This is a genomic window from Kocuria sp. NPDC057446 (assembly GCF_042802875.1).
In the GTDB taxonomy this organism is placed as follows: Bacteria; Actinomycetota; Actinomycetes; order Actinomycetales; family Micrococcaceae; genus Kocuria.
This window is the reverse complement of sequence record NZ_JBHVDI010000004.1, coordinates 1-57,671: the sequence shown is the minus strand read 5'-3', so window position 1 is coordinate 57,671 and position 57,671 is coordinate 1. Positions and strand designations below refer to the sequence as shown.

Sequence of the window (57,671 nt, the reverse complement as noted above, 5' to 3'; positions counted from 1 at the left end):
CGGCACGGCCAGGGGCTCGGTGTCCACGTCCGCCCCGGCCTTCCGCGAGAGGTCCAGGAAGTAGCCGGGCGCCAGCAGGTAGTTGGCGACGACGACGCGCCCCCCGTCCGCCAGGCCCGCCCGGGCGTCGGCCACCGCCTCGGCCACGCGGGGGCGCGCGGCGGCCAGGTAGGACACCGCCACGGGCCGCCCCAGCTCCTCGGCCAGCAGGTCCGCCACCGTGGCACAGTCCGCCACCGCGCGGCGGTCGGAGGACCCGGCGGTGGCCAGCACCACGGCGTCGTGCTCCCCCAGCGGGGCCCCGGCGGCCGTGCACGCCTCGTGCACCCGCCGGGCGAGCAGCCGGGCCAGCGCCCGGTCCGGGCCCAGGGCGGCCGAGACGCGGTGGAGGTCGTCGGCGGCGACCGCCTCGGCCACGTCCACGTACACGTGGTAGCCGGCGGAGAGCAGCAGCGGGACCACCACCGCGGGGCGCCCGGCGTACTCCTCGGTGCGCGCGGCCAGGTCCGGGGTCTGCACGTCCACCCACGTGGGCACCACCTCCACCGCCGGCAGCTCGGCGGCCACGGCGTCCACGAGGCGCTGCACGGCGGTGCGCCCGGCCGGGGAGCTGGTGCCGTGGGCGCAGGCGAGCAGGACGGGGGCGTCGGGGATCGTCATGGTTCCCAGACTACGAAAGACGACCCCTTGAGGGTGCCGGCGTCACGCGGCGTCACGAGGGCAACCGTGCTGTAACACGCGTGCCGCATCCTGGTAGTGGTGGCCGGCCCACCACGACCCCCGCTCTCCCCCTGGAGGACCGCATGCTGTTGACCGCCGACCTCACCGGAGTCCCGGTGCTCGTCCTCGGCGCCCCGGACGACGCCCGGCGCGCCCGGCACCGCTACGAGGCCGCCGGCGCCGACGTCCGCTCCGTGGCCGAGCCCGCGCTGCTCGGCCCGGCGGACGTCGCGGGCGTCTCGCTCGCCGTGGTCGTCGGCCCCTCGGCGCAGCGCTGGCGCGAGGCCCTGGCCGCCGCCGGCGCCCGCGTGCCCGTGGTGCAGGAGCCCGCGGCCCGCACCGGCGGCCGCGTGACCCTGGTCGGCGGCGGCCCGGGTGCGGACGACCTGCTCACCGTGCGCGCCGTGGCGGCCCTGCAGGACGCCGACGTCGTGTTCGTGGACCGGCTCGCGCCCTCCGGCGCGGTGGCGGCCGCTGCCCCCGGCGCCGAGATCGTCCCGGTGGGCAAGACCCCCGGCCACCACCCCGTCCCCCAGTCGCGGATCCAGGACCTCATGGTGGAGCACGCCCTGGCCGGCCGCTCGGTGGTGCGGCTCAAGGGCGGGGATCCCTACGTCTTCGGCCGCGGTGCCGAGGAGCTCGCCGCGTGCGCCGCCCACGGCATCCCGGTGGACGTGGTCCCGGGCATCACCAGCGCGGTCTCGGTGCCCGGCGCGGCCGGGATCCCGGTGACCTTCCGCGAGGTGTCCCGGATGTTCACGGTGGCCTCCGGGCACGTGCCGTTCTCCGAGGCGGAGCTCGCCCACTTCGCCGGCCTCGGCGCCGGCGGGGGCACCCTGGTGGTGCTCATGGGCGTGGCCACCCTCCCCCACCTCGTGGCCGGCCTGGTCCGCCACGGCGCCGACCCCGGCACCCCGCTGGCCGTGGTGGAGCGCGGGTTCACCGACCGGCAGCGCTCCACGATCACCACCCTCGGCAATGCGGTCGCCGACACCGCGGCGGCGGGCTGCGGCTCGCCCGCCGTCGTCGTCGTCGGCCCCGTGGTCCGCCTGGCGACCGCGGAGCGGGACGCGTTCCTGGCGGAGGTCACCGCCCATGGCTGCTGAGGACCTGCCCCTGGCCGGACGGGTGGTGGGCGTGACCGCGCACCGCCGCTCCGAGGACCAGATCGCGGCCCTCGAGCGCCGCGGCGCCCGCGTGCTGCACGCCCCGGCGCTGCGCGTGGAGCCGGTGGGCGAGGACGCCGGGCTCGCGGCCGCGTCCCGGGCGATGTTCGAGGCCCGCCCGGACCTGGTCCTGCTGACCACGGGCTACGGTCTGCGACGCTGGCACGACGCCGCGGTGGCCCAGGGCTTCGACGCCGACCTGCTGCTGTGCCTGCGCGAGGCCGCCGTCTACGTGCGCGGGCCCAAGGGCCGGGGCGCGGTGCGCGGCCTGGGCCTCGAGGACGCCGGGATGTCCGCGGACGAGACCACCGCGGGGCTGGTGGACCTGGTCCTGGCCGAGCACGGCGGGGATCTCGCCGGGCGCACCGTCGGCCTGCAGCTGCACGGGATCGCGGACGCGGTCCAGCGCCGCCGGCTCACGGACGCCGGGGCTCGCGTGCTCACCGTGACCCCCTACCGGTGGGCTCCCGCCGACGACGCCGGGCAGGTGCCGGTGCTCGTGCGCGAGGCCGCGGCCGGGCGGGTGGACGCCGTGACCTTCACCGCCGCGCCGGCCGTGGACGCGCTGTTCAGCACGGCCGAGGAGCTGGGTCTGCACGAGGAGCTGCTGGCGGCCTTCCGCGGCGGGATGCTCGCGGCGACCGTGGGGCCGGTGACGGCCGCGCCGCTGCTGGAGCTGGGGATCGAGCCGCTCGTGCCCGAGCGCTTCCGGATGGGCGCCATGCTCAAGCAGCTCACCGACGCCCTGGCCGGCTCCGACGCCGACGACGACGCGCAGTAGCCGCTCCACCGCTCGGGTGGGGGCGGGACGGTTGCGGGGGCGCGCCGGGACGGGGGTCAGGGGAACCGGGGGTGTCCCGACGCACCCCTGCGACCGCTCGGCAACCGCCAACGGCGCAGGTCAGGCGGACCTTTGTCCGCTGTGCCACGAATGTAGCACTCCGCGCCGGATTAGCGAACACTTTCCTGATGTAATTGTGTCGGAACGGTCACGGCCCCGAGTTGATCGAGCAGGTATGCATCGGGGTTCCTCGGATGCGGCCGCAGCTCCGTGCGGAAACCGGCCGTACGGGATGCTGACCACGCCGACCCGCGGGCCGACCGTTTCAGGAGCCATCGGCCTGCACTCGCCCGGAGTCCGCCCAGGAGTGCAACAACCCGTCATCTGCGGACTCACGGTCGAGCAGACTCGACGTAAGTTTACCTTTGCAATGAGTGACCGTCTGTCCCCATGTGCACCCACAGAATTCACCAAAGTACGCATATAACGTCTCGAATGTGAACAATTGCATTGACATTAGCAACTGCACGTCGCGACCCGCGCCATCTCGCGAAGCAAAATGTGGGTCAGAGAACTTTGCAGAGGCATCGACGTTCTGGGATGCTCGTGCCTGTCGGTTCTCCTTGGGGAAGAAGGCCGATCGGCCCGTCGGGGGACGGGCCGTCCATTCACGGGGGGTTATTCTGTTGATCGAATTTGTCATGCCCAATGACGCTGGTTCCAGCCCGGAATCCGCGCGAGAAATGTTCCGGGGCGGCAACCGTCTTCTGCTCACGGCCTCCATGGCCGGGGCCTCGGCGACATTCCTCGACACGCACGCATCCACGGAGGTTCTCCGATGATGCAGGTGGGAAGCGCTGTCACCGGGCAGGTGACCTTCGGCCGGGACGCGGCACTGTTCGAAAGCCTCATCAGTTTCGTGGCTCAGCTGAGTTTGGTGCTGTGGACCCTGGTGCTCTTCACCTTGGTCATTCGCTTCATCGGCATCCACATGTACCGGCGTGGCGCCGCCCGCATGGCCTACGTCAGCGGCGGGGCGCGGACCGAGACTGCTCCGGCCGGCGCCACGACCGGTACCTTCGACGAGATTCACCAGCCCGCCGGGGCGTCGGCTCCCCTCGCCGCGGCTGCGAGGACGCCCCGCCGCGTCCCCGCCTTGGCCGCCGGCTCCACGGGATGGTGAGCGTGGACATCACTCTGCTGATCTTCTGGCTGTTCGCGGGCGTCAGCATCCTGTACGTCGTGCACTTCGCCCTGTATCTGGTGGGCGCTAACTTCTACGACGTCTGGCAACAGCGACGCAAGGCCATGGGGGGCGTCCTCCGGCTCCCGAGCTTGAGCGAGCCGGAGTGCGCGGTGACGGCCGTCTCGAGCCGCTCCGACCTTCCTGAGGTGCCCGGGCTCGTCTCCGTCGTCATCGCCGCCCACAACGAGGAGGCGGTGATCGTGCGGACGCTCGACTCCGTGCGGCGCAGCACCTACCCCTACTACGAGGTTCTTGTCGCGGACGACGCCTCCACGGACCTCACCGGTCAGATCGTCCTCGACTACCAGATGCATCACCCCGACATGGACCTGCGCATCGTGCGGATGCCCGAGAACGTCGGCAAGGGCGGAGCCCTCAACGAGGCGCTGCGTCAGTATGCACGCGGCCAGTTCGTCATGACACTCGACGCCGACTCGATCATCGAACCGGACGCCATGAGCAATGCCCTGACCTACTTCGACGACCCGTATGTGGCCGGTGTCGCCGCCAACGTGCAGATCCTGGAAGAACCGACCGCTCTGGGCATCCTGCAACGCTTCGAGCACATGATCGGTTACCGCTCGAAGAAGCTCTACTCGATGCTGAACTGTGAGTTCGTGGTCGGCGGGGTGGCCTCCACCTACCGGATGAGCGTGCTGCGCAAAGTCGACTTCTACGACACGGACACCCTCACCGAGGACATCGGGCTGAGCGCCAAGATCACCAATCTGGGCAACCGGCGCTTCCGCATGATCTACGGCGCGGACGTGGTCGCCAAGACCGAGGGGGTCCTCACCTTCCGTGCGCTGGCCAAGCAGCGCTACCGCTGGAAGTTCGGGAGCATCCAGAACCTCATCAAGTACCGCAGGCTGGTGCTCAACCCGAGCCGCCGGTACACCGGCACGTTGACCTACTACCGGATGCCGATGGCCCTGCTCAGCGAGGTGACGCTGCTTCTTTCTCCCCTCGCCTTGACGTACGCGGTCTACTGGTCGCTGGCCACGCAGACGGCGGGCCTGGTCATCGGTGCGTACGCGACCATCACCGCCTACACGCTGCTGACGGTCTGGATGGACGAGAACCTGACGAGGCGCGAGCGTGCCCGGCTGTCGGTCTATGCACCGACGGCGTACTTCCTGTTCTACATCATGGACCTGGTTCAGCTGACGGCGGCGCTCCGCTGCATCGCGAACGCGCACGGTCTGTTCAAGCGCCCCGAGATCAACACGTGGAAGTCCCCGGAACGGGCTGCCCGTGTGGAGGTGAGCAGTGGGGCATGAACGTCGGCGGCTCCGCCGTGTGCTGCTGAATCCGCTCGTCGTCGTCTCCGTGGTGATCGCCCTCATCACCAGCGGATGGCTGCTGTACACCGCGGGGACGGACAACGTCGCTCAGGCACGGCCCGACTCGAACCTGCTCCCCCCGCTCGATTCGAGCGGGGTGGGCACCCTGGCGCGGTCCGGGTCATCGGCGTCCGCCGATTCCGTGGGCGGCTGGACCGTCAGCCACAGCGGTGACGCCCAGGCCTCGCTGGAGCTGGTCGACGGGCAGGTGAGAGCCCATGCCCTGCAGTTCGACATCACCCAGTACGCATCTGGCGATGTCACGCTGACGAGTCCACGGGTGGAGGTCGCTCCCGGCGAGACCTACCTGTTCAAGGCGTTCACCACCAGCGACGTGGACTTCACGCTGCTGGCCCGTCAGTACCACACCGACGGCAGCACCACTCTGGAACAGCTGCCGAACCAACTCGAGCGGCCGGGAGATTCCCCGTTCACGGTGAGCGACGCGTTCGACAGCGCGGACACGGTGACCGCCGTGCAGTACGTTTTCCGGCTCGCCTCGAAGGGCACCGTCACGGTCGAGGGCGCGTATCTCGAGGCGGCGGACGACGTCCGGTTGCCGGCCGCTGCGGCGACGGGTCCCAACCTCGTTCCCAACCCCGACCTCACCGGTTCCCAGCCGGGCGCACCCGACCTCTGGTCCCCTTACGCCTCCGGGACGTCGACGGTCGAGTCCGGACGCAGCGAGGACGAGGACGGCAGCTTCCTCTGGACCAGTGTGGAGAACTACCAGAGCGGCGAGGCGAAGTGGGAGTACCAGCCGGTCCCGGTGGCACCCGACCAGTACTTCGAGTTCGGTGCGACCTACCGGTCCGAGCGCGAGGTGGACGTGGTGGCGGAGTTCGAGCTCGCCGACGGTGGGCGCGCGTTCCACCACGTGGCGACGCTGCCGCCAGCAGGAGAGTGGACGACGATCAAGGAGAACTTCCAGGCCCCCGAGGGCGCGAGGACAGCGACAAGCACCCTGGTGTCGCGCGGGGAAGGCACCACGGGGGTCCGCGACTACTCGTTGGTCGACGTCACCCAGGAGGGACCCCTCCGCTGGGACCGGCCCATGGTGTCGATCACGTTCGACGACGGCTGGCAGTCGGTGTACGACCGTGCCCTTCCTCTGCTGGACGAGTACGGATTCCGGTCCACCCAGTACGTCAATGCCAGCTCCATCGAGACCGCGGAGTTCATGACGGCCGCCGAGTTGCGGCAGATGCACGAGGCCGGACACGAGATCGCTGCACACAGCTACGAACACGTCGATCTCACCTCGATCGGCGCCGACCGGCTGGACGAGCAGCTGCGCAGGAGCGAGGAGATGCTGGCGGCTGCCGGCCTCGGCACTGACGACCTGGCGCCCCCGTACGGACGGTCGGATCCCCAGGTCGACTGGTACGCCAGCAAGTACTTCGACCTCGTGCGCGGGACGAAGCACGGGATCAACACCCGGCAGAACCTCGAACCGCACGACCTGACGGTTTTCTACGTGACCAACGAGACGACGCCGGACGAGCTGGCCTCGGCGCTCGCTGAGACATCCAGGGTGAACGGCTGGCTGATCCTCGTCTACCACCAGATCGCGGCCCCTGAGTCGACCGGCCCTCAGGAGAACGCCATGACGGCGGACCGGAACACCGTCACCAGTGACGTCCTCGCCGATCAGCTGCGGCTCATCGATGAGAGCGGCGTCGAAGTCCAGCCGGTCGCACAGGCGTTCGAGCAGTTGCAGGGCCCGTGATCACCAACTGACGGCGCAGTCCGGCATGGTGGGCACCCGAAGAGAACGGATGACTCGTGACCAGAACCAGATCCAAGGTGGCGCGGAAACGCGCCTCGTTCGCGACCGTACTGGTGGCGGTGTGGGCCATGGCCGCCGCACTGCTGACAGCCGGGCCGGCCAGCGCCGCGGTGAACAATCCCGCTCCCTCGGCGCTGGTTTCGTTCACCTTCGATGACGGCTTCCTCAGCTCCCTCACGGAGGCCGCTCCCACGCTCCAGAAGCACGGTCTCACCGGCACGAACTACGTGGTCACCAACTGTGTCGGGATGACCACGGTGCCGAACTCCTGTCGGGCCAACGGCAGTCTGCCCTACATGACATGGGCGCAGATCAAGCAGCTGCAGTCCCAGTACGGCTGGGAGATCGGCTCGCACAGCGTCGACCACCCGTGCCTCGCGTCGGCCGGCAACGGCTGTCAGGCACGGAAGCTGACCGCGGCACAGGTCGAGGCGCAGATGGCGAACAGCAGGGCCGCACTGGCCGCGCAGGGAATCACGGCCACCGCCTTCGCGCCGCCGTACGGCGACTACGACCAGACGGTCATGGCCAAGGCGGCGAAGTACTACTCGTCGATGCGCGGTTTCAGGGACGAGGGCGCGAACGTCTGGCCCCACAGCGACTATCTGATCCAGAACGTCGCGGTCGAAGAGGGACTCGACACGGTGGCGTCGCTCAAGGCCAAGGTCGACGAGGCCATCGCGGCCAAGAGGTGGGTGGTGTTCACCTTCCACGACATCGCCAAGAACCCGAGCTCCGATCCGGGCGCCTACCAGTACGGCACCGCCGAGCTGGACGAGCTCGCCGCCTATGTGAAGACCAAGGTGGCGGCCGGCCAGATCAAGAACGTGAACGTCTCCAAGGGCATCGTGACGGGCAGTCCCAACAAGATGCCCAATGCCAGCTTCAATGCGGGCATCGGAGAGGGTTGGCAGACCGACGCTCCCGCGACCATCACCGCGGACGCCGCCGGCAACGGCAGCTATCCCGACCCCACACGCTCTGTGAAGCTCGTGTCGCGTTCAACCCCATCGCATCTGTTCTCCCCACAGGTCGCCGTCACCCCAGGGACGAACTATCTGTACAAGACGTTCCTCAACGTTGCCGCGCTGACCTCCGGTGAGGTGGCGTTCTACGTCGACGAGTACAACGCGGCCGGGGAATGGGTTTCCGGGCAATACCGCCAGCGAGAAAACTCCCGGTGGGTGGAGGAACTCAACTTCACCTACACGCCGAGCTCGACGAACGTCGCCAAGGCCCGTCTCCAGGTGATCGTCACAGGGACCGGGATCACGGCCTACCTGGACAACGTGGAGATGCTGGCGCTCGGCGCAGAGACTCCACCGCCGCCGCCCGCCAACCTGGTGGCCAACGGCACCTTCGACGCCGGCATCAGCGGTGGCTGGAGGACAGACGCTGCGACCGCCATCGTGGCCGACAACGCCGACAACGGCGCCCCGGCCAACCCGGTGAACTCTGTGAAACTGCAGGGGACGACGACCACTGGCCACCTGTTCTCACCGCAGGTCGACGTCACGCCGGGCAGCTACAACATCTCGGCGTACCTCGACGTTAAGAACCGCACCGCCGGTGAGGTCGGTTGGTACATCGACGAGTACGACGCCAATGGCAACTGGATCTCCGGGCAGTGGAAACTCGCCAGCACCTCACTCGGCGCCTCCAACGTCGACCTGACGTATTCGCCGAGCTCGACAAGGGTCGCGAAGGCCAGCCTGCAGGTCTACGTCTCGGGGAACTCCGGAGTGCTGGCCTACGTGGACGACGTCCGCTGGTGGCGGCCCTGAGCCCCAGGCCCGGGCGCCCGCGCGTACTGATCGTGCTGGCGTCCGGTCTGCTGCTCGCCCCCGCGGGATGCTTCCCGAGCGACCCGACTCCGGAAGCTGACGTGGTGGTCGACCTGCTCGAGGAGGACTGGCAGCACATGCCGGGCGTGAAGTTCGACGGCGACGGGCTGCAGGTCGCGACCGCCGCTCGGAGCATCGTCGAACAGGACGGCGGAGGAGGCCAGCCGAACCCGCCGGTCAACCTGGCCGGCACGCATCTCGTGGCCGATGAGGACTTCCTCCTCAGTGCGACCTTCACCGACGTGACCGCCGACGCGTCCTGGACCGTCTACGACAGCCCGCCGGTGATCGCCGACGAGTTCCGGATCGAACCGGCGGGCCTGCGGCTCACCCTCCGCGGTGACGACCTCGAGATCGCCGTCTTCGACGGATCGAGCCAGCGGGACGTGACCGACCCTCAACCGGTTCACGACGAGCACGTGACGGTCTCCGACCCGGAGGTCACGCTGTCGGTGCGCCGGTCCGGGGACACGCTCGAGGTCGCGGACGGCGAGGACATCGTGTCCTCGCTGCCCTTCGGCAGGGTGTTCGAGTCGGGGAAGCTCTGGCTGGGGCTGTCGAGCGTCGACGGGTCCTTCCAGGTCAGCTCTTTCACCGCCACCGCGCCGGAGGGCGCTGCGCTGTCCACCGCGGGCCCCGCGGTGGCACAGGCCGAGCCGTCGGCGGACGGACTGCAGGCCTTGGCCGCCCGGGCCCGCCCGGATTTCACGATCGGTGCGGCAGTGGCCCTCGGGCCGCTCGCCTCGGATGCGGACTACGCGCAGGAGCTCGTCGGCAACTTCGGCGCCGTCACGCCCGAGAACGCGATGAAGCCGCAGCACCTCTCCCCGCAGCAGGGCGTGTACACCTTCGAGGAGGCCGACGCGATCCTCGCGATTGCCGAGAGCAAGGGCATCACGGTGCACGGGCACACCATCGCTTTCAGCGAGGCCATGCCCCGCTGGATGCAGGAACTCCCGACCGACTCAGAGCCGGAGCGCCGTGCCAGCGCCGAGGCCTTGCTCGACTACGTCACCACGGTGGTGACGCACTTCGAGGGACGGCTCGCCTCACTCGACGTCGTCAACGAGCCGTTCGACGTCGACCAGGGAACCAGCCTCCAGCAGAACATCTGGTACCGCGTCTTCGGACCCGGCTACCCGGCGGTCGTCTCCCGGGCCGTCCACGACGCCGACCCTGACATCAAGCAGTTCATCAACGAGAACGGGGCGGACGTGCCGGGCGACCGCCAGGACGCCCTGCTCGAGCTCGTGCTCGACACCAACGCACAGGGAGGTCACATCTACGGCGTCGGCCTCCAGTCCCATGTCTACGACCTCGAGACCGACGCCATTCCCGCCGACGACCTCACCGAGACGCTCGACCTGTTCGAGGACGCCGGGCTGCGGGTCCGCATCTCGGAGAGCGACGTCACGAACGGCCAGGGCGCGGACGCCCAGGCGGAGCAGTACGCCGCGGTGCTGGCCACCTGTCTGCGCTCACGTGCCTGCGTCTCGTACACCACCTGGGGCGTGGATGACCGCTACAACTGGTGGATCGACGGCCACGGCAGACTACGCCAGGGCAACGACTTCCTGTTCGACGACGGGCGTCCGACCCCGGCATACGAGGCCATGAGGCAAGCACTGGGTGGCTGAGCGCAGGGCTCCGGGCGAACAGGCGGTGCGATCACTGCTGCCGGGATAGTGGATGCCCCAGCCGGCGAACAGGATCATTGCTGCCCTCGGCACGAGCGCGATAAGGCGGGTGTTGGGCCCCTTATCGGGAACTCCCATCCAGTAATGCCTACAGTCCTCAGTCCGAGCGAGGGCGCTATTTGTTGATTCTTTTTGACCGACAAATCGTAACCCTCGCGAAATCATGCACCCGTGCCCGACCATCGGATTCTTTTTGATGCCGACCAACCAGCCGTCAGGATGACGTTGCATAACCGGCAACCGCCCTGACCGGACGCCTTCTCCACCACGGAGCGCCACCGTCGGCTCTGCACGAAGCGCATAAGAAGTCTGACAACAGTGGCGTACTGCTTTTCCGTACTGCCGAAGCAACAACGACTATTCACCCGGCGCCCGTCACACTAATTCACAAATACCAGCACCGGTAAGCTCGAGATCATGTGTGGAATTGTGGGATATGTAGGCCGGAGCAAGGGCCGGGCATCGTCGGCGTTGAATTCTGTCGCTCCGGCGTCCGAGAAGGAGCCGTCCGAAGCGCGGCACCAAGCGCTCGACGTCGTCATGGAGGGCCTCCGGCGCCTCGAGTACCGCGGGTATGACTCCGCGGGCGTGGCGGTGATCACCGCCGACGGCATCGAGTCGCGCAAGAAGGCAGGCAAGCTGACCCACCTCGTGGGCGAACTGGCCGCCGACCCGCTGCCGCCCTCGATGACCGGTATCGGCCACACCCGCTGGGCAACCCATGGGGGACCCACCGACCAGAACGCGCACCCCCATCTCGCCGACAACGGGAAGCTCGCGCTGATCCACAACGGAATCATCGAGAACTATGCCGAACTCAAGGCCGAACTCGCCGGTGAGGGCCTGACCTTTCTCTCGGACACCGACACCGAAGTCGCCGCCGGACTCGTCGGCCGCCTCTACCGTGCACTCGTCGAAGGCGGCGCCGAGGGCGACCTCCTGACCCTTGCGCTGCAGCAGGCCTGCCAACGCCTCGAGGGTGCCTTCACCCTGCTCGCCATCCACCAGGACCAGCCCGGCACCGTCGTCGCTGGGCGCCGCAACTCGCCGCTCGTGGTCGGACTCGGCGACGGCGAGAACTTCCTCGGCTCGGACGTCTCGGGCTTCATCGACTTCACGCGCCGCGCCGTCGAGCTCGGTCAGGACCAGATCGTCACCATCACACCCGACGACGTCACCATCACCGACTTCTTCGGTGCACCCGCCGAGGGCACAGATTTCCACGTCAGCTGGGACGCCGCTGCGGCCGAGAAGGGCGGCTTCGACTCCTTCATGGAGAAGGAGATCCACGATCAGCCGGGTGCTGTCGCCCAGACGCTCCTGGGGCGATCCGACGTCTCGGGCGACCTCGTGCTCGACGAGCTGCGCATCGACGAGGCGATTCTGCGCTCCGTCGACAAGATCGTGGTGCTCGCCTGCGGAACATCGGCATACGCCGGACAGGTCGCCAAGTACGCCATGGAGCACTGGTGCCGGATCCCCACCGAAGTGGAGCTCTCCCACGAGTTCCGCTACCGGGATCCCATCGTGAACGACAAGACCCTCGTGGTAGCCATCTCGCAGTCCGGCGAGACCATGGACACGCTCATGGCTGTCCGGTACGCCCGAGAGCAGGGCGCCAAGGTCGTGGCGATCTGCAACACCAACGGCTCCACGATCCCCCGCGAATCGGACGCCGTGCTCTACACGCACGCCGGCCCCGAAATCGCCGTCGCCTCGACCAAGGCGTTCCTCGCCCAGATCACCGCGGCCTACCTGCTCGGCCTGTACCTCGCCCAGCTGCGCGGCAACAAGTTCCGCGACGAGATCTCCGACGTGCTCGCCGACCTCTCGGAGATCCCCACCACGATCCAGGCCATCCTCGACGACGCCGAGAAGATCAAACGGCTCGGCGCGGATATGTCGAACGCGAAGTCCGTGCTCTTCCTCGGCCGCCACGTGGGCTTCCCCGTCGCCATGGAGGGCGCGCTCAAGCTCAAGGAGCTCGCCTACATACACGCCGAGGGCTTCGCCGCAGGTGAACTCAAGCACGGCCCGATCGCTCTCATCGAGGTGGGACAGCCCGTCGTGGTGGTCATGCCGTCACCGAACGCACGGGATTCCCTGCACGCCAAAGTGGTTTCCAACATCCAGGAGATCCGTGCACGCGGTGCCGTGACGATCGTCATCGCGGAGGAGGGCGACACCTCGGTCGACGCCCACTCGGAGCATGTCTTCTACGTGCCTGCGTCCCCGGCGCTCCTCGCACCGCTGCTCACCACGGTCCCGCTGCAGATCTTTGCCCTCGCCTTCGCCAGTGCCAAGGGCTACGACGTGGACCAGCCGCGCAACCTGGCGAAGTCGGTCACGGTTGAATAGTCCCCGTCCCGTCAGCGCCCGAGCATCCCGGTGGGCAATGGCGGATGCCATCAGTGGGGACCGACGAGCTAGCGGGCAAAGGCTCATTGGTGGAAGCCGTCCTGCGCGGCGTGTCTGAGGTGCAACGGTCACGGTAGGCCGAAGCACAGGCCTCGCCGGGCCTCCTTCGGCGGCGTGACAGCCACGGCTTCAACGATTCGATGGGTAGGCTGGGCGCAATCCGCCCGCTCTGTCGAAAGGCCGCCCGTGACCACCCCCCAGCTCGCCTCCTACGTCGACCACACCCTGCTCAAGCCGGAGGCGTCCCGCGAGCAGATCACCACCCTCTGCGCGGAGGCGAAGCAGTACTCCTTCGCCTCGGTGTGCACCAACCCGGTGTGGACGTCCTTCGTGCGCGAGCAGCTGGCGGGCAGCGACGTGCTGACCTGCGCGGTGGTCGGCTTCCCGCTGGGCGCCTCCGCCACGGAGGTCAAGGCGTTCGAGACCGCCAGGGCGGTGGCCGACGGGGCCGAGGAGATCGACATGGTCATCGACATCGCCGCCGCCCGCGCCGGCGAGCGCGAGCGGGCCGAGGCGGACGTGCGCGCCGTCGCCGAGGCCGCACACCAGGGCGGGGCCCGGCTCAAGGTGATCATCGAGACGTGCCTGCTCACCGACGAGCAGAAGGTCCTGGCCTGCGAGGCCGCCGTGGCGGCCGGCGCGGACTTCGTGAAGACCTCCACGGGCTTCTCGACCGCCGGGGCCACCGTGGAGGACGTCCGGCTGATGCGGGCCACGGTCGGTCCGGACATCGGCGTCAAGGCCTCCGGCGGGATCCGCACCCGCGAGGACGCCCTGGCGATGATCGAGGCCGGCGCCTCCCGGATCGGCGCCAGCAGCGGTCCTGCGCTCCTCGGCTGAGCGCACCGCGGTGCGCCGCCTCGGGCCGGGTCCGAGCGACTAGACTGGCCGCGAACGCCCCGCGGCCGCCGTGGCCGGCCGCTCCCACCGTCAGAAGGAATGGATCCATGGCCAACCGAGCACAGTCGTCCTCCAGCACCTCGGCGGACGCGTCGACCGGTCGCCGCGGCGTCGCCGACGTCCGCTCCCACTCGGGGCAGGGGCACACGGTCAACAACCTGCTCCTCCTGGCACTGTGCATGGCCATCATGATCGGCAGCTTCGTCGCCTTCGCCAGCTACCCCAACAGCCCGCTGGTCTGGATCGTCGGGCTGGGACTCTACGCCCTGGCGCTGCTCATCCCGGTGGGGATCCTGCAGAACAGCACCTCGAAGAAGGCCGAGGGCGGGCGCACCATCCTGATGCACGTCCCGCCGACCACGGAGGTCGCCGGCGAGCCGACCACCGCGGCCAGCTTCCCGGATCCGCCCCGCGACATCGCCACCCGCGACGCCCAGGTCCGCGCCGAGCACCAGGACGACGCCCTCGGCAAGGCCACACAGTAGGTCCCGGCAGTCCAGCGCGCTCGACGGCCCCTCCGGCATCCGCGGGAGGGGCCGTCGGCGTACCCGGTGGGGACGAGCCCGCAGGAGGCCCCGGCGTCGGCCGGTGCGACTAGACTGGAGCCGAATGCATCGCGGCCGCCCGGCCGCCCCTACTGGCAGAAGGATCGGACCCATGGCCAACAGAGCCCAGTCGCCCACCAGCACCTCGGCGGACGCGTCGACCGGCCGCCGCAGCGCCGGCACGGGCGGCGCCACCGTGCGCTCGCACTCCGGTCAGGGCCACATGGTCAACAACCTCGTGTTCCTCGTGCTGTGCATGGCCATCATGATCGGCAGCTTCGTCGCCTTCGCGAGCTACCCCAACAGCCCGCTGGTCTGGATCGTCGGCCTGGGCCTGTACGCCCTGGCGCTGCTGATCCCGGTGGGCATCCTGCAGAACAGCACCGCCAAGAAGGCCTTCGGCGGGCGCACGGTCCTCATGGACGTCCCCTCGTCCACCGAGGTCCCCGGCATGGACGGGGGCCGCACCGCCGCCGAGTTCGACGACGGCCCCCGGGACGTCCGCGAGCGCGACGCCAAGACCGCGGCCGTCCACCACGACGACAAGTACGGCAAGACCGTCGAGTAGGCCCAGGCGTCGGGCCCGACGACGAACGGGCCCGACGACGCCGTCCCACCACGCACAAGGTCCTCTCCCGCCGCGGGAGAGGACCTTGTGCGTGCCCGGCCCTCCGGCACGCCGCACCGCGGTCTCGCCGGTCAGGCCGTGGTGGCGGGCTCCTTGGCGAAGACCGCCTCGACCACGCCGCGCGCCCAGGCGAGCACCGCGCCGTCCACGAGGTCCTTGCCGCCGATCCGCTCGGTCTTGGGCTTGGGGATCAGCACCTGGGAGGTGTCGGTGCCGGGCACCGTCTTGATCTGCGCGCCCGGGTAGAGGCGGGTGAGCCGCATCTGCCGGGACTCCGGCAGGTCGGCCGGGGCGAAGCGGATCATGCTGCCCTGCGCCGCGACGTCGGTGAGACCGGCGGCGCGGGCGCTCACCCGGAAGCGGGCGACCTCGAGCAGGTTCTGCACGGGCTCGGGGACCTCGCCGTAACGGTCCACGAGCTCGTCGGCGACCTCCTGGATCGCCTCCTCCGTGGCGGCGTTGGCGAGGTTGCGGTAGGCCTCCAGGCGCAGCCGCTCCCCCGGGACGTAGTCGTGCGGGAGGTAGGCGTTGACCGGCAGCTCGATCTTCATCTCGGTGGGCCGCTCGTCCTCCTCGCCGCGGTACTCGGCGACGGCCTCGCCGACCAGGCGCAGGTACATGTCGAAACCCACGCCGGCGATGTGCCCGGACTGCTCCCCGCCCAGCAGGTTGCCGGCGCCGCGGATCTCGAGGTCCTTGACGGCCAGCTGCATGCCGGCGCCGAGCTCGTTGTGGGCGGCGACGGCCTTGAGCCGCTCCAGCGCCGTCTCGGAGAGCGGCTTCTCGGCCTGGTACAGGAAGTAGGCGTAGGCCCGCTCGCGGCCGCGGCCCACGCGCCCGCGCAGCTGGTGGAGCTGCGAGAGGCCGTAGCGGTCCGCGCCGTCGACGATCAGGGTGTTGGCGTTGGCGATGTCCAGACCGGTCTCCACGATGGTGGTGCAGACCAGGACGTCGAACTTCTTCTCCCAGAAGTCCACGATGATCTGCTCCAGCCGTGACTCGGACATCTGCCCGTGCGCCACGGCGATCCGCGCCTCGGGCACGAGCTCGGCGATCTCCTTGGCCTTGCGCTCGATGGAGGACACCCGGTTGTGGATGTAGAAGACCTGGCCCTCGCGCATGAGCTCGCGCCGGACGGCGGCGGAGACCTGCTTGTCGGTGTAGGCGCCCACGTAGGTGAGCACCGGGTGGCGCTCCTCCGGCGGGGTGGCCAGCGTGGAGGTCTCCCGGATGCCGGTCAGGGACATCTCCAGGGTGCGCGGGATGGGCGTGGCGGACATCGCCAGGACGTCCACGTTGGTGCGCATGGCCTTGAGCTTCTCCTTGTGCTCCACACCGAAGCGCTGCTCCTCGTCGATGACCACCAGACCCAGGTCCTTGAACTGGACCTCCTTGGACAGCAGCCGGTGGGTGCCGATCACCACGTCGATCGACCCGTCCTTCAGCCCGGCGAGGGTCTCCCTGGTCTCCTTGGCGCTCTGGAACCGGGAGAGCGCGGCCAGGCGCACCGGGAAGCCGGAGAAGCGCTCGGTGAACGTCTCGGCGTGCTGCTGGGCGAGCAGCGTGGTGGGCACGAGCACGGCGGCCTGCTTGCCGTCCTGCACGGCCTTGAACGCCGCGCGCACCGCCACCTCGGTCTTGCCGTAGCCCACGTCCCCGGAGATCAGCCGGTCCATGGGGACCTCCCGCTCCATGTCCGCCTTGACCTCGTCGATGGTGGTCAGCTGGTCCGGCGTCTCGATGTAGGGGAACGCCTCCTCGAGCTCGCGCTGCCACGGGGTGTCCTCCGCGAAGGCGTGCCCGCGGGAGGCCATCCGCGCCGAGTACAGGCGGATCAGCTCGTTGGCGATGTCCCGGACGGCCCTCTTGGCGGCGCGCTTGGTCTTGTTCCAGTCGGTCCCGCCCATCTTGGACAGGGTCGGGGTCTCACCGCCCACGTAGTTGGTGACCTGGTCGAGCTGGTCGGTGGGCACGAACAGGCGGTCCCGGGGACCGTTGCGCTTGGAGGGGGCGTACTCGAGCACCAGGTACTCGCGCACCGGCTTGGGCTGGCCGGGCTTGATCATCGCGCCGGCGATGGGCCGCTGGATGAGCTCCACGAACTGGCCGATGCCGTGCTGCTCGTGCACCACGAAGTCGCCCTGGCTCAGCGCCAGCGGGTCCACGGCGTTGCGCTTGCGCCGCACCGGGAGCTTGCGCATGTCCTTGGTGGTGTACGGGCTGGCCTTGCCCAGCAGGTCCGCCTCGGTGAGCAGCACGATCCTCGGCCCGTCCAGGGCGAAGCCCTTGCCGGCCACGGCGGTGGTGAGCTCCACGATCCCGGGCTGCGGCTCCTCCGCGAGGGTGTCGCGGCGGGCGGCGGGGATCCCGGCCTCGTGCAGCAGCTCCGCGATCCGGGCCAGCGGGCCCGGCCCCTCGGTGACGGCGACGACGCGCCAGCCGTCGGCCACCCGCCCCTGCAGGAACTCGAGCATGGCCTCGACGTCGCCGTGGAAGCCCAGCGGGTCCCGGGCGGCCACGGTGAGGGTGTCGGCCTCCGAGTCGATCAGCGCGATGTCCTCCGCGGCCGTGTCCGCGTCCACGTCCTGGCCGGCCACCGCGTTGACGTTGAGCGCGGTGACGGCCCACCAGCCCAGACCGGTCTCCAGCGCGGTGGCCCGGGCCTCGGCGAGGGTCTGGAAGGACCCGGAGGCCAGGGTGCGGCCCTCGCCGTCGTCGTTGCGGACGACGTGCTCGGCGGAGGTGATGTCGATGGGCGCGGACTGCCCGTCCGAGGCGGAGTCCCAGGCCGCGAGGAGGAACTCCTCGTTGGTGGCCACGAGGTCGTGGGCGCGGGTGCGGACCTTCTCCGGCTCCATGACCACCACGAGCGAGCCGGGCGGGAGCAGGGACAGCACGGGCACCAGCCCGTCCACCAGCAGGGGCGCGAGGGACTCCATGCCCTCCACGTAGATGCCGCCGGCGATCCGCTCGAGCATCGACTCGGCGCCGGGAAGGGAGTTCTTGAGCTTCGCGGCCCGGGACATCACGGACGGGGTGATGAGCACCTCGCGGCACGGCGGGGCCACGAGCCGGTCCGGGTGCTCCCCGGTGCTCAGGGTGCGCTGGTCGGCCACGGCGAACCAGCGCAGCTCGTCGACCTCGTCGCCGAAGAACTCGATGCGCACCGGGTGGTCCTCGACCGGCGAGAACACGTCGATGATCCCGCCGCGCACGGCGAACTCGCCGCGTCGGGTGACCATGTCCACCCGGGCGTAGGCGGCCTCGGCGAGCGAGGTGACGGCGGCGTCGAAGTCGAGCTCCTCGCCGCGGGCGAAGCGCACGGGGGCCATGTCCCCCAGGCCCTCGACGACGGGCTGGAGCACGGAGCGGACCGGGGCCGTGACCACCCGCAGCGGGCGCTCGGCGTCCTTGCCGGCCAGCCGGCGCAGCACGTCCAGGCGGCGGCCCACGGTGTCGGAGCGCGGCGAGAGCCGCTCGTGCGGCAGGGTCTCCCACGCCGGGAACTCCGCGATCTCCTCGGCCGGCAGGTACGCGCCCAGGGCGGCGGCGAGGTCCTCGGACTCGCGGCCCGTGGCGGTCACGGCCAGCAGCACCGGAGCGCGGGAGTCGGCCGGGGCGTCGTCGAGGGCGCCGCGCAGCTGGGCGGCGAGGACCGCGCGCATCCCGTCCGGGGCGCTGATCACGGTCTCGGCGCTGCGCTCCCCCGGCGGCAGGCCGGCCTGGGTGCGGAGGTTGGCGAAGGAGCGCTCCGCCCCGAGGGCGGCGAGCAGTCCGGACAAGGTCATGAGTGAGCAGTCTCCTGGGACGCTGAGTGGGGTGCTGGTGGAGCACAGAGGCTGTCGGAGCCAACGTTCGCGGGTCCCAGCTTACTCCCGGGCCCCGACAGGGCCCGGCTCGAGACTCCTTGACGAGGTCCCGGGCTCCCGGCCGCGACAGCGGAAACCGGAGCGCGCCTACCATGGGAGCACGCATCCACCGCTCGCGAACCACCACTGCTGAGGAGCCCTCCATGGCCGTCACCGCCACCACCACCGTCCCCGCCCCGCTCCAGCAGGTGGTGGTGACCTTCTCCGACGAGGAGTTCATCCGGCACGTGACCCACCGGGCCGGGGCCACCCTGGACTCGGTGGAGGTCGTCGGGGACGTCGAGGCGCAGTTCGCCGTGACCACGGTGCGGACCATGGCCGCGGACCGGCTGCCCGAGATGGCCCGGAAGTTCGTGGGCTCCTCGGTGCAGCTCACCCAGGTGGACACCTACTCCACCCCGGACGGGGACGGCATCCGGGTGGTGCGCACCGAGATCGCCGTGGGCGCGCTGCCCGTCTCCGGCTCCGCCACCCAGACCCTCACGCCGCAGGGCGAGACCACCGACGTGCACGTGCACTGCGTGGTCAAGGCGAACATCCCGTTCGTGGGCAAGATGGTCGCCGAGGCCGCCGAGCCGTTCATCGGCAAGGCCCTGTCCCTGCAGTCCCAGGAGGCCGAGGCCTGGCTCGCGAGCCGGTGAGCCCCACCCCGAGGTGGCGTCGGCTCCTCCGGCCCGGCGCCACTCAGCCGTGCTGGAAGGTCGCGACGACAGGTGCGTGGTCGGACTCGGGGTACTTGTCGTCGAAGGCGTGGGCCGCGGACTCGTCGTGCAGGACCTCGTTGTGGATCTCCGAACCGTGGTAGTACGCCAGCAGGTTGCGGGTGACCAGCATGTGATCGAGCATCACCCCTCGTCCCTGGTGGAAGAGGGTGTAGCGGGCCGACTCCGGCACCGTGTGCTCGATCGGCACCAGGATGCGCCGGATCAGCTCCGGGTTCCCGGTGTTCTCGACGTCCCCCCGGATGGCCAGCACGGGCACCTCGTCGGGTGCGGCGTTGAAGTCCCCGGCCACCACGATGTAGGCCTCCGGATCTCCGTCCAGGATCCGGTCGACGAGCCGGCGCACCTCCAGGGCCTGGGACATCCGCTTCATGGCGGAGATGAAGCTCCCCTCGGCCCATGCGTCGGCGGACCGCCAGGTGTAGGCGTCGATCTTCTGCCCCGGGATGCTGGTCGGGATCTTCGACTTCATGTGCACGTTGATCACGTGCAGTCGCCGCCCGCCGCCGAGGTCCAGCTGGGCGTGCAGAAGGGGACGGTCCAGCGTGATCTCCACCGCGGCCGAGTCCGGCGGACGGGCGGTCAGGCGGCGGTACCGGAGCGCGGACACCAGGTCGTTGCGCAGCTGCTCCACCTCGAGGACGGGCAACCGGGTGGCGATCACGAGGTTCTGCTGCTCCAGCACGCCACCGTCGGCCCCTCGGGTGCTGGCGATCTCGGCCCCTTCCAGGTCGGTGCCCTCCAGCAGCCGGCGCAGCGCGTGCACGTCCCTCGGCACCCCCGGACGGTCCTGTCCGTTGACCTCCTGGAAGATCGCCACGTCCGCCCGGAGCCTGACGATCTGGGGCCGCATCAGACGGATCCGCTCCTCGAGCGAGGGCGCGCCACGCGGAGCCGTCTCGTCGAAGTTCTCGAGATTGAATGTGGCGATCCGGAACTCGGCCATCACGTGCCTCCGTCGGTGGGGTCGGTGTACTGGGAGGCACGGGCCACCTCGGCGACCCCCAGCGGTGGCGTCTCGGCCGTCTGCGCTCATCCCTTCAGCGGTGCACGAGCGGAGGGCTTCCTGTCGTTGCCGGCGTGGTCCGCGCTCCGGAGGTGCTCAGACCAGTGTGACCACGTGGCGTGATCGTGGTGTTACTGCGCCGGCGGACCCTGGCCACCACACCTCTGATGACCTGACCGCGAGCGGAGTCCCACCGGGGCCGGTGGGCCGGTGCCTCCCGCCCGGTCGGGCCAGTTCCCGAGCAGGGAGCGGCTGTCAGGTGCCGTTGAGCTTGCCCATGATGATGTCAACGGCGCTGGACGCGAAGGCGGCCGTCAGGGCGGCGGACACCGACACCGACACCGCGTAGGTGGACGCGACGACGCGGCTCGTGTGATGGACGTCCAGGAGGGCGTCCAGCCCCAAGCCGGCCCTGCGAAGCGTCAGGAGATCGAAGAAGATGCCGAGGGCGAAGCTGATGAAGAACAGCTGCGCCATCCACGAGACGAAGGCTCCCACCACTTCGCCCTGCTGCTGGTAGGGAAGCAGGAGGACGATCGACTCCGAGACGCCGAGGACGGCGAAGAGGGTCAGCGACTTCCGCACCGCGGTGTCACCGACGATCCAGGGCAGGAAATATCCGAAGAAGAACCCGTACAGCGGATACCTCAGGATGAGGACGATGGTCGCGGACGCGCTGAGCAGCGGGACGTCCTGGCGGGCGTCCACGAACTGCGACAAGGACGCGAGTCCCTGCAGAAAACCGGGCAGACCGGCCAGCGCTGCGATCGCCGCGCCCGATGTTCCCCGCCGCCACGCGGACACGGATCCCCAGCCGAAGGTCGAGGCGCGACGCCTGGCGATCGCCGCGGCGGCCCACGGCGTCGAGAACCGCGAGAGGTCGCGGTGGCAGCTCTGCAGCGCTTCCTGCACGGCTCCGGTGGTCTTCTCCCCGCCGGCCACCTGCTTCTCCAGTGCGGTGGAAGCACTGCGCAGAAGCCGCTGGTCCTTCCCCTCGCGCACGATGCGCAGGACCATGGACTGGTGCTCGAGGCTCCGCGGTACGGGGGTCGTCAGTGCGGCTCTCAGGACCACGAGGCCGGTGAGGAAGGCCAGGGGCAGCCCCACGTACAGCGAGTCGGGGCGCAGCAGCATGACGCTGCCCACGGCCCACACCAGGGGCAGTGCGGCGCCGAGATCTTCCTCCCGGACCCGTCGCGATGCGAGCCACAGGCCGCCCAGGAGGGCGGCGAACAAGCCGAGCTTGGCTGCGTGCACCGTCGCGTTGGCCAGCGGATAGACGTCCCACGCCCCCACGGGAACCAGCGTCGCCGTCGGGACCTGACGGGGAAGCGCCACCCAGAGAGCGAGCAGGAACATCACGCCCGAGAAGAGCCAGAAGACTCGTCTGGCCCGCTTCCGGTCATCGTCCCAGAAACTCCTGACCACGAGACTGACCGGGATCATCAGGAGGGTGGCCACGAACAGGGCGTTGAACACCAAGGTGCCGATGCCCTCGGTCCAGGCCGTGACCGTGGTGGACTCCGACGCGAGAGCGGCCCCGGCCACGGACGTCGCGGTGCCGGCCAGCACGATGATCCCTTCGATCGGGGCACTCCTGACGTACTGGGACAGCGCCGCCACGATCAGGGCGATGCCGAGCAGCACCACGGTGACCGGCCCCCACAGCTCGAGCCCGCGCATCTGGACGGACACCGTGGTCACGAGCACCCCGAGAGCCGTGAGGACCACCAGGTACGTCAGGACGAGGAAGCGCACGGAGCGTGACCCGGTCAAGGAGAGGATCGCGGTGGGAGCCCACACCACGCCCAGCAGGGCGGCCAGGTGGAACGGCGGGGCCAAGGAGTCCGGGATCCCGACATCCAGCCCGTCGGCGATCTGTCGGAGCACCCACTGCCCGAAGTATCCCAGCACCGAGGCGTTGGCGATGTACAGGGCCAGGAGCAGACCGGACAGCAGCAGCCAGAGCTCCCGCCGGGTGGTGCCACCGATGAACGCGGGGGCCCGGACCAGGAGGAGCAGGAACCACGGGACGGTCGACCAGACGTGGCGCCACAGATTCTTGACTGCCGGCCACAGCGGGTGATGGACCAGGGCGCCCACGGGGCCTCGCTGCTCGACGGGTGCCGCGCTGTCGGAGCGCACCAGCACGAGCGAGATCGGCCGTTCCTGGACTGCGAGCCGCTGGGAGGCGGGCTCCAGGTAGCGCACCTCGTCCACCGCTGGTGAGAGCCCGCCGACGCCGGGACCCGATGCGGTGTCCTCGGGCAGCGCGTTCACCCCGGCACTGCGGTACCGGTCGGAGGTCACCGTGACGTCCACCGCGCAGCGACGTGCGGCGCAGGACGGGTGCACCGAGAACAGCACGTGCTCGTCGGACAGGTCGACCCAGGACGAGGCCGTGGCCGTCGCGGCACCTCCCGCTCCGTACACGACGTCGGGCGGACTGGTGCCGGACAACGGCTCCCAAGCACTGGCGCCGAGGGACGCACTGAACCCCACTCGTCCGACCTCGCCCACGAAGGCGTCCGGTGCCGTCAGCAGCCCGCCCGAGGCGGCTGCCCGGATGATCGGGTCGTCGCGCGTGGAGCTGAGCTGCCACTGGACCGTCACGGCGCCGGCGGACTCCGTGATGGTCACGCTGCGCTGCCTCGTGCGGTATTTCTCCTCGTCCTCGACCACGTCGCCGGAGGACTCCGCCCAGGGCGTCATCTCGCGCTCGATCTGGGCCCGGCTCTGGTTCTGGACGTTGGGAAAAGCCAGGGACACCGTGAGCAGCTGCGTCGCCGCGAAGACCAGCATCAGGCCGATTCCGGCCGCGAGGATCGCCACCGCCTTCCTCAGCAAGGAACTCATGGCCTGCCTCCAGCGCCGCTGGCGTTCCCGAGCGCATGGCTCGGCCTGCGGATGAAGCCTAAGCACGCGGCACCGCGTCTCACCATGAATTTGATGAACTTGCGCCGACATTGCCGACAGACAACGAGGAGGTCTCGTTCGGGCTGACCAGGAGCGATGCGGCAGCCCATCGGGAAGATCGGGGCCGCCGGTCCGGAGGCGCGGGGGCGGAGCGCGTCAGCTCGAGGAGCGCTCCGGTTGCACCTCCGGGGCTCCGCGCAGTCGCAGGGCGTGGGTCAGGAGCAGGGTCATGGTCAGCAGCTTCACCGTGATCCGCACCAGCGCCGCGACCTCGCCCACGGGCCGTTGAAGAGACCGGGGCGGACGGCGCCCAGAAGACGAGTCCGCCGAGCTCCTGGGCGGTGCTCGCACCGAGCGAGGGCACGAACCGGCCCAGGGCGAGTTGGGCGCCCACCCGCTCGTGGATGCGGAAGAGGTCGTCGGCGATCAGCAGAAGGACGCCGACCCAGGCGGCGAGCACCCGGTGCGCCGGCTCGACGAGACCCGGCCGGAGCAGAAGGACGGCGGCGGTGCCGAGCTGGAGCAAGCCGAAGAGTTCCAATAGGGAGCCGTCGATCCCGCCGTTCTACAGGGGGTACGAGCGGAAGAGGCGGAACCCGCTGCTGTCCGGATCCAGCGCGGAGCCACCCCGGTGAAGTACATGCGCGCTCAGCAGCAGGGCGTCGACCACCATGACCACACCCGCGCTCCGTACGACGCGCGGGTGGACGGTGCCCCGCGTCCGCAGCGCGCGGGCGAGCGTCACGGGGCGTGGAACTTCTGCTGCGCCTCGAGCAGGCCGTGCTCCACGAGGTGCTCGACGGCGTCGGCGGCGTCGTCGAGCAGGAAGGGCAGCTCCTTGCCCTCGACGGAGGAGAAGGGCTTGAGCACGTAGGAGGCCGCGTCCATCCGCCCCGGTGGGCGCCCCACTCCCACCCGGATCCGGTGGTAGTCCTTGGTGGACAGGGCCTTGGACATGTCCCGCAGCCCGTTGTGCCCGCCCTCTCCCCCGCCGATCTTGAGCTTGAGCGCGGCGAAGGGGATGTCGATCTCGTCGTGCACCGCGATCACCCGCTCGGGCGGGATGTCGTAGAACTTCGCCAGCCCGGCCACGGGCCCGCCGGAGGTGTTCATGTAGGTCATCGGCTTGGCCAGCACCACCCGCGGCCCGCCCGGGCGCAGCCGGGACTCCAGGACCTGGGCGCGGGCCTTGTGCACCTTGAAGGACCCGCCGAGCCGGGTGGCGAGCTCGTCGAGGACCATCTGTCCCACGTTGTGCCGGGTCCGGGCGTACTCGGGACCGGGATTGCCCAGTCCCACCACCAGCCATGCGTCGGACATGGGCTAGCGCACAGGAGGTGCTGTCCCCCGAACGGTCCGCGCTGTCCCCAGAAGAAGGTGCGCCCGGAGGATCTCCCCATCGACGCCTGCTCGGTACGCTTCGAATGCATATACATTCGCTTGCTTGTGCGAAGGGCCGGGGGCTCTTCGCCTCGCACAGTCGCGGGCCGGGGGGTCGCCGCGGGACCGGGGGCTGAGCCCCGGACCGGTGCACCCACCCCGTCGGGCCGCAGGGGGAGAACACCGTCATGGAACCGATCGACTACCTCGTCGCCGTGTGGCGCAGCCGCTTCGTGATCGTGCTGCTCACCGTGCTGGGCCTGGGCGCGGGCCTGCTCGTGGCCACCAACACCACGCCCACCTACCAGGCCCGGAGCGCCGTGCTGCTGACCCCGAGTCCCGGGGTCTCCAACGACGAGCTCGGCGAGGTGGGCAACTACATGAACTACCAGATCCACTCCTACGCGGAGCTGGTGAACAGCCGGGTGGTCCTGGACCCCGTCCTCGAGGACGTGTCCCTCCCCTACGGCGTGGACTGGCTCGCGGACCAGGTGAACGCCCAGGTCCCGGTGAACACCTCGATCATCGACATCAGCGTGGACGACACCGATCCGGCCCGCGCCGCGCGGCTGGCCAACGCCGTGGCCAAGCACCTCGAGACCGCCGTCGAGGCCGCCGCCCCCGAGCCCAGCGAGGGCGCGTCCACGCTGGAGCTCCAGACCGTGGCCGAAGCGGCGACCCCGCAGAACCCGATCGCCCCGCGCACACCTCTCTACGCCGCCGGCGGCGCGGGCGCGGGCTTCTTCCTCGCCGTGCTGTTCGGCCTCGCCCGCTTCGCGCTGCTGCGCTCCCGCCAGGCGACCGGGCCGGCCTCGTCGGGCCACCGGGCCGCCGCTGAGCCCTTCCCCGGTGACCGGGACTACACGGTTCCCGAGCGCGAGCTGGAGGGCATCCGCTCATGACCACGGTGCTGTCGTCGTTTCCGCAGCCGCGGCCCACGACCAACCCGTACATCGTGCAGCTCGCCGGTGCCCTGGCCCGGGCGGAGGGGATCGAGTTCGCCACGTTCTCGTGGCGCACCGCGCTGACCCGCCGGGTGGACGTCTTCCACGCGCACTGGCCGGAGATCCTGGTGGGCGGGCGGACGGGGCCCAAGAAGCTCGCCCGGCAGGTGCTGTTCGCCGCCATGGTGCTGCGCTTCCGCCTCCAGGGCACCGCGATCGTGCGCACCGTGCACAACCTGCACCTGCCCGAGGGCATCTCCCCCGTGGAGCGCGCGCTGCTCACCTGGTTCGACCGCTGGACCACCCACCGGATCGTCCTCAACGAGTGCACCCGGCTGCCCGACCACCAGCCCCGCTCCCTGGTGCTGCACGGGCACTACCGGGACTGGTTCGCCGGGCGGCAGCGGCGGGACCCGGTGCCGGGACGGCTGGCGTTCGTGGGCATGATCCGCCGGTACAAGGGCACCGAGACGCTCGTCGGGGCGTTCCGGGCGCTGCCCGACCCGCGGCTGTCGCTGTCCGTGTCCGGGCAGCCCTCGAACGAGGAGCTCGCGGCCGACCTGCGCGCGGTGGCCGGGGAGGATCCTCGGGTCCGGTTCCGCTTCGCGTTCGTCGACGACGCCGAGCTGGTCGCCGCCGTGACCGAGGCCGAGCTCGTGGTGCTGCCCTACCGGCACATGCACAACTCGGGCGGGGTGCTCACCGCCCTGTCCCTCGACCGCCCCGTGCTGGTCCCGGACAACGAGGTCAACCGGCGGCTGGCCGAGGAGGTCGGCCCCGGGTGGGTGCACCTGTTCCAGGACGAGCTCGACGCCGAGGACCTGCAGCGGGCCCTGGCCGCCGTGCGCGCGGACGGACCGGTCCGCCGCGCGGCCCGGCCCGACCTGAGCCGGCGCGAGTGGTCGACGGCCGGAACGGACCACGCCGAGGCCTACCGCCGGGCCCTGGCCACGGCGCGCGGGGATGCCGTCGAGGAGACGGCCCCGGAACCCGCCGCGTCGGGGGACCGGCGGTGAGCGCCGCCCCGGCGGCGCACCGGCGCTCGGAGTCCGACAGCGCACCGACCACGGGGACCGGCCGGCTCGAGGGCCGGCGCCCGTACCAGAACCTGCTGCTCCTCTGGATCGTCTTCGCCGCGGCCGCGGTGGCCCTGATCAACGCGGGGATGCGGATCGAGCTCGGCGCCGGGGTGACCACCGGGTGCGTCCTGGCGCTCGCCCTGCTGCCGCTGTGGCTCTCCACCGCCCTGCGCTACCGGCACTTCCCGTGGCTGCTGGGCCTGACCGCGGCGTCGGTGGCCTCCGGGGCCTGGCTGACCGCCGCCAGCTCCTCGACCTACGAGGTCTCGTGGTCCCTGTCCGTGCAGAACTCCGCCCTGCTGGCGGCCTCCGTGCTGGGCGCCGGGCTGATTCTCTGGCTGCGGCCGGTCCTGAGCGAGTGGCAGATCGGCCTGCTCTTCGGCCTGGGACTCCTGGCGGAGGCCACGACCGTGCCGGGACTCGACAACCCGTGGAAGTACCAGTGGGCCATGCCCGTCGCGGTCCTCGCGCTGGCCGGGGCGCAGGCCCTGCACAGCCGTCTGCTGGGGATCCTCGCCCTGTTCGGGCTCGTGGTGGTCTCGGCCGCCCTCGACTCCCGGTCCCTGACCGGGATGTTCCTGGTGGCCGGTGTCGTCCTCACGGTCCAGGCCCTGCCGCTGACCGACCGGATCCGGCGGATGGGCGCCGTGCGCATGATCCTGCTCGTGGGGGCCGTGGGCGCGGTGGCCTACTGGCTGTTCACCCGTCTCGCGCTCAACGGCACGCTCGGGCTGTCCACGCAGCTGCGCACGGAGGAGCAGGTGCTCCGGGCCGGTTCGGTGCTGCTCGGCGGACGCCCCGAGATGGCCGCGACGGCCGGGCTGTTCCTGCACCGGCCCGAGGGCTTCGGCTCCGGCACGGTGCTGAACCCCACAGGGATCACCGCGGCCCAGGAGGCCATGAGCCGGCTGAACTACGACCCGGACAACGGCTACGTCTACAACTACATGTTCGGCCGCAGCCTCGAGGTGCACTCCGGGGTGGGCGACCTGTGGGCCCTGTTCGGGCTGCCGGGACTCGTCCTCGCGGGCCTCCTGGTCTGGGCGCTCGTCGACTCGCTGGCCCGGCAGTTCTCCGCCCGCTCCGTGACGCCCCTGCAGGCCGCCACGCTCCTGTTCACGCTGTGGACCATGTTCTTCGGCCCGCTGTACACGGTGGCACCGATCCTCACCCTGTGCCTGGGCCTGATCCTGGTGCCGCACAAGGCGCCGCGCTTCCTCGGACTCCGACGACGCGGTCTGCCTGCCCCGGCCGATCCCGTGGACGGCCGGCCGTGAGCATCATCGCGACGACCCGGCGGCAGCAGTTCCGCGCCGTGGGCTCCACCGCCGTGGCCAAGGTCGTGCTCATGGGCATGTCCGGGCTCGTGGGCATCGTCACCACCCGCCTGATCATCAGCAACTTCGGCACCGAGGCCTACGCCCAGTACGGGCTGCTGACCTCCCTGCGGGACCTGCTGCCCTTCGCCGACCTCGGGGTCGCCGCGGCCGCGATCGGTGTGATCGCCTCCTCGCAGAACCCCACCCAGGACGACGTCGTGCGGCGCACCCTGCTCTCGGCGTTCCGGATCATCTTCCTCTCCACCGCCGCGATCTGCCTGGTGGCCGTGGTCCTGACGGTCCTCGGACTGTGGCGGCCCCTGCTCGGCCACGCCATGAGCACGGAGGCCGAGGTCCCGGCCATGGTCGCCATGATCATCTTCGCCGTGGGACTGCCCCTGGCGGTGGGCACCCGGATCCTCGTGGGCCTGGGGCGCACCACCCGCCAGATCGCCAACCAGTTCGTGGTGGCACCGACCATGCTCCTGCTCGTGAGCCTGGCCGTGGCGCTGTCCGCCCCGGCCGGCAGCTGGCTGGCGGTCTTCTCCTACGGCGCCAACGCCCTGGCCGGTGCCCTGGGGCTGTGGCAGGCCCAGCGGCTGCTGCGGCCCCAGCTGGGCAGGGTGGCCCGCCAGCTGCTGCGGCCGCGCCAGTTCCCGGGACTGCGCATCATGGACGTGGCCGGGCCGATGCTCGTGCAGATGATCATGCTGCCCATCGCCCTGGCCACGGACCGGATCATGCTCTCCCACCTGGCCCCGGCCACGGAGCTGGTGCAGTACAGCCTGGGCTATCAGCTCTTCGGCATCATCCTGCAGACCGTGGCCGCCGCCGGAGTGGCCCTGTGGCCGGTGTTCGCCCGCAACCGCGCCACGGCCACCGTCCAGGCGCCGTGGCAGATGTCGCTGGTGTTCGTGGCCGGCGGGACGGCCCTGGCACTGGGGCTGTGCCTGGTCTCCCCGTGGGTGGTGGGCTTCGTCTCGGACGGGAAGATCGAGCTGCCCGTGTCCCTGCTGGTGGCCTTCAGCGCCTACGTGGCCGTCGAGGCCGCGAAGTTCCCGCTGGGCATGTACATGACCGACGTGCAGGGACTGCGCTTCCAGATCGTGCCGATCATCGTGATGGTGCCGCTGAAGATCGGCCTGGCGCTGCTGCTGATCCCGGTGCTCGGCGCCGCCGGCACGGTGTGGAGCACCGTGGTGGCCATGGGCCTGTGCCAGGTCCTCGTCAACGCCTGGTGGATCCGCCGCGACGTCGCCCGACGCCGCGCCGCGGCCCTGCAGCCGGCCGAGTGAGCGGCGGCGGCACCGGTCAGGCGGCCGGTGCCGCGGTGGACTCCCGGGCGGCTCCGGTGGGACCGCCCGGGACGGTCCCGCCCGGTGGGTTCAGCGTCCAGCGCAGCGCCAGCACCAGGCAGGCGGTCATGGTGAGCAGCTTGACGGTGACCCGCACGTCGACCAGCACGAGCCCCGGCAGACCGTGGACCAGTCCCCCGCCGAAGGCGCTGAGCAGCACGTAGGCCACGGCCACCGCCCCGAGCGGCGCCGTGGTGGCCAGCAGCAGCAGGGAGGCCCGCCGGGCGGGAGCGACACTGGCCGCGTGGGCGCCGATCAGTGCGGCGCCCAGGACGGCTCCCGCCACCGCCCAGAACACGAGTCCGCCCAGCTCCTGGCCGCCGGCGGCGGACAGCTCGGTGGTCCACCGCTCCAGCCGCAGGCGCGCTCCGGCCCGCTCGTGCAGGCGGAACAGGTCGTCGAGCACCATGGCGAGCAGGACCGCTCCCCACATCCCCAGGACCCGCCGGCCCGGCGCCCGCCGGGCCAGGAGCACCAGGAGCACCGCGGCGACGCTCAGCTGCAGCAGGCCCCAGAGCTCGAGGAGGGACCCGTCGGCGCCGCCGTTCCAGACCGCTCGGCTGCGGAAGGGCAGCGGCCAGCGCTCGTCCGGATCGGCCCGCAGCACCGCGTGGTGCAGGCGGTGGGAGGTCAGCGCCAGGGCGTCGACGGCGAGCAGCCCCACGGCGAGCACGCCCAGCCGGCGCGTGCCGGATCCCGGCACGGCACGATGCGAGCCCCTCTGCACCCTCGAACGCACCCCGTGATCCTTCCCCCGATGGGCGCCGGGACGGACGGCCCGCGCGCCTGCGGGAAGTCTAAGGACGTTGCCCGAGCACATCCTGAGGGCGTGCAGGGAGCCGCGTGCTGGTCAGCGGGCGTGGAACTTCTGCTGCGCCTCGAGCAGGCCGTGCTCCACGAGGTGCTCGACGGCGTCGGCGGCGTCGTCGAGCAGGAAGGGCAGCTCCTTGCCCTCGACGGAGGAGAAGGGCTTGAGCACGTAGGAGGCCGCGTCCATCCGCCCCGGTGGGCGCCCCACTCCCACCCGGATCCGGTGGTAGTCCTTGGTGGACAGGGCCTTGGACATGTCCCGCAGCCCGTTGTGCCCGCCCTCTCCCCCGCCGATCTTGAGCTTGAGCGCGGCGAAGGGGATGTCGATCTCGTCGTGCACCGCGATCACCCGCTCGGGCGGGATGTCGTAGAACTTCGCCAGCCCGGCCACGGGCCCGCCGGAGGTGTTCATGTAGGTCATCGGCTTGGCCAGCACCACCCGCGGCCCGCCCGGGCGCAGCCGGGACTCCAGGACCTGGGCGCGGGCCTTGTGCACCTTGAAGGACCCGCCGAGCCGGGTGGCGAGCTCGTCGAGGACCATCTGTCCCACGTTGTGCCGGGTCCGGGCGTACTCGGGACCGGGATTGCCCAGTCCCACCACCAGCCATGCGTCGGACATCGGTGCCTCCTGGGAAGTCTGCGGGTCGGTGCGCTCATGCGAAGTGCGGGGCAGCCGCAGCCACCCCGCACCGCGCGGAATCAGTCGAACGATGGAGCTCAGGCCTCGTTCTCGGGGACGACGTCGCCCTCGGGGGCGGTGTCCTCGCCGCCGGCGGAGTCCTCGCCGAGGTCCTGGGCCTGGGGCTCGGAGACGTTGATGACCAGCAGCTCCGGGTCGGAGATCATGGCCACGCCCTCGGGCAGGCGGACGTCGGCGGCGTAGACGTGGTCGCCCACGCCGTGGCCGTCGAGGTTGATGGTCACGGCCTCGGGCACGTTCAGGGCGTCGGCCTCGACCGTGAGGGTGTTCTCCTCGACGTTGTGCACGGCGGTCGGCTCGACCTCGCCGATGACGTGCACGGGGATCTCGACCTCGACCTTCTCGCCGCGGCGCACGGCCAGCAGGTCCACGTGCAGGATCTCCGGGCGGGTGGCGTGGCGCTGGATGTCCTTGACCATGACCAGCTCGGTGTCGCCGTCGACCTGGAGCTCGAGCACGGCGTTGGAGTTGCGCACCGCGAGCATGGTCTCGTGACCGGGGATGATCACGTGCTTGGGCTCGGCGCCGTGGCCGTAGACCACCGCGGGGATCTGGTTGTTGTTGCGGATCCGGCGGGCATAGCCCTTGCCGAAGTCCGTGCGCGTGGTGGCGGGGATGCGGATGGTGTCAACCATGGGAACTCCTCGTTCTCGGGTCTGTCGTGGCAATGGCCAGGCGATACCGGCCGCAGACCCTCCCCCGCATCCTTCGACGCCGTGCGACGCACCCGGAAGGGTGGCACCGCACAAGTGGGGACGGGAACGTTCAACCAGCCGTCGTCGATCACGGGACCCGTGGGGGTCCCCTCGCCTTGGCAACCGGACAAGGCTAGCACGACCGGGCGGACAGCCCCGCGGATCGTCGGTACTGCCCGGTAGGACCAGGCACGACACCGCTCACCCGGCACCGCATCGCCGTTCCCTCGCCGGCATCAGCCCGTCGGTCAGGCCCCTGCTCACCCGTCCCCCACTCGGTGGGCAGCACGGCCTGACGCGATCGCCAACCCCCTAGTCACCCGATGTGCATCCTGTGTTTTCATCGATGTGCACTTGTAAAGTCATTGACGAGGGCCGGAACCACGCCGGGGGGCGTCAGGGGAGTGTTCCGGCCCTCGCACACTCGGGGGGAGTGACCAACGTGCTGAAGAAGAACGTGACCGTACGACCCGCCGCCTGGCGGGAGACCCACATCCGGAGCCTCCGCCGCCTGGACGCGGTGGCCCTGGCCGCCACGATCGGGCTGACGCAGCTGATCCGCTTCGGCCTGGAGGAGGGGTCGCTGCCGTTCGGCGGAGTGCCGGTGCCGTACTGGCTGGTGGGCGTCGTGCTCGGGGCGGCCTGGTGGGCCTGGCTCGAGCTGCGGGGCGCCCGGGACGTGCGGCTGATCGGCTACGGGGTGGAGGAGAGCCGGCAGGTGGTCAGCGCCACCCTGGTGTTCTTCGGCGCCCTGGCGATCACCTCCTACGTGCTCGGCGTGCCGATGGCCCGCAGCTACATCGTCATCGCCCTGCCGCTGGGCACGCTCCTGCTGCTCGCCGGGCGCGGCCTGGTGCGGCGAGGGCTGACCCGCCGCCGGCTCGGCGGGGAGGCGATGTCCCGGACCCTGGTGGTCGGGCGCGTGCCGGGGGTCGTGGAGATGCTCCAGTCCCTGCAGCAGCACCCGGCCGCGGGCTTCGACCCGGTGGCGGTCTACGCGCCGTCGTCGTCCCGGGTCCTGCCGCGCCACCTGGCCCGGGTGCGGATGCCCGAGAACATGCTCCCGGCCGGGGAGGCGCCGTCCGTGGAGGGGATCGTGGCCGCGTGCCGGACCCACCGGATCGAGACCCTGGTGATGGCCGCGAGCGCGCCGCTGAGCTCGGAGGAGGTCCGGCACCTGTCCTGGTACCTGGCCGACGAGCGGATCCGCCTGGTCCTGGACACCGGGCTCACCGACGTCGCCGGCCCGCGCATCCACACCCAGCAGCTGGCCGGGCTGCCGCTGATCCACGTCTCCACGCCGCGGCTGAGCCGCTCCCGGCGGATGCTCAAGCGCCTGGTGGACATCACGGGCGCGGTCGCCGCGCTGGTGGCCCTCTCCCCCGTCATGGCGGTGCTCGCGCTGATCGTCAAGAACCACGACGGCGGGCCCGTGCTCTTCGCCCAGGAGCGGACCGGGCTCGACGGGACGACGTTCCGGATGCTGAAGTTCCGCTCGATGTATCCCGACGCCGAGGAGCGCAAGGCCGATTTGATGGCCGCCAACGACGCCAAGGGCGGGGTGCTGTTCTTCATGGCCGACGACCCCCGGGTCACCGCCCCGGGCCGGTGGATGCGGAAGTACAGCCTCGACGAGCTCCCGCAGTTCCTCAACGTCCTCAGGGGAGAGATGTCCCTGGTGGGCCCGCGCCCGCCGCTGCCCTCCGAGGTGGCTCAGTACGAGGAGCACGTCCACCGCCGGCTGCGGGTGAAGCCGGGCATCACCGGGCTGTGGCAGGTCTCGGGGCGGGACGACCTGGACTGGGAGCAGGCCGTGCGCCTGGACCTCTACTACGTGGAGAACTGGTCCCCGGTGCAGGACTTCGTGATCCTGCTGCGCACCGTCAAGGCCGTGGTCGCCAAGGAGGGCGCGCACTGATCGACCGCAGCGGGGACGTACCGCGCAGGGGAGCGGTTCCACGAGGGCTCGGGCACGCCGCACCGAGGTGGAGATGTGCGACGACGCAGACCGCCACGGCAGGCCTCGCCCACGGATCAGACGAAGATCAGGGGCCGGGTTTGCGCACTATGTTGGAGTAGCCGGCGATGAACAGAGTCACCAGTGCCCAGGCCAGAATCTTCAGCACCATGCTGACGACCAGATAGATCGTTCCTTGCGGCGTGTCGATGATCGTGCAGTGGTCGGCCTCGACGGGCAGCAGCGGCACCAGAGGAATGGTCTCCAATCCAAGAAGCCAGAGGTCGATTTCCTGGCACGTTTCCCACTCGGCTTCGGGTTTCGAATCGTCCGGCCGGCGCAGTGCGCTCCACCTCGATGCCCCGAAAAGGTGGGTCGTCACCACGGCCACCACGACGAGGCCTGCCAACCACGCCAGGGCTCTCCAAGTCCGATACCCGTACCCGACAGTCAGCCGAAGCACCCACAGTGCCGCCTTCTGCCTGTCGGTGAGCTGCCCACCATGGCCTGGTCTGGGCGAGAGCTGATCGTCACGCTGGGCGATCAGTATCTTCTGGGTCAGCCTCTCCTCCCCCTGACTTCGGGCGAAGGAGGCGAACTCCTGATATGGCTGAGGCGAGTAGTCCCTGGTGCCATACCGCAGGAAGTCGAGCCAGTACTGCGCCGTCTCAGCCTCGAGAGTCCGGTACGTCAGGCCGGTGATGTCCCAGTCACCTGACGTGCGCGCTGCGTCGAGTGTGCTACGGGAGATCTTCAGTGTGGCGCCGACCTCGGCCCCGGTCAGCACCACTGCGGCATGGTCACTCCTGCGCTTATTTCGTGCCTTGGTGATGTTCCGCGACACGGATTCCTGTTGGCGGCCTTCGTCACCGGACACCAGACCGATATACAAGTTCTGTTTTATCGTGACCCCATCGGCGGACAGGACAGGGCCCGCCTCGTTGGTGATCAAGGCATCCGTGATATCGAGCCATCCCTGGAAGGTCGCCCCGCGCAAACGGATGGCACCTTTGGGCCCGGAGCCCTGGGCGGTGAATCCCGCATTCAAATACGCATTGGCAACGACAGTGAGTTCATTGGCGTAGAGGGCAGGCCCGGACGTGTTGGTGATGGAAGCGGCTCTCATGTCGAGCTTCCCGCCGATCGTCGCCCCGTGCAGGTGAACTGCTCCATCTTCCGCGCTGTGGCCCCGGGCGGTGAAACGCTCATTGAGATAGGCGTTGGCCACGACACTGAGCCTGTCGGCCACAAGTGCACGTCCGGACTTGTTGGTGATCAGGGCCGCTCCCATGTCGAGCTTTCCACCGATGGAGGCCCCCGGCAGATGGACCGTCCCTTTCTCCGTGCTGTTGCCTCGGGCGATGAACTGCCGATCAAAATAGGCGTTGGACCCCACGGTGAGCGAGTTGGCGACCAGGGCGGGACCGGACTCGTTGATCAGCATCGACCTACTCAGACTCAGCCACCCCTTGATCGCAGCTCCGCGCAAGCGAACCGCCCCCCTGGGCCCGCAGCCGCGGGCGGAAAAATCCACATCGAGATACATATTGGCGTGGGCTGTGAGCCGATCAGCGACCAGGGCGGAACCGGATTCGTTGCTGAGCCGGGCGCCTGTCAGGAGAAGCTGTCCGCCGATGGTGGCTCCCGTCAATTGAACGGTTCCCTCGTCTCTGCTGTTGCCCCGAGCGATGAACCACTTGTCGAGATAGGCGTTGGACGCGACGGTGAGCCGGTCTGCCACGAGCGCGGGGCCGGTCTCGTTGATGAGCCGCGCATTCCTCAAACTGAGCCACCCTTGAACAGTGGCTCCACGCAGTCGGACGGCCCCATCAGGCCCGTTGCCTTGCGCGAAGAAATCCTCATCGAGATAGGCGCTGCCCTTGACGGTCAGCATATTGGCGTACAGGGCTGGGCCGGACGTGTTGGTGAGCCGGGCGCCGGTCAGGACGAGGTGACCGCCCACCGTGGCTCCGCGCAGCCGGACCACTCCTTCCGAGCTCCGGCCGCGGACGGAAAGTTCCTTGAACTCGGCATCGGCTTCCACCACCAGTCCATCGGCGGACAGAGCAGGACCCATCTCATTCACGAGGTGTGTCCTGGTCAGGCCGAGCGCCTCAACATGGAGGCCCTCCAGGTGGATGACAGCTTCCTCCGATGCAGCGCGTTCTTTGGACGCACGGTTAAGCCGCAAGCTGGCCAGCCGGGCCCGGACAGCTGTCAGGCCCTCGGGGATCTCGCACTGATCGAGCTCCAGGGGAATCCTGGTTTCCAGGTGGTCGAGGTCAATGCGCCCGGCGATGCGCGTGCAGCGCAGACGGAGACCTTTCGGATCGGGAACAACATCGTCGTACAGGCCGCGGAGCACGTCGCGAATGACCCGGGCGTTGATCACCGGCAGATTGACTCTGGACTGGGTCACCGGTCCAAAGACGGTGCCCTTGACCATGCATTCAACCAGCGCCAACTCAGCCGACGTGAGGTGCGCCGTCGTGTGGTACATGTGAACCTCGTGACTGGTTGTGAGCTCAACCGACTGTTCTTGGAAGCGAGCCGTGTCGCTGTGACGGCACGCTGTGTCGCCATGCCACGCGGGCCATCAAGTGACCCGTCGCGCTCGACGATCTCGAATCACACCTCCCCCGGGTGCGGACCCGAGGGCAACGGCGGATCATTCTGTCCAGAAGGGGCTGTGCCGACGAAGTCGAGCAACGTGATCCGCCTGTGGACGTGCGCGCACGTCTGAGACGCCGCCCTCGTAGGCGTATCCGAGAGCTTCGATGTCGAGGACGTCACGGACGGTCACGCTCCAGGGTCTCAGCGCGTCATCGATGTTGTGTCCGGGAGGGCCCTCTTGCAGAGGCGCGTAGTGGGGAGCTCCTTCCGGATTGACTGCCTGCAGCCGCTCCTGCCAGTCGGCCCACACTTTGTCCATGAAGCAGTGATGGAGAAAGAAGACGGGATCGTCCGGTGAGGTCATCAACAGCATGTTCCCGCCCACCCACACGTGGACCCTGTTGTGAAGCTGAGAGCCCCGAGTCGTCACCCGGCTGTCACCCCGTTGCGTGACGAACCCCTCTATCCGGTTGCGGAACCCCGTGGTGAAGGGACCGGGGCTGTACGGAGGGGTGTCGTAGAACGTCTCGGCGCGGGCGAGGGCCACGTCCTCGCGCGTTGGCAGGGACGAAGGCTGCAGGACCACGCCGAACATCCGTTTCAGGCCCGGCCCTGGAAGCCCCTCCTCGCCGTGGTCCGGGACGGGCCAGTGTCCATTCGTGTGCGCGAACGGACCCGTGGCGACTCGCCACTCGTCGCTGCGCACCCCGTCCCCGCCCATGAAGTCATCGGACCAGATGACGGAACCGGTGGGATCGGCGGCGTCCGCGCTCCAGTCCCAGTACGGGATGGACACGTCAGGATCCACCGTGCGCAGCTCCTCCTCCAGCTCCATCAGAAACTGCCGGTGCCAGGGCAGGAACGCGGGTCCGCGGTGGGCCCCGTTGCGGTACAAGCTGTCATGAGGTTCGTCAGGCAGCACTGCAGGTGCCATGACCTCATGGTGCCAGTGCACGAACTTTTCGTACTTCCCCGCCGCTTTCACCGCGAGGAGAGCGTCGACGAACGCCTTCCGTTCCTCTCCCGACAGGTTCGCGACGGATTTCCGGGTAATCATGTCATCGCCTCCGACGTCTTGAATGGCAGAACGAGATGCACCCTGTCCCTCCAGCGCAACGGCTTCAGTCCGCGGGGAATGACGTGCCGCCCCGGAGTCGAGTTCTCCAGACCTTCCGGTCGGGCGATCAGATCGACCCCACCGACGGCATCGGTATCGAGGCTTGTCGGGGTCCACGGTGCAGCGGGTGGCGACGCGTCGGTGGATCCTGAAGAGCCGGTTGTGCAGTCCTCGATCATCTGCGGTGCGGCGTGACGCCTGTGTGACTACTGGAACGTCAAACCGATCGAGCACGGTCACAGAATCGATGCGCTGCGGGGCCGTCGCCCCGGGTCGGCCCCGACGTCGACGCGGGCCCGCTGACGTCATGTTCGCGATCACTGTTGAACTGCCCCCGTGCAGTCCCCATCCTGGTCTGACCAGGGAGAACACCGGGTGATCAGCGTGGATCACCGTCAGCGCCTCCTGTCGCCGCCCCGTGTCCGGGAGATGGCGAGGACGAGCCGCAGCACTCGGGAAGCGAGCGCGGGACGGAACAGCATGCGGAGCTGTTCCGTCCCGTTCCTTCCCTGGTGCACCGTCCAGCCGGCCGTCCTGGAGAGCAGCCGGCGTCTGGCAGCCGAGGACGCGAAGGAGACGACCGTGGGCTTCCATCCCTCGCAGTACCGAGGACTCATCGCCGCCGACAGCGAGGTGCAACGGCGTTTCTTCACCCAGTACCAGGGCACGAGGGACGACTTCGACGTCATCGTCATCGGCTCCGGCATCGGAGGCGGACTGCTTGCTGACGACCTGGTGGAGCACGTCGACAGTGCGAAAGGCGCTCCGCGTGTGCTGGTGCTCGAGGCGGGTTCGTATCTGTTTCCCACCCACGTCTACAACACCTCGAGGTTCGACAACGCGGAGATCGCCCGCAGCTTCGCCTGCCAGACGTTCTGGCAACCCGGCGGCTTCGCGGACCAGCGCTACATCCATGAGGCTCCTCAGTTGAACCTCGGAGGACGTTCGGTGTTCTGGTCGGGGCTCATTCCCACCATCCAACCGTGGGAGCTCGAGTTCTTTCCGGACGGCGTCCGCGAGGCACTGACCGACCCGGTGGTCGCTGTCCCCGGAACGACGATCAACCGGCTGGAGGCCGCTGGAAGAACGATGAACGAGTCGGCCACCATGGGGTCGAAGGCCGAGGAGCTGGTCGACCACCTGCGCCGCACCGAGCTCGGCGACGACTTCGAGATCCACCAGACGCCCCGCGCGCTGCACCAGCCGTACCTCGTGGACAGGGGAACGTCCCAGGAGAAGTACTTCGTCGAACCCACCGGCGTGTTCAACACCGCCGAGTTGCTGATCAACCAGCTCGGGCGCGACCGTGACCACAACGGCTCGGGCCTGCACCTCCAGCTCAACCAGTACGTGGAGGACATCCAACGCCTCCCCAGCAACTGGCTGCGCCTGGTCAGCCGCAGCACCCTCACCGGCCGATCCCGCTCCTACTACGCTCCGCGGGTGGTGCTGGCCGGCGGCTCGATCGAGAGCCCCAGACTTCTCATGCGTTCGGCCCTGGGCCGGTCCCTCGATGAAGCGGTGCGGAACGGGATCGGCAAGGGCCTGACCGATCACCCCACCACCGACAGCCGCGCGGCCCTGGTCACCCGGTGCAGGGGCACCACTCTGGAGATTCCCCGGAACGAGCACGCGAAGATCATCTTCTATCCCAGGAACGACGGCGGAGATCAGGACGTCCAGCACCCGTTCAACGTCGAGCTGAACATCAACCACGAGTACTGGCACCGCCGCGACAACGACCCCGACACCCGAGATCTGCAACCGCCGGGGGCCGCCTCGGTACTGGACTTCAAATTCAGCTTCGCCAACTGCCTGGATCCCGGCAACGCTGTGCACCCTGCTCCACCGGGCGAGTACGTCTCACAGATCGATTTCTCCAACCTGAACTGGACGTCCCACACCGTGTCCAGGATCGAGCGGCTCACCGGCCGGAACATGCAGAACATCTTCGCCGAACTCAACGGCGTGGGCACTCGCATCCTGGATCAGTTCGAGTACTGCGGCGATCCCCCGCCGCCGGGCTACGCCGTCCGGAACACGGGGGAGGTCCCCACCACGGCTCCGCTCGGTCACGACGGCAAGGGCTTCGGTCGCGGCACCGTGCACCACGCCGCAGGCACCCTCGCCATGCCCTACCGTCCCGCCCGCGGCGAGGGGATCACCTCGGACTCGGTGGTCGACGAAGACCTGCAGGTGCGCGGCGCCGACGGCCTCTACGTCTGTGACATGTCGGTGATGCCGTTCAGCTCCGCAGCCAATCCGGTCCGCGTCCTGGCTGCCCTCGCCCTCCGCCTGTCCGAACACCTCTTCTCCCGGTGGAAGGACCAGTGAATGCCTGCCGTCGAACGGATCCAGGGGTCGCTCGGCCGGGAGGAGCCCGGCCCTGGACCCACAGCGCACCACGGGTCGCAACGAGAGGTGGCCCATGGATCCCGCTGAGGACGTCTTCGACGGGCCGGTCCAGCCGCTGCCGGTGCCCCGGAACCAGAGCACCAGCGACTTCGTCCAGGTCGAGAACGCGGCCCTCATCCGGCATGTGTCCGGCTACGGTCCGTTCCTGAGCTTCTGCGCCGCCCAGCAGGTACGTCCACAGGTCCTGGCCGGTGATCTGCCGGCTCTGGTGTCGTTCCTGCGCGAGCACGTCCACCGCCTGCGGTCCGACCCCGCCCTGGCTGCGGCGGCAACCGTCTTCATCGGCAACACCCTGACCGGTCTGCGCCCCGACGCCCAATGGCAGCAGAGCACCGACGGCAGTGTCACCGTGGACGCCGAAGGCGGCCGGTTCGAGATATCTGTTCTGGTGGAGCACCTGCACCTGGCCACCGACGACCAGATCGACGCGTTCGTCGACGACGTGGAGGACTGGGCGCACTGGGAACCCGTCCCCACCACCGCGCCGCCACCGACCCCGGTGGGTGCTGCCGGCTACCGGCGCCCGCCCCTGCCCCAGCAGGTGTTCCACACCTCCGAGGGCCGCCCGATCCCCTACGGAAGACGGTGGGAGGAGGACGATCCGCCCGAGGATGCCTACAGCAGGATCACCCATCCGGAGCGCTTCGCCGGCCTCCACCAGGTCGCCGACGCCCTCGTGGACCACCTCACCGGCACCTACGAGGTGCAGGTCGTCCAGGATCTCTCCTGCGCCCAGGACCTGCTCTACGTCCCGGACCATCCGACCCGGGCCACCCGGCTCACCCCGGCCCGGCCCGACGCCGCTCCGCTGACCATCGTGTGCACCAGCGACCCGGGCGTGCTCCTCCACGCCGGATTGCTGTGCGAGCTGCCCTTTCCCGACTGCTCCTGCGATGCCTGTGACGAGACCGCAGAGAACCAGGCCGACGAACTCGAACAGTTCGTGCTGGCCGTGGCCGCCGGCGCGTTCCGCGAACGCTACCCCGTGGGCCGCCGACGAGCCTACGAGTACGCCTGGGCGTCCCCCGACGGCTCCAGCGAGGTCCGCAGCTCCGGAGAGCTCCACCCCGATCAGATCGCCAGGATCCCGGCCCAGGACATCGAGCGCCGTCTGGCCGGCCTCCCCGACGGGTGGCGGCCCTGGCCACTCCGACCCCGCTGAGCCCACCCCCCCACCAAGGAAACTGCCGCCCTGACCAGGAGATCACCGATGAGTCGCAGTCGCGAGCCTGACCACGCCGGGTCCACGTCATCGGCAGCTGGCGTCCCGTGGGGTGGACCGGTGATGGGCCATGTGTGAGGTTCCCCCGCGTCGACTGCGAGCGGCGCTGACGCCGGCACGCGTCGCGCTGGGCGTCCTCGGAACAGGAGTGATCGTCGTCGGACAGCTCGAGGGTCTGGACCTCCATCCGATCAGCGAGTCGGTGAGCCTGGGGCTGGGGGCGGCGATCCTGGTGCTCACGGTGGTGTTCCCGGCGATCCGGGAGGTCGAGTGCGGTTTTCCCTCCGGGGTGAAGATCTCCGCGGCGCTCCGGGACCGTGAGGAGGAGCTCGGCAAGGCCTTCGACAGCCAGAAAGGGGATCTCGAGCTGTACGCACAGCTGCTGTGCGAGGACCTGTCCCTGTCCGCGGAGCTCCTGGAAGCGTCATGGGCGAAGACCGCGGCCACCTGGCGGGGCCCGTGAGTCCGGAGCTGCGCCTCTACGTGCTGTGCGTGTTCGTGCACCTGCTGGTCACCCATCGCCGCTGGGTGGCACCGCCCGGCGGGGGCCGGCCACCGGGCGGCACTGCGTCCGACTCTGCCACGCCATTGAGCGCCCTCTCACTGGATGAACGCATCGTCGTGGTGCTCCGCGAGTTCGTGGACCTGCCGACCACGCAGATCGCAGCCTTGACCGGCAGACCTCTGGCAGCGGTCAGGCAGGACCTGGAGGCAGCGCGAGCCGTGCTCGACAGGCCCAGCCCGGGCGGCGACGCAGCATGAATCCCGCCACCCGCCGGGCCCTGTTGGCAGCGGCCGCGGACAAGGCGCGACGCCGTCCCGCGGACGTCCGGCGCCCCCTGGCCCAGGGCGCGCGCCGCTACCGGAGCCGGCTGTGGGCCATCCACGCCGCCGTGATCATGCTGGCAGCCGTGATGCTCGGGGTGGGGCTGCTGACACTCGGAGGTGCGGATTCCCTGCCCGAGAACACGCCACCCCCGACCGGATCGGGGTCTGTCCTCCCCTCCAGCCCCATCGGATCTCCTGAACCCACCGACACGACTCCCATCGACCCCGGTCCTACTGATCCCAGGCCTACCGACACCAGGCCTGCAGACCCCAGGCTCGTTCAGATTCGGCTCGATCCGTCCATGGTGTCGATGGCCCCGGGAGACAGTTCCTCGGTCCGCGCGACGGGGATCTACGACAACGGACCGACGAGACCGATTCCGGTCGAGGAGCTGTCGTGGCGCATCACGGAAGGCGAAGGAGAGGGAAGGGTTCCCGGCGTCGTCTCCGTCGGCCCGGATCCCGGTACCGTCATCGCCATCCGCCCGGGCCGAGCCACTCTCGTCGCCTCCCTGCAGGACGTCGAGGGCACCGCGGAGATCACCGTCAGCGGAGGCACCGAAGGCACCGGTTCGACACCTCCGAGCGTGACCGCGTCCCCACTTCCCGTCATCCGCTGACGTGTCCCCCTCAGCCCCGCCACGGGCCGTGGCACGGGGAGCACCGAGGCCCATGGACAAGACGTCATGTTCGGGCGGGTAGTAATTCCCGGATAACAGCCGAATCCGCACTCTGCATGTATCGGGCTGGTCCTCGTCGATCACCCCGATATCCCCGCCTTGGCGCGTCGCCAGCAGTGCCGGGCGTAACCGGCGAATTCCTCATTGTCGCCGTCGTGCACAGCAAGCAGACAGGAGCACCTCATGCCCATCCCGGAGAACATGCGCTTGGAAGAAGGAGCGCACCTCAGCGTCGCTGATCGTCAGCAGGCACAGCAAGAGTTCTTGAACCCGGCGGGCGGACACTCGAACGTCGTCGGATTCGGGCTGGGGGTCAAGTGGACCGACCACCAGCCGACCGGGACGCAGGCGCTCCTGGTCTTCGTCACGCAGAAGCAGCCGGCAGCGCTGCTGACGGACCAGGAGATCCTCCCCCGCCAGACCCACGACGGCACTCCGATCGACGTGGTGACGCTGGGCGATGTGACCGCAGAGGGCTACCGGTACGACGCCGTGGCGGGTGACGACGCCCGCGCCGGAGCGCCGTTGGCCGCGCCCCAGGCCGAACCGCAGACGCTGCGACGCCGGCATCGCCCGGCGCCTGCTGGGGCCTCCATCGGCAACGTCGACGTGACCGCCGGCACGATGGGCAGCGTCGTCTACGACTTCCTCCCCGGAGCAACGGTCGACCCACCGGCCCCGGGCGTGGGCATCCCGAGCCGCTTCTACGTCCTGAGCAACAACCACGTCCTGGCGAACTCCAACGCTGCGCCGCTGGGCAGCGCCATCGTGCAGCCCGGTCGGTTCGACGGCGGTGTGGACCCGCAGGATCGCATCGCCATCCTGACCCGCTTCATCCCGATCCAGTTCGCTCCGGCCGTCGCGCTCGAGAACCAGCAGAACCTCGTGGACTGCGCCATCGGCGAGGTCGCCTTCGAGGACGCCACGCGGGAGACGTACTTCAGCGGTGCGCCGCGCGGATGGCGCCGTCGCGCCAACGTGGCCGTCGGCGACCTGGTCAAGAAGACGGGCCGGACCACGAACTTCACGACGGGACGGATCATCGCCGTGGACGCGACGGTGGACGTGAACTTCGGCGCGCTGGGAGTGGCGCGGTTCCGCGACCAGATCGTGACCACCAACATGTCCGCCGGCGGGGACTCGGGATCGCTGATCACGTCCCTCGACAACGTCGCGCTCGGGCTGCTGTTCGCGGGCTCGAGTCAGTCCACGATCGCCAACCACTTCGAGCATGTGCGGGCTCGCCTGCGGGTCGAAGTCGCCGAGCAGCTGCTCTGACCCGCAGCACACCACCGGACACAGGGAGACCGTGCCATGAACGACAAGAATCAGACCCCTTCCGACTCCTCGAAGACGAAGAGCAACGCCAGGTTCTTCGACGCCTCGGGCAACCCTGCGGAGACCCTCGATGCGGGCGACACGACGCCGCAGGCCACCACGCTGCAGGCGTGTCTCGAGGTGCACAACGGTGCCGCCACCTTCGTCATCCAGGTCGACTTCACCCCGAACACGTACCCGTTCTCGATCACCGGGGGCACCATCACGTCAGGCATCTGCGGAGCACCCTGGACGGTGACCGGCGGCGTCATGGGATCAGATCTGCGGCTGAGCGCGAAACGCACGGGATCGGGCACCTGCGCCGACACCCTGATCGTCGTCGGTGAGTACCAGAACCCGCCGAGCTGGCGCGGCACCTACGGCTTCAACGGCGCAGCGTCCTCGTTCCGGCACACGACACTGTTCCGGGGGTTCGGCGCCTGTCGGTGACGGCTCCAGCTCTGTGCTGGGTGTCGATCCTGCCGGGGGCGGCCGCCGCCTCCTGCGCTTCCTCGACCGACGGGAAGCACAGGAGGCGGCGGGGGGGGGGGGGGGTGGGTGAGCGCTGCGGGGGCCGGGCGGGGTCGAGGTCCGCCCCCAGGGCGCTCACGTCCCCGATCTCGACGACGTCGACGCGGAGACCCTCGAGGCTCTCCGGAATCACCTCGTCCGGGGTGAGCTGCCCGGCCGGCAGCTTCTGTGAGACGAAGACGCGCAGGACGGCCTGTCCGGACGCGTCGTCCTGACCGACGGAGACACCGTTGACGTTGGGGAGCGCCATCAAGGCGTCCTCGTGCCGCCGCCGCACCTGCTGTGGATCCATCGGGAACTCCTGGACGTGTCGTGGGGCAGTGCACGAATCGTGCAGAGAGCCACGGTCGCCACTGCATGTGCCCGCAGTCTACCCAGCACGGTCTCCGGGGTGCCCGGTCGGCACCAGCGGGAGGAGCAGACCATGTACGCACGGATCACCACCTACGAGGGCGGCTATCCGGAGGACTACGACGCCGGCCTGAGCGCCCTGCGCGAGGAAGTCCTGCCTGGGATCCGGGGACTGCCCGGCTACCGCGGGGTGATGAGCCTGGTGGAGCGCACCACGGGCCAGTCCGTCTCGATCGTTCTCTGGGCCGACGAGAGCGCCCTGGCCGCCACCAGGGAATCCGTGGAGCGGGTCCGCGAACGTGCGGCCGCGACGTCGGGGGCGCGCATCCTTCAGGTCGCCGAGTACGAGGTCGGCTACACGGACCTCCCCGCGTCCCGGGCCGACACCCCCGGACCCGCCGGCCCTGAGTGAGCCGGACGACCACGACGAAGGCCGCCGCCGCCAGTGGTCACGCCCGGCCGAGAGCCACAGCGCGCACGATCGGGCAGCCCGCGAACACCAGGGCGGCCCCGTTCGTCCCCCTCATCGGCCGGCCCGCCCGGACGCGGCCGGGACGGCCCCACGGGGTGAGGTCAGCGGCAGGGTGAGGGTCAACACGGTCCCCTCCCCCAGGGAGCTGTGGCAGCTCAGGGTGCCGCCGTGCTGCTCCACGATGGCCTTGCTCAGCGCCAGCCCGATGCCCAGGCCCGGAGTGGTGGACATCCGGGCGGTGGGGCCTCGGTAGAACTTCTCGAACACCCGGCGCACGCCCTCCGGGGACATGCCCTGGCCGTGGTCGATCACCTGCACCTGGGCGGAGTCGCCCGTCTGCGTGCCGACCACGAACACCGTGCTGTCGGCCGGCGAGTACTTGATCGCGTTGGAGACGAGGTTGTCGAGCACCTGGCGCAGGCGCACGGGGTCGCCGGCGACCACCAGGGTGTCCGGCGCCCACGCCTTGAGGGCGATGCCGGCGTGCTCGGCGTGCGGCTGGGCCGCCTCGGCGGCCTGCTCGAGCAGCGCCACGAGGTCTGCGGGGACCACGTGCAGATCGGCGGCGTCCCGGTGGGCGTTGAGGAGGTCGTCGACCAGGCTGAGCAGCTGGTCGGCGTTGCGCTCGATCACCGCCAGACCGTTCTGCGCGGTCCCGGGCAGCCGGTCGTCCATGGCCAGCAGCTCGGTGTAGCCGCGGATGGAGGTCAGCGGGGTGCGCAGCTCGTGGGAGATCCCGGCCACGAACTCGTCCTGGGCCTGCAGGGCGTCCACGAGCTCGGTGACGTCGTTGAAGGACAGCACCGAGCCCTCGGCGCGGCCGTGCTCGTCCCGCATGGCGCGGGCCGTCACGGACAGCACCTGCTGGGCGGGCGGCTCGCCGACGCGCACCAGGTCCGCGGAGAAGGACTCGCCGGCCACCGCGCGGGTGATGGGCGTGGCCTCGGGCGGCACCGGGGCGCCGGCGCCGTCGTACAGCACCGGCGCCGCGACGGACGAGGGAAGCCCCAGGCGCCGCTGGGCGTGGGCGTGCAGCTGACCGTTGTTGGTGAGCAGCGGGCGCCCGGTCTCGTCCAGGGCCAGCACCCCCACGTCCACCGAGTCCAGCACGGTGCTCAGCAGCCGCTCGCGGCGGGCGCCGGCGGCCAGGAGCTGGCACATCTGCGCGTCCTTGGCCTCGGCGCTGTTGGTGAGGATCTGGGCCATGGTGCCGATGGCCAGCATCATCAGGGGGATCAGCAGGGAGCTGCCCAGGGCGGGGACGGTGACCGGCCCGGGGCGCAGCAGCACCGGGACCCAGAGCATGGCGATGGTCAGCAGCGCCCCGAGCGGGGCGGCCGCCCGGGGCAGCTGGGCCGAGGCCACCAGCCAGAGCACCGGCAGCGCCGCCATGAACGGCACCCCGAGCACGTGCGGGAACAAGCCCTCGAACAGGAGCCCGATCGGCACGAAGTCCAGCACCGGGATCACCAGGTAGGAGCGGTAGGGCAGCCGCTGCCACGGCACCAGGGCGCACACCAGGGTCAGGGCCAGGGTGAGTCCCCCGCCCCACAGCACCAGCGGATCCGCCAGCAGATCCGGCTGGAAGGCCGCGAGGGCCAGGAACAGCAGCAGCGTGGTGACGGCCTGCGGCAGCTGGCTCACCATCACCCGCGCGCGCAGGGACAGCTCGTGGAACTGCCGGGGAGTCAGCGAGGGGTGAGCAGCGAGGGGTGAGCAGCGAGGGCGTCCACGGGAGGGCTCTTCCGACGGCGGGGGCGCCACCCCGGGGGCTGAGGTGGCATTCGCAAATGCTAGCGCGTCGGACCCCCGCAGTGACTACCGTGGGAGGTGTCACCCGACGGACGGAGTGGAGCCATGACCGACCATCCGCACCTGCAGACCACCGTGCTGGACGCCACCGACGTCCGGGGCCTGGCGGAGTTCTACCGGAAGCTGCTGGGACTGCAATACCTGCCCGGGGACGAGCCCCCGGCGGACGGCGCGCCCGACGACGACTGGCTGGTCCTCACGGACTCCGACGGCGCACGGCAGCTGGCGTTCCAGGCCGTTCCCGTCCTGCCCCGGGTGACGTGGCCGGATGCCACGGGCGTGGCGCAGCAACTGCACCTGGACCTGACCGTCCCGGACACGGAAGCACTCGAGCGCCAGCGGGACCGTGCCCTCGCGCTGGGCGCCGAGCAGCTGCTCGACCGCGCGGACGACCCGGAGGAGCCGCTCTACGTGTTCGCCGATCCCGCCGGGCACCCGTTCTGCCTCTTCGTCGCCTGAGCGGACCCAGCACCGGACCACGCCGGCGAGCCGCACCACGGCCCGGTCAGCGAGCGCGCAGCGCCTGGATCCGCAGCCGCAGCAGGCGCTGCAGCAGGGCCGGGTACAGGTGCAGCACGATCCCGAGCCCCACCAGCCACCCGGCGCCGCTCCACGCCCCGGTCCCGGCCGCGGCACCCGCCAGGAGGACCGCGATCAGCACGCACAGCAGGTGCCCGCCCTCCGAGCGGCGGGTGTGCTGATCCAGGGCGGGCAGACCGGCCCGCGTGCCGTCGAACCCCCGGGTGCGTTCGATGACCCGGTTCCAGCCGGTGGCGTCCAGCACCCGCCCGTAGGCGCGGACGCCCACGGCCTCGTGGACGGCCCGCTCCCACGCGGCCACCCGGAACCAGGGATGCTCCAGCGCGCGCGTCCAGGCCCCGGAGAGCACGGAGACCCAGGCCATCAGCAGGACGTGGGTGACCCAGGCGAAGGTGAAGCCGGTCGGGCCGATCACCGCCCATCCCGCGCCGATCAGGCCGGCCGTGACCACCGTGGCCGCCAGCGCACCGGCGGCCGCACGGCGCCCGGACGACGACCCCGGGGAGCCGTCGGCGGAATCGGCGCAGGAAGCGGGCGGGCTCATCTGCCCCACCCTACGGACGTCCTCGCTCCGGCCGGGCACGGGCCGGGTCCGAAAGGTCGGGAACCCCAGGAGCCGCACGGTCATCGCGCCGTCCCCGCCAGGAGGCCGAAGAGTGACCACCCGAGCCGCCGCGGGAGCGGTCAGGAGCAGGTGCAGGACGGCTTCCGGGCGCCCGAGATGGCGGCCGCTGCCGCGAGGACCTCGTCGCGGTCCACGAACGGGACGCGGCCGCCCGGCGGGCCGATCTCCGTCCACTGCTCGTGGCCCTTGCCGTAGAGCGCCACCGTGCCGTCGGGGCCGGCCGTCTCCAGGGCGAAGCGGATGGCTTCCTGCCGCGTCGGGAGCTCGTGGACCTCCGGCACGGGCAGACCGGCGCTCCGCCGCGCCGCCACGGCGCGGCGGACTCCCCGCAGGACCGCGGCGCGGATGGCGGCCGGGTCCTCCGAGCGGGGGTTGTCGTCCGTCACCAGGACCACGTCCGCGCCGGAGTCCACGGCCGCCGCGCCGGCGGGCTCCCGCTTGGTGGGGTCGCGGTCCCCGCCGGAGCTGGCGGTCACCACGAGCCGGCCCCGGGTGCGGGCCCGGAGCGCGGCCGCCGAGGCCCGGAGCGCGTCCGGGGTGTGCACGAAGTCGACGACGACGCCGGGCCACCCCGGCCCCAGGTCGATGTGCTCCATCCGGCCCGGCACGGTCACCGGCCCGTCGAGGGCGTGCACGACCTCGCCGGAGGAGTACCCGAGTTCGAGCAGCACGAGCGCGGCCACCGCGGTGTTGACCCGGTTGTGCTCCCCGGGCAGGGGTGTCCGCAGCGGCAGGCTCTCTCCCGGGCCGTGGAGGTGGAACGCGTCCTCGCCGGGCTCCCCCGCGATGTGCCACTGGGCGTCCGTGCCGGGGCTGCCGGCCAGGCTCACCACCGGCACGCCGCGGTGGGCGGCCAGGTCGCGGAGGCGGCGGCCGCCGTCGTCGTCGACCACGACGACCGCCCGGGACGCGAACCCGGGAGTGAACAGACGGGCTTTGGCGTCGAGGTAGGCCGCCATGTCCCCGTGGTAGTCCAGGTGCTCGTGGGAGAGATTGGTGAAGGCGACCACGTCGTAGTGGACGCCGTCCACCCGGTGCTGGTCCAGGGCGTGGCTGCTGACCTCCATGACGCAGGCGTCGTTGCCGGCGTCCCGCATCCGCCCCAGCAGCTCCTGCAGCCGTGGAGCGGCGGGGGTGGTGACCGTGCTGGACCGGCGCCGGTCCCCCACCACGGTCTCCGGGCTGCTCAGCATGCCGGGGCGCCGGCCCAGCCGGAGCAGGGCGGCCTCGAGGAGGTAGGCGGTGGTGGTCTTGCCGTTGGTGCCCGTGATCCCCAGCATCGTCAGCCCGGAGGCCGGGTGGCCCTGGAGCCGGGCCGCAACCGGGCCCAGTACGGCCCGAGGGTCCTCGACGACGACCACCGGCACCCCGATGCCCTCGCTCAGGAGGCGGGCACCCCGGGGATCGGTCAGCACGGCGGCCGCACCCGCGCGGACCGCGGCCGCGGCGTGCCGGGCACCGTGCCCGTCGCCGCCCTGCCGCGCCACGAAGAGGTCACCAGGGCCGGCCTGGCGATGGTCCTCCACCGCCCGGTGCAGCACGATGAGGTCCCCCGGCACGTCGCCGATGGGGTGCAGCCCCTCGATCTCGGCCAGCAGCTCCGCGAGGAGCACCGGTCGCGGCGACGGCCGCCCCTCCCGCGCTCGCTCAGCAGATTCCACCGTCCCAGGATATCCGTGCCGGCGGAACCATCAGTACACGTATGATTTCGCGCAGGCCGCCCCACGGGTTCCGGACGGAGCGATCCGGAACACACCTCGACGCCACGGGCTGGACAATGGTGCACACCGAACCACTTCCGGCATAGGAACACAGCACGGACAATAGACTTTTGTCCGGTCCGACGGGGACCATGTGGGGACAGGAAACCGCCCCCACTAGGGACGTCGCCCGGATACGCTCGGAGGACCCCAGGATCCGTACCCCTCGACGGACGAAAAGAGAATCCGATGCGCACCTCCCCCCTTGCCACCGACGTCCAGCACCACCTCGAGTCCTGCTCCCCCGCGGGTCTCGCCCTCCTGGACCTCGACATCGTCGAGGACGTCGCCGAGCTCACCCTGGCCTTCACCCCCGAGGCCCTCGACCAGGTGCTGCGCACCCAGCTGCGCATCACCGGCGCCCCGGCCGACTGGGACTGCCCGAAGGCGTCCATGGAGGCCGGCACCCCCACCTGGGCCTACGCCCTGGACCTGGCCTACCTGTTCAACGAGCACTACTTCGGCCACCTGCTCCTGGAGCGCCACGAGGCCGCCCTCGGGCAGATCCTCGCCGCCCACGGCCACGAGGGCACGCCGGTCGTGTTCCGCCCGGCCTACACCCCCGACTGCCTGGCGCTGAACCTCCGCCGGCTCAAGGCCGAGCACCTGCGCACCGCCGGCCACGGCACCCTCGGGGCCCGCGCCGCCTGACGCTGAGACCGGGAAACCGGTGCCGCGGCGGTCCGGACGACCACCGCGGCCGAACGAGATTCAGTCCTGGAGTGCTCCGTCCACCAGGGCCCGGGCAACCTCTGTCAGAGCGTCGAGGCCGGTGACCAGATCCTCGTCCTCGGTGAACTCGCGCTCGCAGTGGGACACCCCGTCCACCGAGGGCACGAACAACAGCACGGACGGCACCTGCGTGCTCAGGGCAACGGCATCATGACCTGCCCGCGTCCTGATCCGGCGGGTGTCCAGGCCTTTGTCGGCCATCAGTTTCTCGACCAGCTCGAGTCCGCTCTCCTGGAAGTGCCGCGGGGGCCGCACGTCGAAGTCCTCGACGTTCACCTCCACCCGGTGGTCCGCGGCCAGGACGTCGAACTTCTCGAGCAGTGTCGCTCTCGCGGCCTGGACGATCTCCTGGCTGTCGGAGCGCAGATCCGCGACCAGGTGCACGCGGCGCGGAACGACGATCGGAGAGTTCGGCTCGATGTGCATCTGGCCGACCGAGGACAGCAGGGTGTCCTCCTCGAAGTCCTCCGTCACCTCGTTGACCATGACCACGATCTTCGAGGCGGCGACCAAGGCATCACGGCGATCGGCCATGGACGTGGCTCCCGTGTGGGACTGCTCGCCGAGCACCTCGATGTCCAGCTTCTGGGTGTACCAGGACCGGTCCACCGTGCCGAGAGGAATGCCCTCCCGCTCGAGGATGCGCCCCTGCTCGATGTGGATCTCCGCGTAGGTGGCCACCTCCGGCCGGGGATCCGTCCCGAGGAAACCGATGCCCTCCAGCGCCTCGCCCACCCTCGTGCCGGACGAGTCGCTGACGGAGAGGGTGTCCTGCTCGTTCATGAGCCCGACGAACACGGACGAGCCCATGATGGAGGGGGCGAAGCGCGCGCCCTCCTCGTTGAACCAGTTCACCACCCCGAGGTTGTACGAGGGCTTCTCGCCCGAGGCCTGCACCTCGGCGTCGATCTCCCGGAGGACGTGCATGGCCGCGACCACGCCGTAGGCCCCGTCGAAGCGGCCGGCCAGGGGCTGGCTGTCCAGGTGGGAGCCGACCAGCACGAACGGGACCCCGGGCGTCCATTCCGCCAGCATGAACATGTTCCCGATGCTGTCCACTCGGACGGGATAACCGCGCTCGGTCCCCCAGTCCCGGAACCAGGACCGGATCTCCCCGTCCTTCGCGGTACCGGCCTGCCGGTCCACGCCCCCGTTCGCCGTCGCGCCGATGGTGGCGGTGTGATGGAAGTCCGTCAGAAAATCTTGTGCGCTCAACGACATCACGCTTCCTTCTGCATGGGTGGTCAGGCTGGTTCCGGTCCGAGCTCGTCCGTGATCGGACCGGTCAATCGATGCTCTTGAAGTCCTGCAGCGCTGCGCCGTAGCGCCGGACCGTCTCCTCGTCCCGTGGTGCCGTCATGAGGCTCACGACGACGAAGAGGATGGCGTTGACGGCCAGGCCCCACATGGCCGGGTTCAAGCCCAGAGGGCTGGCCAGAGCGGGGACGAACGTCATGGCCGCGGTGAGCAGCACCCCCGCCGTGAGACCGGCGATAGCTCCGGTGGCGTTGCCTCGGGGCCAGAACAAGGCACCCAGGGTCGGCACGATCAGCTGCGCGGTGCCGCCGAAGGCGATCAGGCCGATGGTGACCAGCACACCGGGCGAGAACAGGGCCAGGAAGTACGCCGTGACGGAGAACAGCAGGAGCGCGTAGCGGCCCACGTTCGTCAGTTGGCGCTCGGAGGCGGACGGCTTCGCGTAGCGCTGATAGAAGTCCTTGGTGACCACGGTCGACACGGCGTGGATCTGACTGTTCGCCGTCGACATCGCCGCACCGGCCCCCGCCGCCAGCAAGACCGTGGCCATGACGAACGGGACGTACTCGAGGGCCATGAGCGGCAGGATCCGGTCCGGTGTGTCGACGTCGGGCATCTGGAGGAATCCGGTCCACCCGACGAGGACGGAGCCGAGGTACGCCAGGGCGACGAGAGAGATGAGGAACGGCATCACGTTGAAGATTCGCCCGTTCTTCGCGGCGTACATCCGCAGCCACAGCTGTGGCCCCATGAGGGCTCCGATGGCCGTGATGAAGCACAGGGACACCCAGGTGGCGTATCCGGCGTCCCCCTCGGGGCCGGGCAACGTCAGGTGCGCCGGGCTTGCTTGCTGCATCCGTTCGAACAGTGCCACCGGGCCACCGACCGTGCCGGAGATGTAGATGCCGGCCACCACGAGGCCGAAGAAGATGAGCGCACCGTAGATGATGTCGGTCCAGGCCACGGCGCGGATGCCGCCCACCCACACGTAGACCACGATCACCAGGTAGAACAGGAGGGCCGAGAGCCAGAACGGAATGGCGTCACCGGAGGCGACGGAAATGAGATAGGCGCCGCCGGCGAGCTGGATCTGCAGGTAGGGCAGGGTGAAGAGCACCACCACCAGGCCGACGATCCAGCGCAGTTTTTCGCTGTTGAACAAGGTGCCGAGGAAATCGGACGGCGTGACGAAGTCGAATCTCTTGCCGAGGTACCAGATGCGTTTGCCGACCACGAAATACAGGAAACCGAACAGGACGTTCCAGGCGAATGCCGTCAGGTACACGGGGCCGTCGACGTAGAACGAGGCGTTGGAGCCGAGGAAGGCGAAAGCACTCCACCAGGTGGCGGCGACGGTGAAGAACACCGCGATCGATCCCATGCCGCGGCCCTGGATGAAGTAGTCGTCGCTCGTCTTCTGGGACTTGGTGGCGGCATAGAAGCCCACGGCCAGGGGGATCGCCATGAACAAGAAGATGACGATGATTCCGGCGGTCATGCGCCCTCACTCTCCTCGACCATCGTTCGGTTTCTCGGCTTGCCCCAGTTCATCAGGTGCGCCACGAGGAAGACGACGGTGCAGAAGGCCCACCAGAACAGGACCCAGGCGAGCAGGAACGGAAAGCCCAGGACGGTCGGCTCGACCCGGTTGGCCCAGAGGATGATCGGGCTCTCCATCATGATCAGCCCCAGCACGGTGGCCGCGAGGAACAATAGTCGTATCTTGGTGCTTTTCATGACATACGATCCTTTGGTCAGGTTCACTGTCGATGGTGCTGTCAATGCTATCGGTTCGCGTTACCGGGGATTTCCGAGCGGTTTACCGAGAAGAATTCGATGCCATTTCTTTCGCCCCGGCGGACCGTATTGCTGCGGGCTGGTCACACGGGCGCGGCCGGCCGCCCGCCGCGCGCCGGATCGACGGCCTGGCCGAGCCGTGGCGCAGTTGGTCTGCTGGTTCCGGGTCCCATCAGCTCCTCCAGACGCAGCGGCCGCCGACCCACGTGGACCGCACGGCGGTGGTCCCGATGTCCTGCGGATCGATGCGCGTGATGTCCCGGTCGAGGACGACGAAGTCGGCGAGCTGCCCCGGCGACAGGCGTCCCTTGACGTCCGCCTCGCCGGTCGCGTGCGCCGAGCCGGAGGTGTACACCTGCAGGGCCGCCTCGACCGGGATGCGCTGCTCCGGGCCGAGGACCCGCCCGTCCTCGGTCCTTCTCGTCACCATGCTCTGCACCGCGGTCAACGGGTCCGCGGGCACCAGCGGGTAGTCGGAGGAACCGGCGACGGCCAGACCGCCGTCGAGCAGGGACCGGTGCGCGCAGATGCTGTTCTGCTGCTCGTTCCCGTAGTAGGCGAGGATCTCCTCGCCGTGGAAGTGCACGAAGGCCCCGAACGGCACGGGGATGACCTCCAGGACTCTCATGCGTTGGATGAGTTCGTCGTCGACGATGCTGCAGTGCTCGATCCGGTGGCCCACCGGGTGCCCGTCCTGCGACGGAGGCAGCGACGCGAAGGCGTCCAGGACTTTCCCGATGGCGCGGTCGCCGTTCGCGTGCACGGCGACGCGACGTCCCGCGGCGTGCACACGCCGGACCGTGGCGACGAACTCGTCGTCGGAGAGGATCTGCAGTCCGTTGTCCTTGCCGGTCGCGCTCGGGTACGGCGTCTGGCACAGGCACGTGCCGCCGGACAGGGCGCCGTCCAGCATCATCTTGACACCGGCCGTCTGCAGCCGGTGCCGTTCCCCGGGCGGGAACGCTGAGGTCTCGTCGAAGTAGGTGTGCCACAGGAGCATGCTGACCCGAGGGCTGAGCCTGCCCTGCGCGAGGGCGGACGCGTACATCCGCTGTTCCACCGGGGTGACGATGGCGTCGCAGTAGGAGGTGATGCCCAGGGCATGGAGCTCCTGGTTGACCTCCTCCAGCGCGGCGACCTGCGCCTCGATCTGCCCGGTCGGCAGGACGGCCTCGCGGTCCAGGCCGGGCAGCCATGGGTCCAGCCATGCTCTCTCGATGAGCCAGCCGTTGAGCGCGCCGCTTCCGTCCGTCAGCAGTTCACCGCCGGGCGGGGCGTCGCCGGCTTCCCGGTAGCCCATGCGCTCGAGGGCCCGTGTGTTGGCCACGGCGCGGTGGAGGCTGTAGTGGACGACGACGATCGGGTGGTCCCGCGACACCCGGTCCAGGAAGGAGCGGTCGACGACGCCGGCACCCACTCGCCGCTCGTCGAGGGCCTGGGCGACGATCCAGTCACCGGGCCGGGAGGCGAGCAGCCTCTCCAGCAGGGCCTCCCGGACCGCGTCGGGACCGGACACGGCGGTGAGGTCGACGCGCACGCGCGCCAGGGCGGCCTGCGAGGGATGGCAGTGGGCGTCGTTGAAGCCGGGAACGACCACTGCTCCCTCGAGATCGATCCACTCCGCCCTCGGGAAACGCGCTTCCATCTCCGCGGAGGACCCGGAGCCGACGATCTGCTCCCCGTGGACGGCCAGCGCCTCCGGCTCGGTCCCGTCCATGGCGAGGATTCGCTGCGCCGTGAAGACGAGCAGTGGTTGTCCCTGGTCCATGGGTCACGCATCCAGGGCGGTCGGTGGCAGAAGGCTGAGCACGGCGGGTCTTCCCTTCCGGAGGGGTCAGGACTGGGCGGCGGCGTGGGCCTCGGTGCGCACGTGGGAGTCGGCGACCTCGAGCGCGCGGTCGATGATCTGGAGGCCCCGCACCAGTTCCTCCTCGGTGATCACCAGCGGGGGTGCCACGTGCAGACGGTTGAAGTGGGTGAAGGGCCACAGCCCGGCGCTCTTGCAGGCCGCGGCCACCTCGTTCATCGGTGCGGCGTCCGGGCCGGCGGCGTTGAACGGCACGAGCGGCTCGTGGGTCCGCGGGTCCCGGACGAGTTCGATGGCCCAGAACATCCCGAGCCCGCGCACCTCCCCCACCGAGGGGTGCCGAGCTGCCATGTCCTCGAGGCGGGGGCGGACCACCCGTTCGCCGAGATCTCGGACGTGGTCCAGGATCTTCTCCTGCTCGAAGGCCTCGAAGGTGGCCACGCCCACGGCGCACGCCAGCGGGTGCCCCGAGTAGGTGAGCCCACCGGGGAACGCCCGGTCGTCGAAGGTCGCGGCGACGGCCTCGGAGATGACCACGCCGCCCAGGGGGACGTATCCGGAGTTGACGCCCTTGGCGAAGGTGATGAGATCGGGCACCACACCGAAGTTCTCGACGGCGAAGACGGTGCCCACCCGGCCGAATCCGGCCATGACCTCGTCGGCGATCAGGAGGATCCCGTACTTGTCGCACAGCTCCCGCACGCCGGGCAGGTAGCCCGGTGGCGGGACCAGGATCCCGTTGGTCCCCACGACCGTCTCGAGGATGATGGCGGCCACGGTGGAGGCCCCTTCCAGGACGATCACCTGCTCCAGGTGCTCGAGGGCGCGCCGGCACTCCTCGTCCTCGGTCTGCGCGTGGAAGGCGGAGCGGTAGAGGTAGGGGCCGAAGAAGTGGGCGACGGCTGGGTCCGCCGGCTCGTTGGCCCAGCGGCGCGGGTCCCCGGTCAGGGCGATCGCCGTGCTGGTGGAGCCGTGGTAGGAGCGGTACTGCGAGAGGACCTTGCGCTTGCCCGTGTGGAGGCGGGCCATCCGCACGGCGTTCTCGTTGGCCTCGGCGCCGCTGTTGGTGAAGAACACCTTGGCGAAGCCCTCGGGAGCCGCCTCGACGATCAACCGGGCCAGCTCTCCGCGGACGTCGTTGGCGAACGCCGGTGCGATCGTGGCCATCCTCCCTGCCTGCTCCTGGATGGACCGCACCAGACGCGGGTGCTGGTGTCCCAGATTGAGGTTGACCAGCTGGGAACTGAAGTCCAGGTACTCCTTGCCCTGGTAGTCCCAGAACGTGGCACCCCGGCCGGCGGCCACCGGCAGCGGGTCGATGGCCGCCTGGGCGGACCACGAGTGGAAGACGTACTGGCGGTCGTTCGCCCGGACCTCGCGCTCCGCCTCGTCGTCTCCGAAGGAGAGTGCCTGTCCGTGGGGTCCGGGAAAAGTCTCCATGGCGATTGCCTCCGTGGAATGCGGTGGGTGGAACTCGGTGCGTGGAACTCGGTGGGCGGACCTGTCAGTGGGTGGGGAAGCCCAGGTTGATCTGGGACTCCGAGGGCTCGGGCCAGCGGGTGGTGACGAGCTTGCGGCGGGTGTAGAAGTTGAAGGACTCCGGGCCGTACATGTGGGTGTCGCCGAACAGGGAGTTCTTCCAGCCGCCGAAGGAGAACGCCCCGATCGGCACCGGGATGGGCACGTTGACCCCGACCATGCCGACCTCGATCTCGAACTCGAACTGCCTCGCCGTCTTGCCGTCGCGGGTGAACACCGCCACCCCGTTGGCGAACTGGTTGGTGTTGATCAGGGCCACGGCCTCCTCGTAGGTGTCCACCCGCACCACGGACAGGACCGGGCCGAAGATCTCCTCGTCGTAGACCTTCATCCCGGGCTTCACGTGGTCGATCAGCGAGACCCCGGTGAAGAACCCCGCCCCGTCGAACTGCTGGGCCGTGCCGTCGACGACGACGGACGCCCCCTC

49 protein-coding genes (1 of these 49 running past the window's edge) are annotated in these 57,671 nt (G+C 69.9%); 28 read left to right on the top strand and 21 right to left on the bottom strand.

Annotation, left to right across the window (positions count from 1 at the left end; translation table 11 throughout):
* On the bottom strand, nt 1–660 hold the 5' portion of the coding sequence (locus tag ACFU0Y_RS01260; protein ID WP_380212624.1) for a sirohydrochlorin chelatase. 63 nt of this gene lie to the left of the window's left edge; 660 of the gene's 723 nt are visible here — the first part of the coding sequence; the start codon lies at nt 658–660; its stop codon lies off the left edge, out of view.
* 143 nt (nt 661–803) lie between these two features.
* Between ACFU0Y_RS01260 and cobA the strand changes: the two genes are divergently transcribed.
* The 11 genes from cobA to ACFU0Y_RS01205 all read left to right on the top strand — a co-directional run bounded on the left by cobA (nt 804) and on the right by ACFU0Y_RS01205 (nt 15,017).
* The gene (gene cobA / locus ACFU0Y_RS01255) at nt 804–1,826 is read left to right on the top strand and encodes a uroporphyrinogen-III C-methyltransferase (protein WP_380212623.1); all 1,023 of its coding nucleotides are present in this window, start codon (nt 804–806) and stop codon (nt 1,824–1,826) included.
* Nucleotides 1,816–2,667 (top strand): uroporphyrinogen-III synthase, encoded by an 852-nt coding sequence (locus tag ACFU0Y_RS01250; RefSeq protein ID WP_380212622.1) that lies wholly within the window; start codon nt 1,816–1,818, stop codon nt 2,665–2,667. The genes cobA and ACFU0Y_RS01250 overlap by 11 nt, the downstream gene beginning before the upstream one ends.
* Before the next feature lie 838 nt (nt 2,668–3,505).
* Nucleotides 3,506–3,850, top strand: coding sequence for a hypothetical protein (locus ACFU0Y_RS01245; protein WP_380212621.1), 345 nt, complete (start codon nt 3,506–3,508; stop codon nt 3,848–3,850).
* A gap of 2 nt (nt 3,851–3,852) precedes the next feature.
* Complete coding sequence (locus tag ACFU0Y_RS01240; protein ID WP_380212620.1) at nt 3,853–5,193, top strand: glycosyltransferase; 1,341 nt, start codon at nt 3,853–3,855, stop codon at nt 5,191–5,193.
* Between the two features lie 49 nt (nt 5,194–5,242).
* On the top strand, nt 5,243–6,985 hold the full coding sequence (locus ACFU0Y_RS01235; RefSeq protein ID WP_380212619.1) for a polysaccharide deacetylase family protein: 1,743 nt from the start codon (nt 5,243–5,245) through the stop codon (nt 6,983–6,985).
* Between the two features lie 56 nt (nt 6,986–7,041).
* Nucleotides 7,042–8,829: a polysaccharide deacetylase family protein gene (locus tag ACFU0Y_RS01230; RefSeq protein ID WP_380212618.1), complete on the top strand. Its 1,788-nt coding sequence runs from the start codon at nt 7,042–7,044 to the stop codon at nt 8,827–8,829.
* Complete coding sequence (locus ACFU0Y_RS01225) at nt 8,817–10,526, top strand: endo-1,4-beta-xylanase (protein ID WP_380212617.1); 1,710 nt, start codon at nt 8,817–8,819, stop codon at nt 10,524–10,526. Before ACFU0Y_RS01230 ends, ACFU0Y_RS01225 begins: the two co-directional genes overlap by 13 nt.
* A 477-nt stretch (nt 10,527–11,003) precedes the next feature.
* Nucleotides 11,004–12,944 carry a glutamine--fructose-6-phosphate transaminase (isomerizing) gene (gene glmS / locus ACFU0Y_RS01220; protein ID WP_380212616.1) on the top strand — a complete coding sequence of 647 codons (1,941 nt, stop codon included), beginning with the start codon at nt 11,004–11,006 and terminating at the stop codon, nt 12,942–12,944.
* Between the two features lie 246 nt (nt 12,945–13,190).
* A complete protein-coding gene (deoC, locus tag ACFU0Y_RS01215) occupies nt 13,191–13,844 on the top strand; it encodes a deoxyribose-phosphate aldolase (protein ID WP_380212615.1) in 654 nt (217 codons plus the stop codon).
* Nucleotides 13,845–13,951: 107 nt separating this feature from the next.
* Nucleotides 13,952–14,389: a hypothetical protein gene (locus ACFU0Y_RS01210; RefSeq protein WP_380212614.1), complete on the top strand. Its 438-nt coding sequence runs from the start codon at nt 13,952–13,954 to the stop codon at nt 14,387–14,389.
* A gap of 172 nt (nt 14,390–14,561) precedes the next feature.
* Entirely contained in the window at nt 14,562–15,017 is a 456-nt protein-coding gene (locus ACFU0Y_RS01205) for a hypothetical protein (RefSeq protein WP_380212613.1), read from the top strand.
* A 131-nt stretch (nt 15,018–15,148) separates the two neighbouring features.
* Here the strand turns inward: ACFU0Y_RS01205 and mfd are convergent, their stop codons facing one another.
* Complete coding sequence (mfd, locus tag ACFU0Y_RS01200; protein ID WP_380212612.1) at nt 15,149–18,865, bottom strand: transcription-repair coupling factor; 3,717 nt, start codon at nt 18,863–18,865, stop codon at nt 15,149–15,151.
* A 224-nt stretch (nt 18,866–19,089) separates the two neighbouring features.
* On the opposite strand from mfd, the gene ACFU0Y_RS01195 reads away from it, so the two are divergent.
* Entirely contained in the window at nt 19,090–19,587 is a 498-nt protein-coding gene (locus tag ACFU0Y_RS01195) for a DUF2505 domain-containing protein (protein WP_380212611.1), read from the top strand.
* Between the two features lie 43 nt (nt 19,588–19,630).
* Here the strand turns inward: ACFU0Y_RS01195 and ACFU0Y_RS01190 are convergent, their stop codons facing one another.
* The 3 genes from ACFU0Y_RS01190 to ACFU0Y_RS01180 all read right to left on the bottom strand — a co-directional run bounded on the left by ACFU0Y_RS01190 (nt 19,631) and on the right by ACFU0Y_RS01180 (nt 23,869).
* Nucleotides 19,631–20,614 carry an endonuclease/exonuclease/phosphatase family protein gene (locus ACFU0Y_RS01190; protein WP_380212610.1) on the bottom strand — a complete coding sequence of 328 codons (984 nt, stop codon included), beginning with the start codon at nt 20,612–20,614 and terminating at the stop codon, nt 19,631–19,633.
* A 315-nt stretch (nt 20,615–20,929) separates the two neighbouring features.
* Nucleotides 20,930–23,530, bottom strand: a complete 2,601-nt coding sequence (locus tag ACFU0Y_RS01185; RefSeq protein ID WP_380212609.1) for a hypothetical protein — start codon at nt 23,528–23,530, stop codon at nt 20,930–20,932.
* 216 nt (nt 23,531–23,746) lie between these two features.
* Nucleotides 23,747–23,869, bottom strand: a complete 123-nt coding sequence (locus tag ACFU0Y_RS01180) for a hypothetical protein (RefSeq protein WP_380212608.1) — start codon at nt 23,867–23,869, stop codon at nt 23,747–23,749.
* A gap of 121 nt (nt 23,870–23,990) precedes the next feature.
* On the opposite strand from ACFU0Y_RS01180, the gene ACFU0Y_RS01175 reads away from it, so the two are divergent.
* On the top strand, nt 23,991–24,134 hold the full coding sequence (locus ACFU0Y_RS01175) for a hypothetical protein (RefSeq protein ID WP_380212607.1): 144 nt from the start codon (nt 23,991–23,993) through the stop codon (nt 24,132–24,134).
* Between the two features lie 197 nt (nt 24,135–24,331).
* Here the strand turns inward: ACFU0Y_RS01175 and pth (ACFU0Y_RS01170) are convergent, their stop codons facing one another.
* Nucleotides 24,332–24,910: an aminoacyl-tRNA hydrolase gene (gene pth / locus ACFU0Y_RS01170; protein ID WP_380212606.1), complete on the bottom strand. Its 579-nt coding sequence runs from the start codon at nt 24,908–24,910 to the stop codon at nt 24,332–24,334.
* Between the two features lie 248 nt (nt 24,911–25,158).
* Here pth (ACFU0Y_RS01170) and ACFU0Y_RS01165 point away from each other — a divergent pair, with 248 nt between their 5' ends.
* Genes ACFU0Y_RS01165 through ACFU0Y_RS01150 form a run of 4 tightly spaced genes read left to right on the top strand, consistent with a single transcriptional unit; the run spans nt 25,159 to nt 29,607 of the window.
* Entirely contained in the window at nt 25,159–25,872 is a 714-nt protein-coding gene (locus ACFU0Y_RS01165) for a YveK family protein (RefSeq protein ID WP_380212605.1), read from the top strand.
* Nucleotides 25,869–26,930: a glycosyltransferase gene (locus ACFU0Y_RS01160; protein ID WP_380212604.1), complete on the top strand. Its 1,062-nt coding sequence runs from the start codon at nt 25,869–25,871 to the stop codon at nt 26,928–26,930. The genes ACFU0Y_RS01165 and ACFU0Y_RS01160 overlap by 4 nt, the downstream gene beginning before the upstream one ends.
* Nucleotides 26,927–28,270: a hypothetical protein gene (locus ACFU0Y_RS01155; RefSeq protein ID WP_380212603.1), complete on the top strand. Its 1,344-nt coding sequence runs from the start codon at nt 26,927–26,929 to the stop codon at nt 28,268–28,270. Before ACFU0Y_RS01160 ends, ACFU0Y_RS01155 begins: the two co-directional genes overlap by 4 nt.
* Complete coding sequence (locus tag ACFU0Y_RS01150; protein WP_380212602.1) at nt 28,267–29,607, top strand: polysaccharide biosynthesis protein; 1,341 nt, start codon at nt 28,267–28,269, stop codon at nt 29,605–29,607. Before ACFU0Y_RS01155 ends, ACFU0Y_RS01150 begins: the two co-directional genes overlap by 4 nt.
* Nucleotides 29,608–29,623: 16 nt before the next feature.
* Here ACFU0Y_RS01150 and ACFU0Y_RS01145 read toward each other — a convergent pair whose 3' ends face one another.
* The 3 genes from ACFU0Y_RS01145 to ACFU0Y_RS01135 form a co-directional block, all read right to left on the bottom strand.
* Nucleotides 29,624–30,370, bottom strand: a complete 747-nt coding sequence (locus ACFU0Y_RS01145) for a hypothetical protein (RefSeq protein WP_380212601.1) — start codon at nt 30,368–30,370, stop codon at nt 29,624–29,626.
* Between the two features lie 147 nt (nt 30,371–30,517).
* On the bottom strand, nt 30,518–31,096 hold the full coding sequence (gene pth / locus ACFU0Y_RS01140) for an aminoacyl-tRNA hydrolase (protein ID WP_380212600.1): 579 nt from the start codon (nt 31,094–31,096) through the stop codon (nt 30,518–30,520).
* A gap of 98 nt (nt 31,097–31,194) precedes the next feature.
* Nucleotides 31,195–31,812, bottom strand: coding sequence for a 50S ribosomal protein L25/general stress protein Ctc (locus ACFU0Y_RS01135; RefSeq protein WP_380212599.1), 618 nt, complete (start codon nt 31,810–31,812; stop codon nt 31,195–31,197).
* Between the two features lie 493 nt (nt 31,813–32,305).
* Here ACFU0Y_RS01135 and ACFU0Y_RS01130 point away from each other — a divergent pair, with 493 nt between their 5' ends.
* Nucleotides 32,306–33,790: a sugar transferase gene (locus tag ACFU0Y_RS01130; protein ID WP_380212598.1), complete on the top strand. Its 1,485-nt coding sequence runs from the start codon at nt 32,306–32,308 to the stop codon at nt 33,788–33,790.
* 127 nt (nt 33,791–33,917) lie between these two features.
* Here the strand turns inward: ACFU0Y_RS01130 and ACFU0Y_RS01125 are convergent, their stop codons facing one another.
* Both ACFU0Y_RS01125 and ACFU0Y_RS01120 read right to left on the bottom strand, forming a co-directional pair.
* Complete coding sequence (locus ACFU0Y_RS01125; RefSeq protein ID WP_380212597.1) at nt 33,918–36,329, bottom strand: hypothetical protein; 2,412 nt, start codon at nt 36,327–36,329, stop codon at nt 33,918–33,920.
* A gap of 168 nt (nt 36,330–36,497) precedes the next feature.
* Complete coding sequence (locus ACFU0Y_RS01120) at nt 36,498–37,499, bottom strand: tyrosinase family protein (RefSeq protein ID WP_380212596.1); 1,002 nt, start codon at nt 37,497–37,499, stop codon at nt 36,498–36,500.
* 642 nt (nt 37,500–38,141) lie between these two features.
* Between ACFU0Y_RS01120 and ACFU0Y_RS01115 the strand changes: the two genes are divergently transcribed.
* From ACFU0Y_RS01115 to ACFU0Y_RS01085, 7 genes are all read left to right on the top strand, one after another.
* Nucleotides 38,142–39,893, top strand: a complete 1,752-nt coding sequence (locus tag ACFU0Y_RS01115; protein ID WP_380212595.1) for a GMC oxidoreductase — start codon at nt 38,142–38,144, stop codon at nt 39,891–39,893.
* 94 nt (nt 39,894–39,987) lie between these two features.
* Entirely contained in the window at nt 39,988–41,136 is a 1,149-nt protein-coding gene (locus ACFU0Y_RS01110) for a DUF6226 family protein (protein WP_380212594.1), read from the top strand.
* Between the two features lie 208 nt (nt 41,137–41,344).
* Nucleotides 41,345–41,659 carry a hypothetical protein gene (locus tag ACFU0Y_RS01105; RefSeq protein ID WP_380212593.1) on the top strand — a complete coding sequence of 105 codons (315 nt, stop codon included), beginning with the start codon at nt 41,345–41,347 and terminating at the stop codon, nt 41,657–41,659.
* Nucleotides 41,656–41,958 (top strand): sigma factor-like helix-turn-helix DNA-binding protein, encoded by a 303-nt coding sequence (locus tag ACFU0Y_RS01100; RefSeq protein ID WP_380212592.1) that lies wholly within the window; start codon nt 41,656–41,658, stop codon nt 41,956–41,958. The genes ACFU0Y_RS01105 and ACFU0Y_RS01100 overlap by 4 nt, the downstream gene beginning before the upstream one ends.
* Complete coding sequence (locus ACFU0Y_RS01095) at nt 41,955–42,644, top strand: hypothetical protein (protein ID WP_380212591.1); 690 nt, start codon at nt 41,955–41,957, stop codon at nt 42,642–42,644. The genes ACFU0Y_RS01100 and ACFU0Y_RS01095 overlap by 4 nt, the downstream gene beginning before the upstream one ends.
* Nucleotides 42,645–42,887: 243 nt before the next feature.
* On the top strand, nt 42,888–43,982 hold the full coding sequence (locus ACFU0Y_RS01090; protein WP_380212590.1) for a hypothetical protein: 1,095 nt from the start codon (nt 42,888–42,890) through the stop codon (nt 43,980–43,982).
* Nucleotides 43,983–44,018: 36 nt separating this feature from the next.
* Nucleotides 44,019–44,471, top strand: a complete 453-nt coding sequence (locus ACFU0Y_RS01085; RefSeq protein ID WP_380212589.1) for a hypothetical protein — start codon at nt 44,019–44,021, stop codon at nt 44,469–44,471.
* On the opposite strand, the gene ACFU0Y_RS01080 is transcribed toward ACFU0Y_RS01085, so the two are convergent.
* Nucleotides 44,407–44,844, bottom strand: a complete 438-nt coding sequence (locus tag ACFU0Y_RS01080) for a hypothetical protein (protein WP_380212588.1) — start codon at nt 44,842–44,844, stop codon at nt 44,407–44,409. The two genes, ACFU0Y_RS01085 and ACFU0Y_RS01080, sit on opposite strands and share 65 nt — an antisense overlap.
* Nucleotides 44,845–44,976: 132 nt before the next feature.
* On the opposite strand from ACFU0Y_RS01080, the gene ACFU0Y_RS01075 reads away from it, so the two are divergent.
* Nucleotides 44,977–45,315 carry a hypothetical protein gene (locus ACFU0Y_RS01075; protein ID WP_380212587.1) on the top strand — a complete coding sequence of 113 codons (339 nt, stop codon included), beginning with the start codon at nt 44,977–44,979 and terminating at the stop codon, nt 45,313–45,315.
* 111 nt (nt 45,316–45,426) lie between these two features.
* On the opposite strand, the gene ACFU0Y_RS01070 is transcribed toward ACFU0Y_RS01075, so the two are convergent.
* The gene (locus tag ACFU0Y_RS01070; protein ID WP_380212586.1) at nt 45,427–47,022 is read right to left on the bottom strand and encodes a sensor histidine kinase; all 1,596 of its coding nucleotides are present in this window, start codon (nt 47,020–47,022) and stop codon (nt 45,427–45,429) included.
* Nucleotides 47,023–47,232: 210 nt separating this feature from the next.
* Here ACFU0Y_RS01070 and ACFU0Y_RS01065 point away from each other — a divergent pair, with 210 nt between their 5' ends.
* Complete coding sequence (locus ACFU0Y_RS01065) at nt 47,233–47,646, top strand: VOC family protein (RefSeq protein ID WP_380212585.1); 414 nt, start codon at nt 47,233–47,235, stop codon at nt 47,644–47,646.
* A gap of 46 nt (nt 47,647–47,692) precedes the next feature.
* Here ACFU0Y_RS01065 and ACFU0Y_RS01060 read toward each other — a convergent pair whose 3' ends face one another.
* Entirely contained in the window at nt 47,693–48,271 is a 579-nt protein-coding gene (locus ACFU0Y_RS01060) for a hypothetical protein (protein WP_380212584.1), read from the bottom strand.
* A gap of 140 nt (nt 48,272–48,411) precedes the next feature.
* Nucleotides 48,412–50,013: a Mur ligase family protein gene (locus ACFU0Y_RS01055; protein ID WP_380212583.1), complete on the bottom strand. Its 1,602-nt coding sequence runs from the start codon at nt 50,011–50,013 to the stop codon at nt 48,412–48,414.
* A gap of 288 nt (nt 50,014–50,301) precedes the next feature.
* Between ACFU0Y_RS01055 and ACFU0Y_RS01050 the strand changes: the two genes are divergently transcribed.
* Nucleotides 50,302–50,763, top strand: a complete 462-nt coding sequence (locus ACFU0Y_RS01050; RefSeq protein ID WP_380212582.1) for a hypothetical protein — start codon at nt 50,302–50,304, stop codon at nt 50,761–50,763.
* Between the two features lie 60 nt (nt 50,764–50,823).
* Here the strand turns inward: ACFU0Y_RS01050 and ACFU0Y_RS01045 are convergent, their stop codons facing one another.
* The 6 genes from ACFU0Y_RS01045 to ACFU0Y_RS01020 form a co-directional block, all read right to left on the bottom strand.
* Nucleotides 50,824–52,065, bottom strand: a complete 1,242-nt coding sequence (locus ACFU0Y_RS01045) for a M20 family metallo-hydrolase (protein WP_380212581.1) — start codon at nt 52,063–52,065, stop codon at nt 50,824–50,826.
* Nucleotides 52,066–52,129: 64 nt separating this feature from the next.
* Entirely contained in the window at nt 52,130–53,599 is a 1,470-nt protein-coding gene (locus ACFU0Y_RS01040; protein ID WP_380212580.1) for a sodium:solute symporter, read from the bottom strand.
* Nucleotides 53,596–53,838: a DUF3311 domain-containing protein gene (locus tag ACFU0Y_RS01035; protein WP_380212579.1), complete on the bottom strand. Its 243-nt coding sequence runs from the start codon at nt 53,836–53,838 to the stop codon at nt 53,596–53,598. Before ACFU0Y_RS01035 ends, ACFU0Y_RS01040 begins: the two co-directional genes overlap by 4 nt.
* Before the next feature lie 232 nt (nt 53,839–54,070).
* Nucleotides 54,071–55,666, bottom strand: a complete 1,596-nt coding sequence (locus tag ACFU0Y_RS01030) for an amidohydrolase (protein ID WP_380212578.1) — start codon at nt 55,664–55,666, stop codon at nt 54,071–54,073.
* Nucleotides 55,667–55,732: 66 nt separating this feature from the next.
* Nucleotides 55,733–57,145, bottom strand: coding sequence for an aspartate aminotransferase family protein (locus tag ACFU0Y_RS01025; protein ID WP_380212577.1), 1,413 nt, complete (start codon nt 57,143–57,145; stop codon nt 55,733–55,735).
* 64 nt (nt 57,146–57,209) lie between these two features.
* A partial coding sequence (locus tag ACFU0Y_RS01020; protein WP_380212576.1) for an aldehyde dehydrogenase family protein occupies nt 57,210–57,671 on the bottom strand: 462 nt, incomplete at its 5' end.

Bases quoted from the DNA above. Each gene is read 5' to 3' on its own strand.
- ACFU0Y_RS01250 (WP_380212622.1), top strand. From the start codon at position 1,816: ATGGCTGCTGAGGACCTGCCCCTGGCCGGACGGGTGGTGGGCGTGACC.
- ACFU0Y_RS01045 (WP_380212581.1), bottom strand. From the start codon at position 52,065: ATGTCGTTGAGCGCACAAGATTTTCTGACGGACTTCCATCACACCGCC.
- ACFU0Y_RS01070 (WP_380212586.1), bottom strand. From the start codon at position 47,022: ATGGTGAGCCAGCTGCCGCAGGCCGTCACCACGCTGCTGCTGTTCCTG.
- ACFU0Y_RS01090 (WP_380212590.1), top strand. From the start codon at position 42,888: ATGCCCATCCCGGAGAACATGCGCTTGGAAGAAGGAGCGCACCTCAGC.
- ACFU0Y_RS01075 (WP_380212587.1), top strand. From the start codon at position 44,977: ATGTACGCACGGATCACCACCTACGAGGGCGGCTATCCGGAGGACTAC.
- ACFU0Y_RS01185 (WP_380212609.1), bottom strand. From the start codon at position 23,530: ATGAGTTCCTTGCTGAGGAAGGCGGTGGCGATCCTCGCGGCCGGAATC.
- ACFU0Y_RS01035 (WP_380212579.1), bottom strand. From the start codon at position 53,838: ATGAAAAGCACCAAGATACGACTATTGTTCCTCGCGGCCACCGTGCTG.
- ACFU0Y_RS01050 (WP_380212582.1), top strand. From the start codon at position 50,302: ATGCGCACCTCCCCCCTTGCCACCGACGTCCAGCACCACCTCGAGTCC.
- ACFU0Y_RS01195 (WP_380212611.1), top strand. From the start codon at position 19,090: ATGGCCGTCACCGCCACCACCACCGTCCCCGCCCCGCTCCAGCAGGTG.
- ACFU0Y_RS01095 (WP_380212591.1), top strand. From the start codon at position 41,955: ATGAATCCCGCCACCCGCCGGGCCCTGTTGGCAGCGGCCGCGGACAAG.
- ACFU0Y_RS01165 (WP_380212605.1), top strand. From the start codon at position 25,159: ATGGAACCGATCGACTACCTCGTCGCCGTGTGGCGCAGCCGCTTCGTG.
- ACFU0Y_RS01085 (WP_380212589.1), top strand. From the start codon at position 44,019: ATGAACGACAAGAATCAGACCCCTTCCGACTCCTCGAAGACGAAGAGC.
- ACFU0Y_RS01030 (WP_380212578.1), bottom strand. From the start codon at position 55,666: ATGGACCAGGGACAACCACTGCTCGTCTTCACGGCGCAGCGAATCCTC.
- ACFU0Y_RS01125 (WP_380212597.1), bottom strand. From the start codon at position 36,329: ATGTACCACACGACGGCGCACCTCACGTCGGCTGAGTTGGCGCTGGTT.
- ACFU0Y_RS01060 (WP_380212584.1), bottom strand. From the start codon at position 48,271: ATGAGCCCGCCCGCTTCCTGCGCCGATTCCGCCGACGGCTCCCCGGGG.
- cobA (WP_380212623.1), top strand. From the start codon at position 804: ATGCTGTTGACCGCCGACCTCACCGGAGTCCCGGTGCTCGTCCTCGGC.
- ACFU0Y_RS01160 (WP_380212604.1), top strand. From the start codon at position 25,869: ATGACCACGGTGCTGTCGTCGTTTCCGCAGCCGCGGCCCACGACCAAC.
- pth (WP_380212600.1), bottom strand. From the start codon at position 31,096: ATGTCCGACGCATGGCTGGTGGTGGGACTGGGCAATCCCGGTCCCGAG.
- ACFU0Y_RS01120 (WP_380212596.1), bottom strand. From the start codon at position 37,499: ATGATTACCCGGAAATCCGTCGCGAACCTGTCGGGAGAGGAACGGAAG.
- ACFU0Y_RS01110 (WP_380212594.1), top strand. From the start codon at position 39,988: ATGGATCCCGCTGAGGACGTCTTCGACGGGCCGGTCCAGCCGCTGCCG.
- glmS (WP_380212616.1), top strand. From the start codon at position 11,004: ATGTGTGGAATTGTGGGATATGTAGGCCGGAGCAAGGGCCGGGCATCG.
- pth (WP_380212606.1), bottom strand. From the start codon at position 24,910: ATGTCCGACGCATGGCTGGTGGTGGGACTGGGCAATCCCGGTCCCGAG.
- ACFU0Y_RS01025 (WP_380212577.1), bottom strand. From the start codon at position 57,145: ATGGAGACTTTTCCCGGACCCCACGGACAGGCACTCTCCTTCGGAGAC.
- ACFU0Y_RS01210 (WP_380212614.1), top strand. From the start codon at position 13,952: ATGGCCAACCGAGCACAGTCGTCCTCCAGCACCTCGGCGGACGCGTCG.
- ACFU0Y_RS01040 (WP_380212580.1), bottom strand. From the start codon at position 53,599: ATGACCGCCGGAATCATCGTCATCTTCTTGTTCATGGCGATCCCCCTG.
- ACFU0Y_RS01190 (WP_380212610.1), bottom strand. From the start codon at position 20,614: ATGGCCGAGTTCCGGATCGCCACATTCAATCTCGAGAACTTCGACGAG.
- ACFU0Y_RS01080 (WP_380212588.1), bottom strand. From the start codon at position 44,844: ATGGATCCACAGCAGGTGCGGCGGCGGCACGAGGACGCCTTGATGGCG.
- ACFU0Y_RS01245 (WP_380212621.1), top strand. From the start codon at position 3,506: ATGATGCAGGTGGGAAGCGCTGTCACCGGGCAGGTGACCTTCGGCCGG.
- mfd (WP_380212612.1), bottom strand. From the start codon at position 18,865: ATGACCTTGTCCGGACTGCTCGCCGCCCTCGGGGCGGAGCGCTCCTTC.
- ACFU0Y_RS01065 (WP_380212585.1), top strand. From the start codon at position 47,233: ATGACCGACCATCCGCACCTGCAGACCACCGTGCTGGACGCCACCGAC.
- ACFU0Y_RS01205 (WP_380212613.1), top strand. From the start codon at position 14,562: ATGGCCAACAGAGCCCAGTCGCCCACCAGCACCTCGGCGGACGCGTCG.
- ACFU0Y_RS01135 (WP_380212599.1), bottom strand. From the start codon at position 31,812: ATGGTTGACACCATCCGCATCCCCGCCACCACGCGCACGGACTTCGGC.